51 protein-coding genes (2 of these 51 running past the window's edge) are annotated in these 56,328 nt (G+C 63.4%); 25 read left to right on the top strand and 26 right to left on the bottom strand.

Translation table 11 applies throughout. From position 1 onward, the window contains the following. On the bottom strand, positions 1-239 hold the 5' portion of the coding sequence (locus AC1DYO_RS09880; protein WP_477262671.1) for a hypothetical protein. The gene continues 169 nt to the left of window position 1, outside the view; 239 of the gene's 408 nt are visible here — the first part of the coding sequence; it begins with the start codon at positions 237-239; the stop codon falls past the left edge of the window. A gap of 190 nt (positions 240-429) precedes the next feature. Between AC1DYO_RS09880 and AC1DYO_RS09885 the strand changes: the two genes are divergently transcribed. Further along, positions 430-834 (top strand): MarR family winged helix-turn-helix transcriptional regulator, encoded by a 405-nt coding sequence (locus tag AC1DYO_RS09885; RefSeq protein ID WP_477262673.1) that lies wholly within the window; start codon positions 430-432, stop codon positions 832-834. 169 nt (positions 835-1,003) lie between these two features. Here AC1DYO_RS09885 and AC1DYO_RS09890 read toward each other — a convergent pair whose 3' ends face one another. Next, entirely contained in the window at positions 1,004-3,070 is a 2,067-nt protein-coding gene (locus AC1DYO_RS09890; RefSeq protein WP_477262675.1) for a putative bifunctional diguanylate cyclase/phosphodiesterase, read from the bottom strand. A gap of 311 nt (positions 3,071-3,381) precedes the next feature. Between AC1DYO_RS09890 and AC1DYO_RS09895 the strand changes: the two genes are divergently transcribed. Together AC1DYO_RS09895 and tdh are read left to right on the top strand one after the other, a co-directional pair. Then, positions 3,382-4,569 (top strand): glycine C-acetyltransferase, encoded by a 1,188-nt coding sequence (locus tag AC1DYO_RS09895; RefSeq protein WP_477262677.1) that lies wholly within the window; start codon positions 3,382-3,384, stop codon positions 4,567-4,569. Between the two features lie 46 nt (positions 4,570-4,615). Next, complete coding sequence (gene tdh / locus AC1DYO_RS09900; protein ID WP_477262678.1) at positions 4,616-5,650, top strand: L-threonine 3-dehydrogenase; 1,035 nt, start codon at positions 4,616-4,618, stop codon at positions 5,648-5,650. Between the two features lie 200 nt (positions 5,651-5,850). Here tdh and AC1DYO_RS09905 read toward each other — a convergent pair whose 3' ends face one another. Continuing rightward, positions 5,851-6,300 (bottom strand): MarR family winged helix-turn-helix transcriptional regulator, encoded by a 450-nt coding sequence (locus AC1DYO_RS09905; RefSeq protein WP_477262913.1) that lies wholly within the window; start codon positions 6,298-6,300, stop codon positions 5,851-5,853. A 129-nt stretch (positions 6,301-6,429) separates the two neighbouring features. Here AC1DYO_RS09905 and hmgA point away from each other — a divergent pair, with 129 nt between their 5' ends. Genes hmgA through AC1DYO_RS09930 form a run of 5 tightly spaced genes read left to right on the top strand, consistent with a single transcriptional unit; the run spans position 6,430 to position 10,495 of the window. Then, positions 6,430-7,743, top strand: a complete 1,314-nt coding sequence (gene hmgA / locus AC1DYO_RS09910) for a homogentisate 1,2-dioxygenase (RefSeq protein ID WP_477262680.1) — start codon at positions 6,430-6,432, stop codon at positions 7,741-7,743. A 10-nt stretch (positions 7,744-7,753) separates the two neighbouring features. Then, on the top strand, positions 7,754-8,641 hold the full coding sequence (locus tag AC1DYO_RS09915; protein WP_477262681.1) for an MBL fold metallo-hydrolase: 888 nt from the start codon (positions 7,754-7,756) through the stop codon (positions 8,639-8,641). Further along, on the top strand, positions 8,638-9,651 hold the full coding sequence (locus tag AC1DYO_RS09920) for a fumarylacetoacetate hydrolase family protein (RefSeq protein ID WP_477262683.1): 1,014 nt from the start codon (positions 8,638-8,640) through the stop codon (positions 9,649-9,651). The genes AC1DYO_RS09915 and AC1DYO_RS09920 overlap by 4 nt, the downstream gene beginning before the upstream one ends. A gap of 14 nt (positions 9,652-9,665) precedes the next feature. Next, positions 9,666-9,962 carry a hypothetical protein gene (locus AC1DYO_RS09925; protein ID WP_477262685.1) on the top strand — a complete coding sequence of 99 codons (297 nt, stop codon included), beginning with the start codon at positions 9,666-9,668 and terminating at the stop codon, positions 9,960-9,962. Next, positions 9,959-10,495 (top strand): DinB family protein, encoded by a 537-nt coding sequence (locus AC1DYO_RS09930; RefSeq protein ID WP_477262687.1) that lies wholly within the window; start codon positions 9,959-9,961, stop codon positions 10,493-10,495. Before AC1DYO_RS09925 ends, AC1DYO_RS09930 begins: the two co-directional genes overlap by 4 nt. A gap of 78 nt (positions 10,496-10,573) precedes the next feature. Here the strand turns inward: AC1DYO_RS09930 and hppD are convergent, their stop codons facing one another. Continuing rightward, positions 10,574-11,689, bottom strand: coding sequence for a 4-hydroxyphenylpyruvate dioxygenase (gene hppD, locus AC1DYO_RS09935; RefSeq protein WP_477262689.1), 1,116 nt, complete (start codon positions 11,687-11,689; stop codon positions 10,574-10,576). Positions 11,690-11,828: 139 nt separating this feature from the next. Between hppD and AC1DYO_RS09940 the strand changes: the two genes are divergently transcribed. Further along, positions 11,829-12,296: an Lrp/AsnC family transcriptional regulator gene (locus tag AC1DYO_RS09940; protein WP_477242734.1), complete on the top strand. Its 468-nt coding sequence runs from the start codon at positions 11,829-11,831 to the stop codon at positions 12,294-12,296. A gap of 225 nt (positions 12,297-12,521) precedes the next feature. On the opposite strand, the gene AC1DYO_RS09945 is transcribed toward AC1DYO_RS09940, so the two are convergent. Then, entirely contained in the window at positions 12,522-12,860 is a 339-nt protein-coding gene (locus AC1DYO_RS09945; RefSeq protein ID WP_352592462.1) for a protein tyrosine phosphatase family protein, read from the bottom strand. Between the two features lie 208 nt (positions 12,861-13,068). Here AC1DYO_RS09945 and AC1DYO_RS09950 point away from each other — a divergent pair, with 208 nt between their 5' ends. Then, positions 13,069-13,413, top strand: a complete 345-nt coding sequence (locus tag AC1DYO_RS09950; protein WP_142869644.1) for a RidA family protein — start codon at positions 13,069-13,071, stop codon at positions 13,411-13,413. 176 nt (positions 13,414-13,589) lie between these two features. On the opposite strand, the gene hutC is transcribed toward AC1DYO_RS09950, so the two are convergent. Beyond that, positions 13,590-14,330 (bottom strand): histidine utilization repressor, encoded by a 741-nt coding sequence (gene hutC / locus AC1DYO_RS09955; protein WP_477262692.1) that lies wholly within the window; start codon positions 14,328-14,330, stop codon positions 13,590-13,592. Beyond that, a complete protein-coding gene (locus tag AC1DYO_RS09960; protein ID WP_477262694.1) occupies positions 14,327-15,679 on the bottom strand; it encodes a formimidoylglutamate deiminase in 1,353 nt (450 codons plus the stop codon). The genes hutC and AC1DYO_RS09960 overlap by 4 nt, the downstream gene beginning before the upstream one ends. Positions 15,680-15,767: 88 nt before the next feature. Between AC1DYO_RS09960 and hutI the strand changes: the two genes are divergently transcribed. From hutI to AC1DYO_RS10000, 8 genes are all read left to right on the top strand, one after another. Further along, the gene (gene hutI, locus AC1DYO_RS09965) at positions 15,768-17,003 is read left to right on the top strand and encodes an imidazolonepropionase (RefSeq protein WP_477262696.1); all 1,236 of its coding nucleotides are present in this window, start codon (positions 15,768-15,770) and stop codon (positions 17,001-17,003) included. Continuing rightward, positions 17,000-18,538, top strand: coding sequence for a histidine ammonia-lyase (hutH, locus tag AC1DYO_RS09970; protein WP_477262698.1), 1,539 nt, complete (start codon positions 17,000-17,002; stop codon positions 18,536-18,538). Before hutI ends, hutH begins: the two co-directional genes overlap by 4 nt. Positions 18,539-18,541: 3 nt before the next feature. Continuing rightward, entirely contained in the window at positions 18,542-19,354 is an 813-nt protein-coding gene (gene hutG / locus AC1DYO_RS09975; protein WP_477262700.1) for an N-formylglutamate deformylase, read from the top strand. Between the two features lie 28 nt (positions 19,355-19,382). Beyond that, complete coding sequence (gene hutU / locus AC1DYO_RS09980; protein WP_477262702.1) at positions 19,383-21,053, top strand: urocanate hydratase; 1,671 nt, start codon at positions 19,383-19,385, stop codon at positions 21,051-21,053. A gap of 12 nt (positions 21,054-21,065) precedes the next feature. After that, positions 21,066-21,644, top strand: coding sequence for a HutD/Ves family protein (locus tag AC1DYO_RS09985; protein ID WP_477262704.1), 579 nt, complete (start codon positions 21,066-21,068; stop codon positions 21,642-21,644). 312 nt (positions 21,645-21,956) lie between these two features. After that, positions 21,957-30,536: a glycoside hydrolase family 94 protein gene (locus AC1DYO_RS09990; protein WP_477262706.1), complete on the top strand. Its 8,580-nt coding sequence runs from the start codon at positions 21,957-21,959 to the stop codon at positions 30,534-30,536. A gap of 343 nt (positions 30,537-30,879) precedes the next feature. Continuing rightward, the gene (locus tag AC1DYO_RS09995) at positions 30,880-32,652 is read left to right on the top strand and encodes a glucan ABC transporter ATP-binding protein/ permease (protein ID WP_477262708.1); all 1,773 of its coding nucleotides are present in this window, start codon (positions 30,880-30,882) and stop codon (positions 32,650-32,652) included. Positions 32,653-32,871: 219 nt separating this feature from the next. Beyond that, a complete protein-coding gene (locus AC1DYO_RS10000; protein WP_477262710.1) occupies positions 32,872-33,624 on the top strand; it encodes a heme ABC transporter permease in 753 nt (250 codons plus the stop codon). Between the two features lie 22 nt (positions 33,625-33,646). On the opposite strand, the gene AC1DYO_RS10005 is transcribed toward AC1DYO_RS10000, so the two are convergent. Continuing rightward, a complete protein-coding gene (locus AC1DYO_RS10005; RefSeq protein WP_477262712.1) occupies positions 33,647-34,705 on the bottom strand; it encodes a D-TA family PLP-dependent enzyme in 1,059 nt (352 codons plus the stop codon). A gap of 143 nt (positions 34,706-34,848) precedes the next feature. On the opposite strand from AC1DYO_RS10005, the gene AC1DYO_RS10010 reads away from it, so the two are divergent. Further along, on the top strand, positions 34,849-35,535 hold the full coding sequence (locus tag AC1DYO_RS10010) for a D-lyxose/D-mannose family sugar isomerase (RefSeq protein WP_181061752.1): 687 nt from the start codon (positions 34,849-34,851) through the stop codon (positions 35,533-35,535). A gap of 15 nt (positions 35,536-35,550) precedes the next feature. Here AC1DYO_RS10010 and AC1DYO_RS10015 read toward each other — a convergent pair whose 3' ends face one another. The 8 genes from AC1DYO_RS10015 to AC1DYO_RS10050 all read right to left on the bottom strand — a co-directional run bounded on the left by AC1DYO_RS10015 (position 35,551) and on the right by AC1DYO_RS10050 (position 42,250). Next, positions 35,551-35,790: a hypothetical protein gene (locus tag AC1DYO_RS10015; RefSeq protein WP_477262714.1), complete on the bottom strand. Its 240-nt coding sequence runs from the start codon at positions 35,788-35,790 to the stop codon at positions 35,551-35,553. A gap of 54 nt (positions 35,791-35,844) precedes the next feature. Beyond that, on the bottom strand, positions 35,845-36,228 hold the full coding sequence (locus AC1DYO_RS10020) for a hypothetical protein (RefSeq protein ID WP_477262716.1): 384 nt from the start codon (positions 36,226-36,228) through the stop codon (positions 35,845-35,847). Between the two features lie 77 nt (positions 36,229-36,305). Beyond that, positions 36,306-37,166 (bottom strand): RDD family protein, encoded by an 861-nt coding sequence (locus tag AC1DYO_RS10025; RefSeq protein WP_477262718.1) that lies wholly within the window; start codon positions 37,164-37,166, stop codon positions 36,306-36,308. Then, on the bottom strand, positions 37,153-38,172 hold the full coding sequence (locus tag AC1DYO_RS10030; RefSeq protein WP_477262720.1) for a stage II sporulation protein M: 1,020 nt from the start codon (positions 38,170-38,172) through the stop codon (positions 37,153-37,155). Before AC1DYO_RS10030 ends, AC1DYO_RS10025 begins: the two co-directional genes overlap by 14 nt. Next, positions 38,169-39,479, bottom strand: coding sequence for a DUF58 domain-containing protein (locus tag AC1DYO_RS10035; RefSeq protein WP_477262722.1), 1,311 nt, complete (start codon positions 39,477-39,479; stop codon positions 38,169-38,171). The genes AC1DYO_RS10030 and AC1DYO_RS10035 overlap by 4 nt, the downstream gene beginning before the upstream one ends. Further along, a complete protein-coding gene (locus AC1DYO_RS10040) occupies positions 39,476-40,432 on the bottom strand; it encodes an AAA family ATPase (RefSeq protein ID WP_477262724.1) in 957 nt (318 codons plus the stop codon). Before AC1DYO_RS10040 ends, AC1DYO_RS10035 begins: the two co-directional genes overlap by 4 nt. Continuing rightward, positions 40,419-41,621, bottom strand: coding sequence for a DUF4350 domain-containing protein (locus AC1DYO_RS10045; RefSeq protein ID WP_477262726.1), 1,203 nt, complete (start codon positions 41,619-41,621; stop codon positions 40,419-40,421). Before AC1DYO_RS10045 ends, AC1DYO_RS10040 begins: the two co-directional genes overlap by 14 nt. After that, positions 41,618-42,250, bottom strand: a complete 633-nt coding sequence (locus AC1DYO_RS10050; protein ID WP_477262728.1) for a DUF4129 domain-containing protein — start codon at positions 42,248-42,250, stop codon at positions 41,618-41,620. The genes AC1DYO_RS10045 and AC1DYO_RS10050 overlap by 4 nt, the downstream gene beginning before the upstream one ends. A 150-nt stretch (positions 42,251-42,400) precedes the next feature. Here AC1DYO_RS10050 and AC1DYO_RS10055 point away from each other — a divergent pair, with 150 nt between their 5' ends. Both AC1DYO_RS10055 and AC1DYO_RS10060 read left to right on the top strand, forming a co-directional pair. Next, positions 42,401-43,183, top strand: a complete 783-nt coding sequence (locus tag AC1DYO_RS10055; protein WP_477262730.1) for a hypothetical protein — start codon at positions 42,401-42,403, stop codon at positions 43,181-43,183. 63 nt (positions 43,184-43,246) lie between these two features. Beyond that, positions 43,247-43,981, top strand: a complete 735-nt coding sequence (locus AC1DYO_RS10060) for a hypothetical protein (protein ID WP_477262732.1) — start codon at positions 43,247-43,249, stop codon at positions 43,979-43,981. 117 nt (positions 43,982-44,098) lie between these two features. Here AC1DYO_RS10060 and AC1DYO_RS10065 read toward each other — a convergent pair whose 3' ends face one another. Beyond that, positions 44,099-45,784, bottom strand: coding sequence for a hypothetical protein (locus AC1DYO_RS10065; protein WP_477262734.1), 1,686 nt, complete (start codon positions 45,782-45,784; stop codon positions 44,099-44,101). Positions 45,785-45,930: 146 nt separating this feature from the next. Here AC1DYO_RS10065 and AC1DYO_RS10070 point away from each other — a divergent pair, with 146 nt between their 5' ends. Further along, entirely contained in the window at positions 45,931-46,338 is a 408-nt protein-coding gene (locus AC1DYO_RS10070) for a hypothetical protein (protein WP_477262736.1), read from the top strand. A gap of 120 nt (positions 46,339-46,458) precedes the next feature. Here AC1DYO_RS10070 and AC1DYO_RS10075 read toward each other — a convergent pair whose 3' ends face one another. The 5 genes from AC1DYO_RS10075 to AC1DYO_RS10095 all read right to left on the bottom strand — a co-directional run bounded on the left by AC1DYO_RS10075 (position 46,459) and on the right by AC1DYO_RS10095 (position 52,620). Further along, a complete protein-coding gene (locus AC1DYO_RS10075) occupies positions 46,459-48,099 on the bottom strand; it encodes an ABC transporter substrate-binding protein (RefSeq protein WP_477262738.1) in 1,641 nt (546 codons plus the stop codon). A 269-nt stretch (positions 48,100-48,368) separates the two neighbouring features. Then, on the bottom strand, positions 48,369-49,427 hold the full coding sequence (locus tag AC1DYO_RS10080; protein WP_477262740.1) for an alpha/beta hydrolase: 1,059 nt from the start codon (positions 49,425-49,427) through the stop codon (positions 48,369-48,371). An 8-nt stretch (positions 49,428-49,435) separates the two neighbouring features. Next, positions 49,436-50,113, bottom strand: a complete 678-nt coding sequence (locus AC1DYO_RS10085; protein ID WP_477262742.1) for an isochorismatase family protein — start codon at positions 50,111-50,113, stop codon at positions 49,436-49,438. Then, on the bottom strand, positions 50,114-51,418 hold the full coding sequence (locus tag AC1DYO_RS10090) for a M24 family metallopeptidase (RefSeq protein ID WP_477262744.1): 1,305 nt from the start codon (positions 51,416-51,418) through the stop codon (positions 50,114-50,116). It lies immediately after the preceding gene. A gap of 305 nt (positions 51,419-51,723) precedes the next feature. After that, entirely contained in the window at positions 51,724-52,620 is an 897-nt protein-coding gene (locus tag AC1DYO_RS10095; protein ID WP_477262915.1) for a GlxA family transcriptional regulator, read from the bottom strand. A gap of 182 nt (positions 52,621-52,802) precedes the next feature. Between AC1DYO_RS10095 and AC1DYO_RS10100 the strand changes: the two genes are divergently transcribed. Next, entirely contained in the window at positions 52,803-53,300 is a 498-nt protein-coding gene (locus AC1DYO_RS10100) for a GAF domain-containing protein (RefSeq protein ID WP_477262746.1), read from the top strand. Here the strand turns inward: AC1DYO_RS10100 and AC1DYO_RS10105 are convergent. From AC1DYO_RS10105 to AC1DYO_RS10115, 3 genes are all read right to left on the bottom strand, one after another. Beyond that, entirely contained in the window at positions 53,297-54,373 is a 1,077-nt protein-coding gene (locus AC1DYO_RS10105) for a YeiH family protein (protein WP_477262748.1), read from the bottom strand. The genes AC1DYO_RS10100 and AC1DYO_RS10105 overlap by 4 nt on opposite strands. Before the next feature lie 130 nt (positions 54,374-54,503). Continuing rightward, positions 54,504-54,851 (bottom strand): hypothetical protein, encoded by a 348-nt coding sequence (locus tag AC1DYO_RS10110; protein ID WP_477262750.1) that lies wholly within the window; start codon positions 54,849-54,851, stop codon positions 54,504-54,506. Between the two features lie 20 nt (positions 54,852-54,871). Continuing rightward, entirely contained in the window at positions 54,872-55,168 is a 297-nt protein-coding gene (locus AC1DYO_RS10115) for a hypothetical protein (RefSeq protein WP_477262752.1), read from the bottom strand. 15 nt (positions 55,169-55,183) lie between these two features. Here AC1DYO_RS10115 and AC1DYO_RS10120 point away from each other — a divergent pair, with 15 nt between their 5' ends. Together AC1DYO_RS10120 and AC1DYO_RS10125 are read left to right on the top strand one after the other, a co-directional pair. After that, positions 55,184-55,648 (top strand): N-acetyltransferase family protein, encoded by a 465-nt coding sequence (locus AC1DYO_RS10120; protein WP_477262754.1) that lies wholly within the window; start codon positions 55,184-55,186, stop codon positions 55,646-55,648. A gap of 16 nt (positions 55,649-55,664) precedes the next feature. Beyond that, positions 55,665-56,060, top strand: a complete 396-nt coding sequence (locus tag AC1DYO_RS10125; protein ID WP_477262756.1) for an ACT domain-containing protein — start codon at positions 55,665-55,667, stop codon at positions 56,058-56,060. 81 nt (positions 56,061-56,141) lie between these two features. Here AC1DYO_RS10125 and AC1DYO_RS10130 read toward each other — a convergent pair whose 3' ends face one another. Further along, a protein-coding gene (locus AC1DYO_RS10130; protein WP_181061779.1) for a hypothetical protein crosses the window boundary here: on the bottom strand, positions 56,142-56,328 show its 3' portion. It continues 47 nt past the right edge of the window; only the last 187 of its 234 coding nucleotides appear in the window; the start codon falls outside the window, past its right edge; its stop codon occupies positions 56,142-56,144.

The raw sequence follows: 56,328 nt of genomic DNA on the forward strand, positions 1-56,328 counted from the left end.
GCGAAGGCGGCCAGGATGCCCAGCGCCAGGACCATTTCCATTGAGCCGAAATAGGCGCCGTGGAAGAAATACCAAAGCAGTGCGCCGGTCACGAACACCACGCCCGCCGAGCCCATTTGCGGTTCGATGAAGCGCTCCGCCTTGATCTCGGGGTCGCGGGCAAGCGTGATCGTGGTGCCGGCCCAGAACACCCCGGCCATGACATGAAGGCCGATAATGACGATGTAGACATATTGCATGACCGTTTCCTCCTTGCCCGCCGCCTGTCTGTCCCCGGATCCCTATCGCAGGATAACACGCTTGGTAGGTCGACAGGCACGATAGTTAGGTATCGAATGATTTGATGTCAATGAATAATGCTGCGTTCCCTCACTCGGTGCCTTGTTCTACTGTCGGCTCATGACTCCCTTTGACCGCCCGCCCGTCGGCATGAATCTCGCGCGTACCTCCAAGCTGGTGGCGCAGGCTTTTGACGCCGCCTTGGTCGAGGCCGGCGGCACGCTGCCGGTGTGGCTGACCTTGCTTTCGGTCAAGTCGAGCGAGCTTGCCAATCAGCGCGAGCTTGCCGGCATGATCGGAATCCAGGGCGCCACACTGACCCACCATCTCAACGCCATGGAGGCGCAAGGCCTGCTGACGCGCCGCCGCGATCCTGACAACCGCCGGGTTCATCTGGTCGAGCTGACGCAAGCCGGCGAAGCGATGTTCCTGAAACTGCGCGCGGCGGCGCTCATCTTCGACAAGCGGCTGCGCGCGGGATTGCCGGACGACAGGCTGGCGGAGTTCGCCGAGGTGCTGGCAGCACTTCGGGCAAATGTCGCGCCGGCAAAATGACCTGCGCGCAGGCGTGGTAAACGCGCCAGGGTGTGTTGAGATTTAGGTCAGGCTGCGCCGAAAATGGCGGCTTCCGAGAACCGGAGCGGAGCGTACTTGAAGTACGTGAGCACCGGAAGCGCAGGAAGCCTCCGTTTGCAGGCTAGCCTCACCTGAATATCAACATATCCTAGGCTAGGTTGCCCTGCAGCACCTTTAGCTTGGCTTTCTTCGGGCTGCGCGCCAGCAGCCATTCGCGCGCCTTGTCCTGCGGCATCGGGAAGGCGATGGAGTAGCCCTGCACCTGGTCGCAGCCGATCGCCATCAGCGAATCGAGCTCGGCTTCGGTTTCCGCACCCTCGGCGACGATCGAGATGCCGAGGCCGCGCGCCAGCTCGGTGATGGCGCGCACGATCTTCGTGTTGTCGCCATTCTCGTTGATGTTCTGGACGAAGCGACGGTCGATCTTCAGCCGGTCGATCTCGTTTGGATTGACATGGCTGAGCGAAGCATAGCCGGTGCCGAAATCGTCGAGCTCGAGATGAACGCCGGCGGCGCGGATGTGGCGCAGCTTGGCCGCGATGCCGGTCTTCTCGTCGTCAAGAATGACGGATTCGACGATCTCCAGCGACAGTTTCTGGGGCGCGAGGCCCGCCTTTTCCAGCGTCGCAAACAGGAAGCGGTCGAAGTCGGGTTCGCGCAGCTCGGTTCCGGATACGTTGACGGCAAGCCGCCCAAAGGCAATGCCGGCGCGATCCCATTCCGCGGCTTGCTCGATCGCCTTGGCAAAGACGATGCGGCCGATCTCGGGCATGAAGCCGCATTTCTCGGCGACCGGAATGAACTCGCCCGGCGAGATCATGCCGCGTTCGGCATGTTTCCAGCGCACCAGTGCCTCGATACCGCTGATCGTGCCATTGGTCAGCGATACCTGCGGCTGGAAATAAACCTGGAAGGCGCTCTCCGAAATGGCGACCTTGATGTCGTGCTCGAGCTGCTTGCGGTGATCGAGTTCGCGCCTGAGCTCCTCGGAGAAGAACGAGAAGCTGCCGCCGCCAAGCTTCTTGGCGGAATAGAGCGCGAGGTCGGCATGGACGAGCAGATCCGCCGCATTGTCGGCGTCGATGGGATAGACGGCTATGCCGGCGCTGGCGCCCGGAAGGATGGTCGTGCCCTGGAACATGATCGGCTCGTTGATCTGCTCGATGATGCGCCTGGCCAGCATATTGATGTCCTCGGTGCCGCCGGCGCCATTGAGGATCATCACGAATTCGTCGCCGCCGAGACGTGCGCACAGATCCGACGCGCGGCAGGAATCGCGCATGCGTTGCGCGGTCACAACCAGCACATAGTCGCCCGCAGCGTGGCCGAGCGTGTCGTTGATCTGCTTGAACCGGTCGAGATCGAGCTGGATCACCGCCAGCCTTTCGCGCCGGCGATGCGCGCCCTTGATCAGCGTTTCGAAGTGGTCGGTCAGGAAGGTGCGGTTGTGCAGGCCGGTCAGCCCGTCATGCACGGCAATGAAGGCCATCGAATTGCGGGCGTCGATAAGCTCATGTGTCTTGCGCAGGATGGCCTTCGACATCGGCCGGAAGATGAAAAGCGCGACCAGCACGATGACGCCGATGGTGGCGTAGAATAAGGTGCGGTGGAGATCGAGCAGCTTTTCCGACCGCTCGTCGGCAAAGGCAGCGATGCGCTGGCCAAGGGCCGCATAGCCCGACAAAGTCGCATTGGCGACGGACGCGTCGAGGTTTACGCGCTCGCCGCCGCCCTTGTAGGCGGCATTGCCGGCGAGCTGGGATTCGAAGGACGAGATCAGCCTTTGGCCGTTGGCGACAAGCCCGACCGAGAAATAGTCGAGGTGGAAAGGCTTGGCGAACAGCACGCTTTCGATCGATTTTGGGTCGGACCGCGCCGGCGACTTGGGATCGGCTCCCGTCTGCTCGAGCAGCAGGTCGTAATTCGTCTCGAACTCGGTGGTCGCTTGCTTGAGCGCTGCAACCAGGGCCGGCTGCTTGTCGCGCGAGGCGGAACCGGTGGCACTTGCCAGGAAGACGATGCGCTGCGACAGCGCCTTCTGGGTGCTGACGATATCGAGCAAGGTGTGGTTGTGCTGTTGCGCCGCCATCACCTGCTGCAGCAGGATGAAGGAAGCTATGACCATGGCCGCGATGATCAGCAGCGCCAGCCAATAGCCGGTCTTGATCAGCAGGATGAGTTTGCCCGAGACGGTTTGCGCCGGCTGCTGCGACATGTTCTAGGTGACCCCTCGGTCGAACGGATTTCCGCCACGGATTCATGGCGAGAAGACCATTGGCTTGAAAGGGTTAACAGGTCTCGAAACCGGCGGAATTGTTGCTTCAGCAGTGAACGAAAGCTGCTGAAATGGTTATCATGTTCTTTCGCGGTATAGCCATATTTGCACGTCTGCTACTCCCGCATGCTGGTTATGTGATCGGATCGCCCCATGGTTGAGGCTGCCGCGCCACCGAAGCGGTCGCATTTGCGGTGGATTTTTCATTCAGGGGGCGCGACAGTCGCCGCCAATCTCAATAGGACCTGATCATGAGCGCGGCTTTCCTGACCCATATCGACAATGAACTGCAAGGACTGAAATCCGCCGGGCTCTACAAATCCGAGCGGGTGATCACTTCGACGCAGTCGGCTGAGATCGAAGTCGGCGGCGACAAGGTGCTGAACTTCTGTGCCAACAACTATCTCGGCCTCGCCGACAGCCCAGAATTGCGCACCGCAGCCAAAGGCGCGCTCGACCGCTACGGCTACGGAATGGCCTCGGTGCGTTTCATCTGCGGCACGCAGGAAGAACACAAGCAACTTGAGGCCACGATTTCATCGTTCCTCGGCCTCGACGACACCATTCTTTACGGCTCCTGCTTCGACGCCAATGGCGGCCTGTTCGAAACGCTGCTCGGCGAGGAGGATGCAATCATCTCCGATGCGTTGAACCATGCCTCGATCATCGACGGTGTGCGGCTGTCGAAGGCCAAGCGTTTCCGCTACGCCAACAACGATATGGCCGACCTCGAAGCGCGGCTGAAGGAAGCCAAGGATTGCCGCTTCCGGCTGATCGCCACCGACGGCGTGTTTTCCATGGACGGCATTATCGCTAATCTGAAGGGTGTCTGCGATCTCGCGGAAAAGTACGATGCCATGGTGATGGTCGATGACAGCCATGCCGTCGGCTTTGTCGGCAGACAAGGCCGCGGCTCGGCCGAACATTGCGGCGTCGAGGGCAGGGTGGATATTATCACCGGCACGCTCGGCAAGGCGCTGGGCGGCGCCTCCGGCGGCTACACCTCGGGCAAAAGCCAGGTGGTCGACTGGCTGCGCCAGCGTTCGCGGCCCTACCTCTTCTCCAACACGCTGATGCCGGCGATCGCCGGCGCCTCGATCAAGGTGTTCGAGCTGATCCGCAATGGCGATGCGCTGCGCGAGCGCCTATATGCCAATGCGGCGCGGTTCAGGTCTGAAATGGGCAAGCTTGGCTTCACGCTGGCCGGTGCCGATCACCCGATCATTCCGGTGATGCTGGGCGATGCCAGCCTGGCGCAGGAGATGGCGGCGCGCATGCTGAAGCGCGGCATCTATGTCATAGGCTTTTCCTTCCCGGTGGTGCCGAAGGGCCAGGCGCGCATCCGCACACAGATGTCGGCGGCGCATTCCACTGCCGACATCGATCGCGCCGTGGCGGCGTTCGCGGCGGTCGGCAAGGAACTGGGCGTCATTTCCTGAACCGCCAAAAGCGATTCCGGAACAAGCGATTCAAGGGACAAAAAGAATGTCGAACATGATGAAGGCGCTGGTGAAGGCCAAGGCCGAACCGGGCATCTGGATGGAAGAGGTGCCGGTGCCCGAGATCGGCCCCAACGACGTGCTGATCAAGGTCAAGAAGACCGCGATCTGCGGCACCGACGTGCACATCTACAATTGGGACCAGTGGGCGCAAAAGACCGTGCCGGTGCCGATGGTGACCGGCCATGAATTCGTCGGCACGGTCGCCGATTTCGGCGCCGCGGTCACCGAATACAAGGTCGGCCAGCGCGTTTCCGGCGAAGGTCACATCGTCTGCGGTCATTGCCGCAACTGCCGGGCGGGCAGGGGCCATCTCTGCCGCAACACGCTCGGCGTCGGCGTCAACCGTCCCGGCGCCTTTGGCGAATATCTGGCGATCCCGCAGCACAATGTCGTGCCGATCCCCGACGATGTACCCGACGAGATCGCCGCGATCTTCGATCCGCTGGGCAATGCCGTCCACACCGCTCTGTCGTTCGATCTGGTCGGCGAGGACGTGCTGGTTACCGGCGCCGGACCGATCGGCATCATGGGTGCGCTGGTGGCGCAATGCGTCGGCGCGCGAAAGGTCGTCATCACCGACATCAATCCGGTGCGGCTGGCACTGGCCAAAAAGCTCGGCGTCCAGCATGTCGTCGATGCCTCGAAGGAAAAACTGCGCGATGTCATGCCGGCGCTGGGCATGACCGAGGGTTTTGACGTCGGCCTCGAAATGTCGGGTGCGGCGCCCGCCTTCCGCGACATGATCGACACCTTGAACAATGGCGGCAAGATCGCCATTCTGGGCATCGCACCGACCGGCTTCGAGATCGACTGGAACAAGGTCATCTTCAAGATGCTGCATCTCAAGGGCATCTATGGCCGCGAGATGTTCGAGACCTGGTACAAGATGATCGCCCTGGTGCAGGGCCCGCTCGATGTCAGCGGGCTGATCACGCACCGCATTGGGATCGACGATTTCCAGACGGGGTTTGACGCGATGCGGAGCGGCAGTTCGGGCAAGGTGGTGATGGATTGGTAGGAAGAAAGAGGGGCGCCGCGATCCTTCGCGCCCCCCTCTGTCCTGCCGGACATCTCCCCCACAAGGAGGGAGATTGGCAGCTTCAGCGCGCCGCTCACTTCTGCCACGTTTGGCGATTGGCGAAAGCCGGCGTGACGGCCGATCTCCCCCCAAGTGGGGGAGATGTCCGGCAGGACAGAGGGGGGCGCTGTCCCGCCAGCCTATCGGCTCTTTCCTTCCAACGCCCTCTCCAGTGCCGCCACGCCGCTGACAATCGCCGCCCGTTCCTCCACACTCAGCCTCGCCAGCAACTCTCGCTCAAATGCTTTGGCCAGCGGCACCATCTCGCGATAAGCAGCCAGCCCGGCCTTCGTCAGCGCCAAGTGCTCAACGCGCCGGTCGTTCTCATTAGGCGTTCTGGTCAGCCAGCGCCGTCGCTCAAGCTCGGCCACTGCGCGCGAAACCTTTGTCTTGTGCATCGCCGACTGTTCGCCGAGCGCCGTTGCGGTCATCGTGCCGCGCTGCCCAAGTCCGGAAAGCGTGCGCCATTCCGGCCGGGTCAAGCCCAGGCGATTGCTGTAGATTTTCGAGAACTCGCGACTGACGGCGTCGGCAAGCCGGTAGAGCCGGTAGGGCAGGAAGCTTTCGAGTTCGAGGATCTCAGGTTCCATCTGCGCACCGTGGATGCGTTCGCCGTTGATAGTTACATTTTCAATGGTTACAAATGAAACCAGTTTGGTCAACAGCACCGGCAAGCCGCGATCCAGGCGGCTCAAGAGACCGGGATCGGGGAGGATCGGATGGCCTTTTCCTACATGCCGGGCTTCGGCAACGATTTTGAAACCGAGACCTTGCCCGGCTCGCTGCCGCAAGGGCGCAACTCCCCGCAGCGGCCGGCCTACGGGCTTTATGCCGAGCAGCTTTCCGGCTCGCCCTTCACCGCCCCGCGCGGCACCAATGAGCGCTCCTGGCTCTACCGCATCCGGCCGAGCGTAAAACACACCGGTCGCTTCAAGGCGGTGAGCTGTCCCTTGTGGAAGACCGCCCCCAATGTCGGCGACCACGAGCTGGCGCTCGGCCAGTACCGCTGGAACCCGGTGCCGATGCCGAAGGAGCCGACCGATTTCATCTCCGGCATGCGCACCATCACCACCGCCGGCGATGTGCTGGGACAGAGCGGCATGGCGGCGCATGTCTATGTCGCCAACCGCTCGATGGTCGATGATCATTTCTTCAACGCCGACGGCGAGTTGCTGGTGGTGCCGCAGGTCGGCGCCTTGCGCTTCGTCACCGAGATGGGCGTCATCGAGCTTCGGCCCGGTGAGATCGCCGTGCTGCCGCGCGGCCTGGTGTTCAAGGTCGAACTGGTCGACAAGGAAGTGCGCGGCTATGTCTGCGAGAATTACGGCGCCAAGCTGACGCTGCCCGACCGCGGCCCGATCGGCGCCAATTGCCTGGCCAATCCGCGCGACTTCAAGACGCCTTGCGCCTGGTTCGAGGAGAAGGAGACGCCGTGCCGGCTGACGGTGAAATGGTGCGGCAATTTCCATGTCACCGAGATCGGCCATTCACCGCTCGACGTGGTGGCGTGGCATGGCAATTACGCGCCCTATAAATATGATCTGGCGACGTTTTCGCCGGTCGGCGCCATCCTGTTCGATCACCCGGATCCGTCGATCTTCACCGTGCTGACGGCGCCGAGCGGCGAGGAAGGCACCGCCAACATCGACTTCGTCATCTTCCCGCCGCGCTGGCTGGTGGCGGAGGATACGTTCCGGCCGCCCTGGTACCACCGCAACATCATGAGCGAGTTCATGGGCCTCATCCACGGCCAGTACGACGCCAAGGAGGAAGGCTTTGTGCCTGGCGGCATCAGCCTGCACAATCTGATGCTGGCCCACGGCCCCGACGCGCCTGGCTTCGAAAAGGCCTCGCGTGTCGAACTGAAACCGGTCAAGCTCGACAACACGATGGCCTTCATGTTCGAGACCCGATTCCCGCAAATGTTGACCCGCTACGGCGCCGAACTCGAAACTCGTCAGGACAATTACATCGACTGCTGGACCGACCTGAAGAAGCGTTTCAACGGCACGGTCGAGGGCGACTGGTCTTGAGGCCTGCGCGATGAGCGACCGGCTGGTGTGTCTCGGGTCCAAGGGCGGCCCGGCGCTACGGCCGGGCGGGCCGTGGCCGAGTTCATCGCTGCTGGAGCTTGGCGGACGAACCGTCGTCGTCGATTGCGGGCTGGGCGTCACGCGCGGCCTGGTCGATGCCGGCATCGGCCTGAAGGCACTCGACCTGATCTTCATCACCCATCTGCATTCCGACCATGTGCTGGAACTGGGGCCGTTGCTGCACACCGCCTGGACGGCCGGTCTGGCCAAGCCGGTGACGCTGTTCGGACCGCCCGGCACCGGCCATTACTGGCGGCGCTTCTGCCAGGCGATGGAGTTCGACATCGAGATCCGCATCGTCGATGAAGGTCGGCCGGACATCCGCGAGCTGGTTTCGATCGTCGAATTCGGCGAAGGCGAGATTTTCGAACAGCGCGGCCTGAAGGTCTCGGCGCTGCGCGTCGACCATCCGCCGGTGACCGACTGTTTTGCCTTGCGCTTCGACCATGCCGGCAAAAGCGTCGTGTTCTCGGCCGACACCGCTTTCTTTCCGCCGCTTGCCGACTTCGCCAGAGAGGCGGACATCCTCGTCCATGAAGCCATGCTCGAGGAAGGCATCGAGCGTCTGATCGCAAGGACCGGCAACGGCGCTCGGCTCAAGGAGCATCTGCTTGCCAGCCACAGCTTTGCCGAGGAGGCCGGGCGCATCGCCAGCGACGCCGGGGTAAAAAGACTGGTGCTCAATCACCTTATTCCGGCCGACGATGGTGTGATCGGTGAGGCCGATTGGGAGGCCGCTGTCAGGAAATCGTGGGCGGGTGACTTGACGATTGCCCGCGACGGCCTTGTTGTGAACTTAGACGGCGCCAAAGCCGCATCAGGAGAGGAAACCGCATGAAGCTTGCCACATTGAAGGACGGGACACGCGACGGAAAACTCGTCGTCGTCTCGCGCGACCTGACGCGCTTCACCGACGCCTCGTTCCTGGCCCGCACGCTGCAGGCCGCGCTCGACGACTGGCAGCGGATTTCGCCGCATCTGGCGACCATCGCCGAATCGCTGGAGAACAACGCTTTGCCGTCGGCTCGCTTCCATGAGCATGACGCCCATTCGCCGCTGCCGCGCGCCTATCAATGGGCCGACGGTTCGGCCTATGTGAACCATGTCGAGCTGGTGCGAAAGGCGCGGGGCGCCGACATGCCGGCAAGTTTCTGGACCGATCCGCTGATCTACCAGGGCGGCTCGGATTCTTTCATCGCGCCGCGCGAGCCGATCCGTATGGCGGACGAAGCCTTCGGCATCGACATGGAGGCGGAAGTCGCCGTCGTCGTCGATGATGTGTCGATGGGCGCCAGCCTCGACCAGGCGCGCGCTGCGATCCGGCTGGTCATGCTGGTCAATGACGTAACGCTGCGCGCGCTGACCGGACCGGAACTGGCCAAGGGGTTCGGCTTCTACCAGTCAAAACCGTCCTCGGCTTTTTCGCCGGTGGCGGTGACGCCGGACGAACTCGGCGATGCCTGGGATGGCGGCAAGGTCAGCCTGCCGCTACTCGCCGACCTCAACGGCAAGCCGTTCGGCCGCGCCAACGCCGGCGTCGACATGACCTTCGATTTCCCGGCGCTGATCGCCCATGCGGCGAAAACACGGCCACTGGTTGCCGGCACCATCATCGGCTCCGGCACCGTCTCCAACAAGCTGGATGGCGGGCCGGGCAAGCCGGTGTCGGCGGGCGGCGCCGGCTATTCCTGCATTGCCGAATTGCGCATGATCGAGACCATTGAGTCAGGTGAGCCGAAAACGCCATTCCTGCGCTTTGGCGACACGGTGCGTATCGAGATGAAGAACAAGAGTGGAAACTCGATCTTCGGCGCCATCGAGCAGAAGGTCGAGAAGTACCAGGCATAACGGGGAGCAATGCAATGACGGGCGAGGCGTTCTATCTGCTGTGCGGCGTCTGGGCGCTTGGGATTCTGGTGGTGTTCATCCAGGCGATCCGGCTGAGCTACCGCATCGAGGCGCGCTCGCCCGATTTGACCAACCGCAGCGGCTACCCGCGCAAGGCGATGATGTTCCACACAATCACCAACACTAGTGTGGCGCGCGACGAGGAGACACAGGCCATGCGGCGGCGTATGAACCGGCTGCTGCTGATCGTTGTCGCCGGTTTCGCGGTCATGGCGGCAGGCATTGGCCTGGTCAGACGAATGAACTCATGACCCTGCTGGATCATCTACGCCGCATGGCCGGCAACAATCTCTGGTCGAACGACCGGCTCTATCGTGCCGTGCTGCAGCTGAAGCCCGGCGAATTCGAAGCCGAACGCACCAGCTTCTTCCCGTCGATCAAGGCGACGCTCAACCACATCCTCGCGGTCGATCATCTCTATCTCGACTTCCTGGAGGAGGGCGGCGTCGGCGCCGCCGCCTATGACGATTACGTGCCGTTCGATGAACCGGCGGCGCTGTTTGCCGCGCAGGTCGCGGCTGACCGGCGCCTAATCGCCTTTTGTGAAGAGCTGTCGGAAGATGATCTCGACCGCCGCGTCATCACCGACCGGCGCGAGGACGGCATGATCCCCGAAAAGATCGGCGACATCCTCGCTCACGTCTTCCTGCACGACATCCACCATCGTGGCCAGGTGCACGCAATGCTCTCCGGCACTTCGGTCGCGCCGCCGCAGCTGGACGAGTTTCTGCTCGATTATGATTTGAAGGTGAGGAAGGAAGAGGTCGCGCGGCTGGGTTTGTGATCGACTATCCCAGACATTGGCGCCGCCCCTCATTGCCGGCAGGCAAGTGAGGGGCAGCTTGATGCCTGCAATTTGGCGTTACGCCGCTTTCCCATCCACCTTGATCACCCCACGCTTGATCTGGTCCTGCTCGATCGATTCGAACAGCGCGCGGAAATTGCCTTCGCCAAAACCTTCGTCGCCCTTCCTCTGGATGAACTCGAAGAAGATCGGGCCGATCACGGTTTTGGAAAAGATCTGCAGCAGGATCTTGGTCATGCCGCCGTCGACCACGCCTTCGCCGTCGATCAGGATGCCGTGCTTCTTCATCCGCTCGATCGGTTCGTCATGGCCGTTCACACGGTCATACGACATGTCGTAATAGGTTTCCGGCGGGCCGGGCATGAACTTCAGCCCGTTTTCGGCCAGCTTGTCGGTGGCGGCGTAGATCTCGTCGGTGCCGACGGCGATGTGCTGGATGCCCTCGCCATTGTACTTCTTCAGATATTCGGCGATCTGGCTGGTCTCGTCCTTGGACTCATTCAGCGGAATGCGGATCTTGCCGCAGGGCGAGGTGATGGCGCGGCTGACCAGGCCGGTAATCTTGCCGTCGATGTCGAAGAAATGGATCTGCTTGAAGCCGAACAGCTCGCGATAGAAATCCCACCATTTGTCCATCTGGCCGCGATAGACATTGTGGGTGAGGTGGTCGAGGAAATAGAAGCCGACGCCTTGCGGCCGCGGATCGCGTTCGCCCAGCCACTCGAACTCGGCGTCATAGGCCGAGCCCTTCTTGCCATAGGCTTCGATGAAATAGAGCAGCGAGCCGCCAATGCCGACAATGGCCGGCACGTCGAGCGCCTTGTCGTCGCCTTCATAGGGCGTCGCGCCTTTCGACACCGCATGGTCGAACGCGTGCTTTGCATCGACAACCCGCCAGGCCATCGAGGCGGCGCAGGGACCGTGCTTGTCGACAAACTTCATCGCATGCGAGCCCGGCTCGGCATTGACGACATAGTTGATGTCGCCCTGGCGCCAGACGGTGATGTCTTTCGTGCGGTGCTTGGCCACCGCGACATAGCCCATGCGGGTGAACAGTTCGGCGAGCTTCCGCGGTTCCGGATGCGCGAACTCGACGAACTCGAAACCGTCGGTGCCGGCGGGGTTTTCCTTGCTGATCTTTGCGGGCGGGGCGTCGTGCGGGAAGGGACCCATGGCATTCCTCCAAACGGATGGTGGCCGCATCGGACCACGATTGACGTCATCATAGCGCGGAGCGGCCGCACGGTGCTTGCATTCAAACGCTTGAAATGATCATCTCATGCGTAATTCATGCATGATTGGAGAAAAATCCATGGATGAGACGCGCATCGATCAATTCGACCGCAAGATAATGGCTCTTTTGCAAGGCGACGCGCGGCTCACCAACAACGATCTCTCGGAGCGCGTGAACCTATCGGCGTCGCAATGCTCGCGCCGCCGCCAACGGCTGGAGGAAGACGGCTATATCAAGGGGTACCGGGCCGTGCTCGATCGCGACAAGCTCGGCTTCTCGCTGGTCAATGTCATCTCGGTGACGCTCGCCACCCACAACCGCGACAATGCCAGGCGCTTCGGCGAACTGCTGGCACGGCTGCCCGAGGTGCAGGAGGCGCACGCGCTCACCGGCGAGATGGATTATATCTTGAAAGTGGTGACGCCGGATCTCAAATCATTGTCGGAGTTCGTCAACGGCGTGCTGCTGCCGCACGAATCGGTGCAACATGTGAAGACAGCGATCGTGCTGGAGACGCTGAAGGAAACCGGCGCGCTGCCAATCTAGGATGCGTCGGCGGGACAGCGCCCCCCTCAGTCCTGCCGGACATCTCCCCCACAAGGAGGGAGATCAGATGTCACGCGGGCTTTCACCAATCGCCAACCTTGCAGGAAAGGCGCCATCGGCGAAGCTGCTAATCTCCCCACCTGTGGGGGAGATGTCCGGCAGGACAGAGGGGGGCGCGAAGGATCGCCAACTTGTGGAACTGGCTGCACAATCGCGTTAAACTCTTCAGCCCTTGGATTGCTGGATCAACCCATAGAGATTGGTGCACCGCGCACCCGAGCGGCAGTAGGCGAAGACCGGACCTTCGAGCGCGTCGAGCGCCTCGGCCTGGTCCTCGACATTCTCCGCCGTGATCTGGCCGCTGATCACCGGGATGTAGCGGAAGGCGAGCCCCGCCGCCTCGACCGCCGCCTTGACGCTGTCGGCTGAGGGTTGGCCGGGCTGCTCGTCATCTGGCCGGTTGCAGATCACACTCTTGAACCCGGCTTCCTTGATGGCGGCGGCGTCTTCGGGCTGGATCTGGCCCGAAACCGAATAGTCCTCGCTGATTTCGCGATATTCCATGGCTCTCATCCTCGCAATCTGGTTTGGCCGGAATCTTGCCACTCTCGCACGAGGTCGGCAATCCGGGCTCGCAAAGAAATCCCTCGGCGCAAATAGACATTTGCGGCCCAAGATCCAACCCAGGCTCAAGAGGTTTCGCGCTGTTGGCCTTGCCCGAAGCCGGCGCCAACTCTAAACAGGCGCCACCGACAACAGGAAGGAAACTCCCATGAGCATTCGTCGCATCGATGTTGGCCCGCGCATGAGCCAGATCGTCATCCACGGCAACACCGTCTACCTCGCCGGCCAGGTCGGAACGCCCGGCGCCAGCGTTGGCGAACAGACCAAGTCGATCCTCGCCACCATCGACGAATTGCTGGCCAAGGCCGGCACCGACAAGACCAAGATCCTGCAGGCGATCATCTGGCTGGCCGACATGGGCACCTTCGCCGAGATGAACAAGGAATGGGACAAGTGGGTGCCGCAAGGCAACACGCCCGCCCGCGCCACTGGCGAAGCCAAGCTCGCCGGCCCGGAGTATGTGGTCGAGATTATCATTACGGCTGCGATCTGAGGCGTTGAAGCTGCTGATCTCCCCCCTCGTGGGGGAGATGCCTGGCAAGGCAGAGGGGGGCGCTGTCCCGCCGACGTCTTAGTTTTTCAAATTGATCCCGGCAGGTAAAATCCAAGTGCGCTCTGTGGCGCCCCCTCTGGCCTGCCGGCCATCTCCCCCACAAGGGGGGAGATCAGCTACCCCTGCGAAGGCCTGAACCTTGCCACCAGCGTGTGGCTCTCCGCGGCGTAAGTGAACCGCACCTGCGTCACCGGGTGTTCGGCGCTCCAGGTCCGGCGCTCGACCACCAGGCACGCTGCGCCGGTTGCGATATCAAGCGCTTCGGCAATATGCCTGTCCGCCGCCACCGCGCGGATTCGGTGCTCGGCCTCGCTCCACGGCACGCGGCCGATCAGCCAGGGGCCGGGGGCGATGTCGAGAAATTCTTCGTCGCCGGCTTCCGCGACGGCGGCGAGATTGATCAGCCGCTGCTCATGCGCAAATGGCCGCTTGCCGGCGAAATGCCGGCATTCCAGCGCCAGCACCTGTCCAGCGGCGCCAAGTTCCAGCAAGCCACGATCCTCGGCGCTGCTGCGCCTCTTCTGCCGCGCCACCCGCTCATAGCGATAGGCTAGCCCGAGCGCCTCGACCTCGATCCTGATGTCGTGGATTTCCAGCACCGCCGCCTGCGACTGCGGCTGGCGGACAAAACTGCCCGAGCGGCGGCGGCGCTCGATCAGCCCGGCCTTGGCCAGTTGCGACAGCGCCTTGTTCACCGTCATGCGCGAGCAATTGTATTCGGCCGTCAGTTCATGCTCGAACGGGATGCGGAAGCCCGGCGCCCAGGCGCCGGACAGGATTTTCTCGCTGATGTCGGACAGAATGCGCTGGTGCAGCGAGCCGCCGCCTACCGTCGCCGCTGTCTCTGACATGCTCATGCCGAAAGCGCCGTCATCACCTGGCGAAAGCGCTCGGCTATGGGCTCGCGCCTGGCATGCTGGCCGTTGCTGACCTGCTTTTTCCCATGCACCCAGACGCAGTCGACCTTGCCGCCATTGGCAAAGATCCAGGCGTCGAGGATGGCATCGCCGCTCTTGCCGGCCAGCGAAGGATGGTTTTTGTCGAGCGAGACGAAATCGGCGGCCGCGCCGGCGGCGATACGAGACGGGCCGGCGCCGAGCGCCACGCCGCCACCGTCGAGCGCGGCGTCGAACAAGGCCCGCCCGGTCGAACCGCTGGCCACCGCCAGCACATTGCGGGCGCGGTGCGCCAGGCGCTGCGAATATTCGAGCTGGCGCAATTCATCCGGCAGGCCGATCAGCACATTGGAATCGGAGCCGACGCCGAAGCGGCCGCCATATTCTCTGAAGAGCGGCGCGGCAAAGGTGCCGTCGCCGAGATTGGCCTCGGTGATCGGGCACAGGCCGGCAATGGCGCCGCTTTTTGCCATGCCGATCGTTTCCGCCTCGGTCATGTGGGTGGCATGGATCAGGCACCAGCGCTTGTCGATCCCGGCATTGGCGAGCAGCCATTCGACCGGCCGCGCACTGGACCAGGCCAGGCAATCCTCGACCTCCTTCACCTGCTCGGCGACGTGGATGTGGATCGGGCCGTCCGGCGCCATCGCCGCAACTGCACCGAGTTCCTCCGGCGTCGCTGCACGCAGGCTGTGCGGGGCAACGCCGACGACAGCCTGATTCAACGCGCGAACCGATTCGCGGCTTTTCTCAAGCAAGCGTCCGAAGCGATTCACTTCGTTGATGAATCGCCGCTGGCCTTCGTTGGGCGCAGCGCCGCCGAAGGAAGAATGTGCGTAAAACACCGGCAGCAGCGTCAGGCCGATGCCGGTCACGGCCGTCGCCGCGGCGATGCGCTCGGCCATCTCGGCGAGGTTAGCATAGGGATTTCCGTCGCGATCATGGTGGAGATAATGGAACTCACCCACGCGCGAGAACCCGGCTTCCAGCATCTCGACATAAAGCTGCGCGGCGACCGCCTCGACCTGGTCCGGCGTCATCGACAGCGCGAAGCGGTACATCACCTCGCGCCAGCTCCAGAAGCTGTCGGCTGAGGGGCCGCGCAGTTCTGCAAGCCCGGCAATGCCGCGCTGGAAGGCGTGGCTGTGCAGGTTCGGCATGCCGGGGACCACGATGGCGTGGCGCTCGTCGTCGGCCTGCGGCGACGAGCCTGGCTCTACGGTGGTGATGCGACCGTCGGTCAGCGAGATCCGCACCTTGTCATGCCAGCCGTCCGCCAGCAGCGCCTGTTCCGCAAAGATCGCCGTCACGTTTTTCTCCGTCTTCCCTGAACATAGGACTTGCAGTGCGTTTCAATATGTATATACATAATCGTCATCCAATCAACGGAAAAAGATGATGGCGGCACAGAACAAAAGCCGGGCAGGGGGCCTTCACCTTTGGCGCAATGCGCGCCTGGCGACCATGGCCGAAGGCGAAGCCGGACTGGGTATCGTCGAAAAGGGCGCGATCGCCGCCCGCGACGGTCTCATCGTCTATGCCGGCCCGGAAGCCGACATGCCGTCATCCCTGGCTCAAGGCGCCGCGACCACTGACTGCGAAGGTCGCTGGATCACCCCTGGCCTCATCGATTGCCACACTCATCTCGTCCATGCCGGCAACCGCGCCAATGAATTTGAGATGCGGCTGGCCGGCGCCACCTATGAAGAGGTGGCCAGGGCCGGTGGTGGCATCGTTTCCTCGGTCAAATCCTTGCGTGCTGCCAGCGAGGACGAACTTGTTGGGCAGACGCTGCCACGCCTTGATGCGCTGATGGCGGAAGGCGTCACCACAGTAGAGGTAAAGTCGGGCTACGGGCTCGACCTCGAAAACGAGCAGAAATCGCTGCGCGCCGCGCGGCAGCTGGACAAACAGCGTCCGGTGACGGTCCGCACCACCTTCCTCGGCGCGCACGCGCTGCCGCCTGAAGCCAAGGGCGACAAGGATGCTTTTGTCGATCTGGTCGCCAACACGATCCTGCCCGCGATCGCCGCCGAAGGCCTCGCCGATGCCGTCGACGGTTTCTGCGAAGGCATTGCCTTTTCGCCGGAGCAGATCGCGCGCGTCTTCGACAAGGCCGCAACACTTGGCCTGCCGGTCAAACTCCATGCCGACCAACTGTCCAATTTGCACGGCGCCGAACTTGCCGCCCGTTACGGCGCGCTGTCGGCCGACCATCTCGAGTACACCGATGACGCCGGTGCTGCGGCCATGGCCAAATCCAGCACCGTGGCGACCATCCTGCCCGGCGCCTACTATTTCATCCGTGAGACGAAGAAGCCGCCGATCGGCCTGTTTCGCCAGCACGGCGTCAAGATGGCTGTCGCCACCGACAACAATCCCGGCACTTCGCCGCTGACCTCGCTGCTGCTGACCATGAACATGGCCGCGACCTTGTTTGGCCTGACCGTCGAAGAATGCCTGGCCGGCACCACTCGCGAGGCCGCCCGCGCGCTCGGGCTGCTCAGCCAGACCGGGACGCTGGAAGCAGGAAAATCCGCCGATCTGGCGATCTGGGACATCGAACGCCCGGCCGAACTCGTCTACCGCATGGGCTTCAACCCGCTTCATGCCCGCATCTGGAGAGGACAATGACCGAACTTAACCTGAAGCCTGGCAATGCGACGCTGGCCGACTGGCGCGCCATCTACCGCGGCGCCGTGCCGAAGCTGGACGCTGCCTGCCGTCCGAAAATCAAGGCCAGCGCCGAGGCCGTCGCCCGCATCGTCGCCAAGGGTGAGCCGGTCTATGGCATCAACACCGGCTTCGGCAAACTGGCGAGCGTACGCATCCCGGCGGCCGACCTCGAGACCCTGCAGCGCAACATCGTTTTGTCGCATGCCGCCGGTGTCGGCGAGCCGATGCCGGTCGCGGTCGTCCGGCTGATGATGGCGCTGAAGCTCGCCAGCTTGGCGCAGGGCGCGTCCGGCGTGCGGCCGCAAACCATCGAATTGCTGGAAGCGATGCTCGCCAACGACGTTATCCCGGTGGTGCCGGCGCAAGGCTCGGTCGGCGCCTCGGGCGACCTAGCGCCGCTGTCGCATATGACGGCGGTGATGATCGGTGTCGGCGAATGCTTTACCCCGCATGGCCGCTTTCCGGCCAAGGTCGCCTTCGTCTCGCACGGCCTGGAGCCGGTGACGCTTGGGGCCAAGGAAGGCCTGGCGCTGCTCAACGGCACGCAATTCTCCACCGCCTATGCCCTGGCCGCTCTGTTCGAGGCCGAAGTGCTCTACCAGTCGGCGCTGGTCGCCGGCGCGCTGTCGACCGATGCCGCCAAGGGCTCGGACGCCCCCTTCGATCCGCGCATCCATCTCCTGAGAAAGCATCCCGGCCAGATCGAGACGGCAGCAGCGCTGCGCAATCTGATGGCTGGCAGCGCCATCCGCGAATCGCATCGCGTCGGCGACGAACGCGTGCAGGATCCGTACTGCCTGCGCTGCCAGCCGCAGGTGATGGGTGCAGCGCTCAGTGTGCTGCGCCAGGCCGCCGACACGCTTGGCACCGAGGCCAACGGCGTCACCGACAATCCGCTGATCTTCGCCGAGGACGATACCGCGCTTTCCGGCGGCAATTTCCACGCCGAGCCGGTGGCTTTCGCCGCCGACATGATCGCACTCGCCGTCTGCGAGATCGGCTCGCTGTCGGAACGCCGCATCGCCATGCTGGTCGATCCCGCGCTGTCGGGCATGCCGGCCTTTTTGACGCCGAAACCCGGCCTGAACTCGGGCTTCATGATCCCGCAGGTGACGGCGGCGGCATTGGTCTCCGAGAACAAGCAGAAGGCCTATCCCGCCAGCGTCGATTCCATCCCGACCTCGGCCAACCAGGAAGACCATGTCTCGATGGCCGCACACGGCGCGCGCCGGCTGATCGGCATGGTTGAAAATGCCACGGCCGTCATCGGCATCGAACTTTTGGCCGCCGCCCAAGGCTGTGATTTTCATGCGCCGCTGCCATCGAGCGCAGCGCTGGAGGCCGTTCGCAAACTGGTCCGCGCCGAGGTGCCGCATCTCGACACCGACCGGCATTTCCATCCGGACATGGAAAAGGCCATCGCGATGGTGCGCAGTGGCGCTGCCATCAAGGCTGCCAGCACGGTGACGCTGCCTTCGATCTCGGGAGCCTGAGACATGACCGACTGGCTGACAGTGACGGAAGGCACGGCACCCCTTTTGGTGTCGATCCCGCATACCGGTATCGATCTCGCCGGCCTCGACAACCGGCTGGTTTCGCCCTGGCTCGGCCGCCGCGACTGCGACTGGTGGATCGACCAGCTCTATGATTTCGCCGCCGGCCTAGGCGCGACGGTGGTGCATACGTCGATCTCGCGCACCGTCATCGACGTCAACCGCGATCCCTCCGGCGCCTCGCTCTATCCCGGGCAGACGACGACCACGCTGTGCCCGACGGAGACGTTCGACGGCGATCCGCTCTATTTGCCCGGCGCCGAACCGACTCCAGCGGAGATCGACCAGCGCCGCATAGACTATTTCGTGCCCTACCATGAAATGCTGGCGGCCCAGGCCGTCAGGCTGCGCGGCCTGCACGAAAAAATCGTCATCTACGATTGCCACTCGATCCGGTCGGTGCTGCCGCGCCTTTTCTATGGCACGCTGCCGGTGTTCAATCTTGGCACCAATGACGGCCAGACCGCCGATCCGACGCTGCAAAGCCTGGTCGGCCAGATCATGGCCGAAAGTGGTGAAAGCAATGTCATCAATGGCCGCTTCAAGGGCGGCTGGATCACGCGCTACTTCGGCAACCCGCAAGGCGGCTACCATGCGCTGCAGATGGAACTTGCCGATCGCGGCTATCTGCGCGAGCCCGAGGGCAAGGGCGAACCGGACAATTGGCCGGTACCCTACGACACCGCGTTCGCCGCACCGATGCGCGCCACACTGACGAAAATCCTTCAAACCGCCATTGACTGGGCCGGGCGCTGAGGCGCCGCCTTACTCGAAAGGGACAGTGATGAACAATCCTCGCCATAACATCCGCGAAGTGCGTGCGCCGCGCGGCGACAAGCTCAACGCCAAATATTGGACGACCGAAGCGCCGTTGCGCATGCTGATGAACAATCTTGATCCGGATGTCGCCGAAAACCCGAACGAACTGGTCGTCTATGGCGGCATCGGCCGGGCCGCGCGCACCTGGAACGATTTCGACAGCATCGTCGCCTCGCTGAAGACGCTCAATGAGGACGAGACGCTGCTGGTGCAGTCCGGCAAGCCGGTCGGCGTCTTCCGCACCCATGCCGATGCGCCGCGCGTGCTGATTGCCAACTCCAACATCGTGCCGCACTGGGCGACTTGGGACAAATTCAACGAGCTCGATAAGAAGGGCTTGATGATGTACGGCCAGATGACGGCCGGCTCGTGGATCTATATCGGCACGCAAGGCATCGTGCAGGGCACCTACGAGACCTTCGTCGAGGCCGGCCGCCAGCACTACAACGGCAACCTCAAAGGCAAATGGATCCTGACCGGCGGTCTCGGCGGCATGGGTGGCGCCCAGCCGCTCGCCGCCGTCATGGCCGGCGCCTGTTGCCTCGCCATCGAATGCAATCCGGACTCGATCGATTTCCGCCTGCGCACCCGCTATGTCGACGAGAAGGCTGAGACGCTCGACGAAGCGATGGAAATGATCGAACGCTGGACCAAGGCCGGCGAAGCGAAGTCGGTCGGCCTGCTCGGCAATGCGGCCGAGATCGTGCCGGAAATGTTCAGGCGCGGCATTCGCCCCGACATGGTCACCGACCAGACCTCGGCGCATGACCCGATCAACGGCTATCTGCCGAAGGGGTGGACAATGGCTGAGTGGCGCGAAAAGCGCGTCAGCGATCCCAAGGCAGTCGAGAAGGCGGCCCGCGCGTCGATGCGCGAGCATGTCGAGGCGATGGTGGACTTCTGGAACGCCGGCGTGCCGACGCTCGATTACGGCAACAACATCCGCCAGGTCGCCAAGGACGAGGGTTTCGAAAACGCCTTTGCCTTCCCGGGCTTCGTGCCGGCCTATATTCGGCCGCTGTTCTGCCGGGGCATCGGCCCGTTCCGCTGGGCCGCCCTTTCGGGCGATCCCGAGGACATCTACAAGACCGACGCCAAGGTGCGCGAGCTCACCCCCGGCAACACCCATCTGCACAACTGGCTGGACATGGCGCGTGAGCGCATTGCCTTCCAGGGCCTGCCGGCGCGCATCTGCTGGGTCGGCCTCGGTGACCGCCACCGGCTCGGCCTCGCCTTCAACGAGATGGTGGCCAAGGGCGAGCTCAAGGCGCCCGTCGTCATCGGCCGCGACCATCTCGATTCCGGCTCGGTCGCGTCGCCGAACCGCGAGACGGAAGCGATGAAGGATGGCTCCGACGCCGTCTCCGACTGGCCGCTACTCAATGCGCTGCTCAACACCGCGTCGGGCGCCACCTGGGTGTCGCTGCACCATGGTGGCGGCGTCGGCATGGGCTTTTCGCAGCATTCCGGCATGGTCATCGTCGCCGACGGCACGCCGGACGCCGCAAGGCGCCTGGAGCGCGTGTTGTGGAACGACCCGGCGACAGGCGTTATGCGCCACGCCGACGCCGGCTACGACATCGCCATTGAATGCGCCAAAGAGCACCAGCTCAATCTGCCTGGCATTCTCGGCTGATCGGCTGAAACGATGCGCATCCTTCGTGCCGCCGACTACCGCGTCATGCCGTGGAAGAATGGCGGCGGCACGACGACCGAAATTACTGTTTCACCTGACGGTGCCGGGCTCGATGATTTCGACTGGCGCATCTCGATGGCGCGGGTCGAAGGCGGCGGTCCGTTCTCCGGCTTTGCCGGCGTGGACCGCACGCTGGCCGTGCTGGAAGGCGAGGGCATCGTCCTCGACATTGCCGGCCGGCCACCGGCGCGGCTGACGGGAGACTCGGCGCCGCTATCTTTCCAGGCCGATGTGCCGACCACGGCCGCGCTGATTTCCGGCCCGATCACCGACCTCAATGTCATGACCCGCCGCGGGCGGGCAACCCACACGGTCGAGCGCCTGCGGGTTTCGGCTGCGACCGATGTTAGGCCGACCACCGCAACGACCCTCATCCTGCCGCTCGACGGCGAGGTCAGCGTGACTGGCCCGACGCCGTCCCGCCTTGGACCAAGCGACACGCTCCTGATCGGCCCTGAAGTCGCACTATTGCGCCTGGAAACGGCGCGGCCGACGACCCTGTTCGTGATCCGGATCGCCAGCCTGGCCTAGCCGCGCTACCAGCAACGATTAACGCCTGTTGCCAAACATGATCGCACGCCGGAGAAATCTGGCGTAAGCTGTTGCCTGGATCACGAAAAAGCCTGAATCCTTCCGTCGTTCCAAGGCGGACGGGAGAGCAGGGGTGCTCGTCCTTGAGTTGTCGAAAGCCCCTCCTTAAAATGTCGAAGGGATAACGCCCCTGGCGTGGTGCGGAGCAAAACTTTCGGCCAGTGTAATTATGCAACCAATTGCATTTGAATCGGTTTTAGGGACATTGCCGTGGCGGTGACGCCGCTTCGCGTCCCCCATGCGGAATTTTCAATGAATATCCAGACAAATCCTGCCCATATCGAAAAGACCAGCGCCAGCTTCCCGGTCATCACCGAAGAGCCGATACGCTCCAATTTCCTGCCCGAAGAGCGGCTGCGCGCACTGGGCGAAAGCCTCGCCAAGGGCGATATCAAGGACCTGTTCGGCCTGACGCCGTTCGATTTCCAGGCCCGCATACGCGACAGCGCCAAGAAGATCCTCGAGGTCTACCGCTCGACCAATGCCGCCCAGGCCAAGGGCGAAACCATCACGCCTGCCGCGCAATGGCTGCTCGACAACAATTATCTGGTCGAGGAGACCATCTTTCAGGTCAAGCGCGACCTGCCGCGCCGCTTCTACCGGCAGTTGCCGACCCTGAAACTGTCCGATGGCGCCGCCGTGCCCCGCGCGCTGGCCTTGGCCTGGAGCTATGTCGCCCATTCCGACAGTTCCGTCTCGGCGACCATGTTCAAATCCATCGTCGAGGGTTTTCAGTCGGTCGAGCCACTGAAGATCGGCGAACTCTGGGCGCTGCCGTCGCTGCTGCGCTTCGTTTTGATCGAAAACCTGCGCCGCATCGCCGTGCGCGTCGACCGCACCAGGCAGATGCGCCATATCGCCAACGAGGTCGCCGACCGGGTGCTGGCGACCGACGACAATGCCGACCGGCAGAAGATCCTGTCGAGTTACGGCGCGCACGCGCAGGACACGACCTTTGCCACCCAACTCCTCTACCGCCTGCGCGACGGCTCGCAGAATGCCGGCAGGGCGCTGGAATGGCTTGAGGTCGAGCTCGAGAAGACCGGCTCCGACGCCGAGGAAATCATCATTTCCGAGCATCGCACGCTGTCCAGCGGCAATGTCACCACCGGCAACATCATCCGCGGCCTGCGCCTCATCAACGACGTCGACTGGACGGTCTGGTTCGAAGGGGTCAGCCGCATCGACACGCTTTTGCGTGAGCGCACCGATTTCGCCGCGCTCGATTTCTTTTCGCGCGATCAGTACCGCACGTCGATCGAGCAATTGGCGCGCCGCTCCGACCTTTCCGAATTCCGCGTCGCCGAAAAGGCGATCGAGCTGGCCGGCCACGTGCCCGGCGTCACCGATGCCTCCGGCGTGCCGGATGAAGGCGCCGATCCGGCCATGCATACCGATGTCGGCTTCTTCCTGGTCGGGCCGCGCCGGCCGGACCTGGAAAAGGCGATCGGCTACCGGCCACCTTTCTATGTGACCTTCAAGCGCGCCTTCACCGCCACCGGCTGGCTCGGCATCGTGGCGCCGGTCTTCCTGTTGACGGTGCTGCTGCTGGTTGTCTCCGGCAACGCGCTTGCCCATCTGGGCCTGTCCGTGGCGTCGATCACGCTGATGCTGGCGCTGTTTGCGGTGCCGGCCAGCGAAGGCGCGCTCGCCTTCTTCAACACCGTCGTCTCGCTGTTTCTGAAGCCGACGCGGCTTGTCGGCTATGACTACAAGCACGGCATTCCGGCCACGGCGCGCACGCTGGTCGTGGTGCCTTCGCTGATCGGTTCGCGCGACGATGTCGAGGAAAACATCCGCAACATCGAGGTCCATCACCTCGCCAATACGGCGGAAGAGATCCATTTCGCGCTGCTGTCCGACTGGCCGGATTCCAAGACCGAGATCGACGCCGCCGATATCGAGATCCTGCAATATGCGCGCGACGAGATCGCCAGGCTCAATGCCCGCTATCCCTCCGAGGGCGCGCCGCGTTTTTATATCCTGCATCGCCGCCGGCTCTACAACCAGGCGCAGGGAGCGTGGATGGGCTGGGAGCGCAAGCGCGGCAAGCTGCATGAGTTGAACCTGCTACTGCGCGGCGACAGCGATACCACCTTCCTGCCGCTCGACGTGCCGCTACCGGAAAAGGTCCTCTACGTTATGACGCTCGACGCCGACACACGCACCACGCGCGACGCCGTGTCGTCGCTGGTCGGCAAGCTCTCCCATCCGCTCAACCGTCCGCATTTCGACGTGGCAAAGCGTGTCGTCACTGCCGGCTACACCATCCTGCAGCCGCGCATCACGGCCTCGCTTACCAGTGGCGACGACGCCTCTTTCTTCCAGCGTGTCTTCTCGTCCAACAGCGGTCTCGACCCTTACGTCTTTGCCGTATCGGATCTCTACCAGGACGTCTTCAGCGACGGCTCGTTCACCGGCAAGGGCCTCTACCATGTCGATGCCTTCGAGGCGGCGCTGAAGGGCCGCATCGAGGAAAACACCATCCTCAGCCACGATCTGCTCGAAGGCGCGCTCGCGCGCGCCGCGCTCGTCACTGATGTCGAACTGGTCGAGGACTATCCAACCCGCTATTCGGTCGACGCCTCGCGCCACCACCGCTGGGCGCGCGGCGACTGGCAGCTGCTGCGCTTCATCTTCTCGCCGCGCTCCGGCGTGCCGGCGCTATCGCGCTGGAAAATGGTCGACAATCTGCGCCGCTCGCTGACCCCGATCTTCTGGGTAATGGCGGCGATTGCCGGCTGGACGCTGCTGCCGTTCACGCAGGCCGCGCAGTGGCAGGCGTTGCTGATCCTCTCGCTGTTCATGGCGCCGACCTTCGATGTCGTCAACGCCATCCTGCCCAAGAGCGGCGACCAGACGCCGCGCGGCCATTTCTCCGCGCTGGCGCGCGACACCGTCTTCGGCACGGCACTTGTGGCGCTCAAGGTGCTGTTGATGGCGCACAACGCCTGGATGATGGGCGATGCCATCGTGCGCACGCTTTACCGCCTGTTCGTCAGCCGCCAGAACCTTCTGGAGTGGCGCACCGCCTCGCAGGCGCACAAGGGCGGCGACAACGATCTCGGCTCCTATTACAGCATGATGTATGGCGCCGTGATCATCGGCGTCGTCGGTCTCGCTATCCCCGTGCTGGCCGATTCCACCGGTGCCTTCGTCGCCTTTTTCTTTGCCCTGTTCTGGATCGGCTCGCCGGCGGTTGCCTGCTGGATCAGCCGTTCTGCTGAAACCGAAGACCGCCTGCGCATATCGCAGGCCGACATCCACGCGCTGCGCACCGTGGCGCGGCGCACCTGGCATTATTTCGAAACCTTCGTCACGGCCGAGCACCACAATCTGCCGCCCGACAATTTCCAGGAAAGCCCGGCGCCGGTGGTGGCGCCGCGCACATCGCCGACCAATATCGGCGTCTATCTCCTGTCGGTGGTCTCGGCGCGCGATTTCGGCTGGATTGCGCTCTCCGACGCCATCACCCGCATCGACGCGACGATGACGACCATCGAGAGCATGCCGCGCAACCGCGGCCACCTCTTCAACTGGTACGACACAACGACGCTCAAGCCGCTTTATCCGCTCTACATCTCGGCCGTCGACAGCGGCAATCTCGCCGGACATCTGGTCGCGGTGGCGGCTGCCTGCGCCGAATGGGCCGAAGCGCCGTCCGTCTATCTGCAGGGCGATTTCGAAGGCGTCCTCGACACGGTGACGATCCTCGACGAGAGCCTTGAGGAATTGCCCGACGATCGCCGGCAACTGCGGCCGTTGCGCCAGCGGCTAGCCGACCGCCTCGACGGCATGCGGCGCGCCGTCATGACCATCAAGGCGCAGCCGGAGATGGCCTCGATCCGCACCATCAATCTGGCGGTGCTTGCCGGCGAGATCCGCAAGCTCGCCACCGCCATCCACACCGAAGCGGGATCGCAGCGCAGCGACGTCATCGCCGATTGGGCAGCGCGGCTGGAAGCGACCTGCGAGGCGCATGTGCATGACTCGCACAGTGATGAGAACGCCGTCGAAGCCCTGCGCGCCAAGCTGCTCGCGCTGCGCGAGCGCTGCCGCCGCTATGCCTTCGAGATGGATTTCTCCTTCCTGATGCGCCAGGAAAGAAAACTGCTCTCGATCGGCTACCGGGTCGAAGAGCATCAGCTCGACGAGAGCTGCTACGATCTACTGGCGTCCGAGGCGCGGCTGACCAGCCTGTTTGCCATCGCCAAGGGCGATCTGCCGACCGAGCACTGGTTCCGGCTCGGGCGCCCCATCGTCGAGATCGGCTTCCAGGGCGCGCTGATGTCCTGGTCGGGCTCGATGTTCGAGTACCTGATGCCGCCGCTGGTGATGAAGGAGCCGCAGGGCTCGATCCTCAACCAGACCAGCAAGCTGATCATCAAGCGCCAGATCCAGTATGCGCGTTCGAAGAACGTGCCATGGGGCATTTCGGAAGCGGCCTACAATGCCCGTGACCGCGAACTGACCTATCAGTATACGAATTTCGGCGTGCCAGGCCTTGGACTGAAGCGCGGCCTTGGCCAGAACACGGTGGTCGCGCCTTATGCCACGATCCTCGCAGCGCAGTTCACGCCGCGCGAGTCCGTGCAAAATCTAGTCAGGCTGCGCTCGATTGGCGCACTCGGCCGGCATGGCTACTACGACGCCGTCGATTTCACGCCGCAGCGCGTGCCTGAAGGCACCGACCATGCCATCGTGCTGAACTACATGGCCCACCACTCCGGCATGTCGATTGCCGCCGTTGCAGACGCCATCTTCGAAGGCCGGCTGCGCGACCGTTTCCACAGCGATCCAGTGATTGAATCAGCCGAATTGCTGCTGCAGGAGAGGGCGCCGCGCGATATCCCGACCGCCACCGTCAGGACCGAGGCCGACGAGCGCTCGAAGGACGAGACCGAGGTCGAGAGCCCGGATTCGCGCATCATTCTCGACCCGCTGAAGGCGCTGCGCGCCACCAGCGTCATGTCCAACGGCCGTTACTCCGTCATGGTCTCGGCGACCGGCTCCGGCTACAGCCGCTGGGGCGAACTCGCCGTCACCCGCTGGCAGCCGGATCCGACCGAGGACCGGCTCGGCTCCTACATCTTCCTTAGGGATGCCGGCAGCGGCGACTGGTGGTCGGCCACCGCGGAGCCAAAGCAAACGACCGGCGAGAGAGTGCAGACGCTGTTTTCCGACGACAAGGCAAGCTTTGTCAAAACGGTTGGCTCGCTGCGTTCGGAGGTCGAGTGCATCGTCATCTCGGAGGGCAATGGCGAAGGACGGCGCGTCACGCTCTACAATGACGGCGCCACCGACCGGCACATCGAGGTGACCTCCTTTGCCGAGCTGGTGCTGGGCAATGAGGCCTCGGACAATGCCCATCCCGCGTTCTCGAAAATGTTCATCGAGACCGAGATATCAGCCAACAACGGCGCCATCTTCGCCACCAGGCGCAAGCGCGACAAGAACGAGCCCGACCTCACCATGGTGCATTTCGTCACCGACCCGTCGGGGTCGGCGCGCGACGCCGAGGCCGAGACCGACCGCCGCGCCTTTATCGGCCGTGGCCGCACCATTACCGAGGCGGCTGCTTTCGATCCCGGCGCCAAGCTCGGCGGCCATCATGGCTTCACGCTCGACCCGGTCGCGGCCCTGCGCCGGCAGGTGCGGGTGCCGGCCAACAAGAAGATATCGCTGACCTTCTGGACCACCGTCGGCGCCAACCGCGGTGAACTGGACGAGGCCATCGCCAGGCTCGACCATCCCGAAAGCTTCGCCCGCCAGGCAATGCTGGCCTGGACGCGTAGCCAAGTGCAGACAAGGCATCTCGGCCTCAGCCTGACCGACGCCGCCAATGTGCAGAAGCTGGCGCGCTTCCTGATCTATCCCGATCCGTTCCTGCGCCTGCCGGCCGAATCCATCGCTTCGGGGCTGGGCAAGCAGTCCAGCCTGTGGCCGACCAGCATCTCCGGCGATTTCCCGATTTTCCTGGTCCGCATTGGCGACGTCGCCGATCTGGAGATTGTCGCCCAGGCGCTGCGCTTCCAGGAGTATATGCGTGCCCGCGGCATGATGATCGACTTCGTCGTCGTCAACGAACAGGCTTCTTCGTACGTGCAGGACCTGCAGCGCGCGGTCGAGACGCTGTGCGAAAACAGCCGCCTGCGCGGCAAGGAACTCGGGCCGCGCCAGCACATCTTCGCCGTGCGCCGCGACCTGATGGACGAGGCGACGTACAAGACGCTGCTGGCGGTTGCCCGCGTCGTGCTGCACACCCGCAACGGCACCATCTTCGACCAAATCGAGCGCGCCGAGGCGGCAGCGCTGCAGGCCCGCGACGCCTTGCAGCCGACGGGCGCTGCGACCCTGCGCGAACCGTCTCTGCCAGTGCCGACGGCGCCCGCATATCATGCTGCGTCTGACAGCAGTGCCGACGGCAGCGGCCTCAGCCAGTGGAACGGCTTTGGCGGTTTCGAAGGCGATGGTCGCCACTATGTGACCCGTCTCGCCGGCCGGCGCACGACGCCGCAGCCGTGGATCAACGTCGTCTCCAACGCCTCGTTCGGCTTCCACGTCTCGGCCGAGGGGGCTGCCTTTACCTGGAGCCGCAACAGCCGCGACTACCAGCTGACGCCGTGGTCGAACGATCCGGTCACCAATCGGCCGGGCGAGGGCGTCTATATCTACGACCACGCCAGCGGCAGGGCGTTCTCGCCGCTCGCCGCCGTCGTGCGCGATCCCGCCATGACTTACGAGACGTGGCACGGCCAGGGCTTCTCGACCTTCCGGTCGAAGCGTGGCCCGCTGTCGATGGATCTGACGCATGTCGTCGATCCCACCGATCCGGTGAAGATCACGCGGTTGCGCATACAGAACTCAGGCGCGGTATCGGCGCGGCTGCGCGTCTATGCCTATGCCGAATGGGTTCTCGGCAGCCATCGCTCGAGCACGGCGGCGACCATCGTCCCGTCGAGGGATGCGGCGACCGGCGCGCTTCTGGCGCAAAATCCATATGGGCTCGATTTCGGCGACCGGGTGGCCTTCCTGGCCGCTACCGGTCCGGTGCATTCGGTGACGGCCGATCGCGGCGAGTTCATCGGCAGGCAAGGTACCAGCGCCTTTCCGCACGCCGTCGTCAGCGGTGCCGGCCTGTCGGGCCGCGTCGAGGCGGGCGATGATCCCTGCGCAGCTGTCGCCAGCGACATCGACATCCCCGCCGGCGGCGACGTCACGCTCGTCTGGCTGCTTGGCGACGCCGCCACGCCCGCTGAGGCGAGCGCGCTGGTGCAGACCCATTCCGGCAAGGACTTCGACCAGCGGCTGGCCGACAATGAACGCGTCTGGCGCGGCTTCCTCGACACCATCCAGGTCGAGACGCCCGACAAGGCGCTCGACGCCATGGTCAACCACTGGCTGCCGTATCAGAGCCTGGCCTGCCGTATCCGCGCCCGCTCGGCCTTCTACCAGGCAAGCGGCGCCTTCGGCTTCCGCGACCAGCTGCAGGACACGCTGGCCCTGCTGGCGCATGATCCGAAGCTCGCGCGGGACCAGATACTCAACGCGGCGCGCCGGCAGTTCCCTGAAGGCGACGTCCAGCATTGGTGGCTGCCGCGCACCGATGCCGGCGTGCGCACCATGATCTCCGACGATGTGGTCTGGCTGGCGCATGCCACCAACCGCTATATCGAGGTGACCGGCGACGCAGGGATCCTCAAGGAGCAATTGCCTTTCATCGACGGGCAGGTGCTCGGCGAGGGCGAGCATGATGCCTTCTTCACGCCGGAAATCTCCAAGACGCATGCCTCGCTCTACGACCATTGCGCGCGGGCGCTCGACCTTGCGGTCAAGCGCAGCAGCCCGGCCGGGCTGCCGCTGATCCTCGGCGGCGACTGGAATGACGGCATGAACCGCGTCGGCGAAGCCGGCAAGGGCGAGAGTGTCTGGCTCGGCTGGTTCCTTTTGAAGACGCTGGGCGACTTTGCCGCCGTCGCCAAGGGGCAAAGCGACACCAAGCGGGCGCAGGCTTGGACAAAACACGCCGACGTGCTGAAGCGGGCGCTGGAAAGCACGGCCTGGGATGGCCAGTGGTACCGGCGCGGCAGCTACGATGACGGCACGCCGCTCGGCTCGCACAATTCGGACGAGTGCAAGATCGACTCCATCGCCCAGTCGTGGAGCGTGCTCTCCGGCGAGGGCGACCCGGCGCGGTCGACCACTGCGATGCAGCAGGCGACGAACCTGCTGGTCGACGACAAGCTCAAGATCGTCAAACTGTTCACCCCGGCCTTCCAGAACACGGAAAAGGACCCCGGCTACATCAAGAGCTACCCGCCGGGCGTGCGCGAGAACGGCGGCCAGTACACCCACGCGGCGACCTGGTTCGTCATTGCGCTCGCCGAAATGGGCCGCACCGACGATGCCTATCGCTGCTTCTCGATGCTGAACCCGGTCAACCATGCGCTCGACGATGCGTCGGCCGAGCACTACCGGGTCGAGCCCTACGTCGTCGCCGCTGACATCTATTCCGGCGAAGGCAAGGGCGGCCGCGGCGGCTGGACCTGGTACACCGGCTCGGCCGGATGGCTTTACCGCGCGGCGGTCGAAGGCATTCTGGGCATTGAGCGGCGCGGCAAGCAGATCACGTTCCGGCCGAAACTGCCCAGCCACTGGGACGGCTACTCGGCAACGCTCAAGATGCTGGGGGCCGAAGTCAAGGTTCGCGTCATCCGCGACAAAAAGGCCAAGACCATCTCGCTCGAAGTCAATGGAACCAAGACAAAGTCTTCCGGCTTTGAGCCGAAAGCCGGTGACAAGACAGAGGTGGTCGTCAAGATACCCGCGTAAAATCAATGGCTTGAAGCAAACGACGCGCGCCTTTCGGGGCGCGCGTTCTTATTTGGTCATGCGCTGGGCGCAAAGCAGCCCCGCTTCTTATGTATTGGCGCTGCGGGCCGTGGCTGATTAAAAATGTGGCAGCGCTGGATCACTGCCATGATTTTGCCGCAAGGCTGACATTTCACCTTTTATCTCAAACCGTTAGGTGATCACGACAGATTTCGCAACGTCGTCATCTTTTGTTCGCAGAATGGGAACGGAAGAGCTAGACGGGCATTGTTTTGCGACCCGTTAACCGGTACGTGTCTAGAAATGGTGCACTGCACAATGAATGTTTGGCGGAGTAGCTGAAGTGTCACTTCTGCAAATCTACTGGAGAGCGCTGGGTTATCTTGCAGCCGACAGGAAACGCGTTGCGTTGATCTGCGGTGCGAATGTCGCGCTTGCCATCATCGCAATCCTCGAGCCGATCATGTTCGGCCGGGTGATCGACGCCATCTCCGATAAGGGTTCGGTGTTCTCGACGCTGGCGCTGTGGGCCGGTCTCGGCGCCTTCAACATCATTGCCTTCGTGCTGGTGGCGCGTGGCGCCGACCGTTTTGCCCACAAGCGCCGCAGCGAAGTGCTGTGCCAGTCGTTCGAGCGCGTGATCACCATGCCGCTCGCCTGGCACCATCAGCGCGGCACCTCCAACGCGCTGCACACGCTGCTGCGCGCTGTCGAGACGCTGTTCAGCCTGTGGCTCGAATTCATGCGCCAGCATCTTTCGACGGCCGTTGCGCTGGCGCTGCTCATCCCGACCGCGATCAGCATGGACCTGCGCATGTCGCTGGTGCTGATGGGCCTTGGCCTTCTCTATGTCGGCATCGGCCGGCTGGTGATGAAGCGCACCAAGGCAGGCCAGGCCGCCGTCGAGCGCCACTATCACAAGGTGTTCGCGCATGTGACGGACTCGGTCAGCAACGTCGCCGTGCTGCAGAGCTACAACCGTCTCGGCCACGAAGCCGACACGCTGCGCCGCTATGTCAAGAACCTGCTCGATGCGCAGAATCCCGTGCTCGACTGGTGGGCGATGGCCAATGCGCTGCACCGCCTGTCGTCGACCATTTCGATGATGGTCGTGCTGTTGATCGGCGCTTATCTCGTCACCCACGGCCAGCTCAAGATCGGCGACGTCATCGCCTTCACCGGCTTTGCCACGCTGCTGATCGCTCGCCTCGACCAGATGTCGGCTTTCGCCAACCAGATTTCGGAAGCCCGCGCCAAGCTGGAAGACTTCTATCACCTCGAGGATTCGGCCGCCGACGCCGCCGAGCCGGACGGCTTGCGCGACCTCACCAACGTCACCGGCCATGTCCGCTTCGAGAATGTCGGCTTCGAGTTCGGTAATTCGGGGCAGGGCATCGACGACGTGTCGTTCGAAGTCCAGGCCGGCCAGACCGTTGCCATCGTCGGCCCGACCGGCGCCGGCAAGACGACGCTGATCAACCTGTTGCAGCGCGTCTTCTCGCCGTCCCACGGCCGTATCCTGATCGACGGCATCGACACCCGCAGCGTGACCCGCAAGTCGCTGCGCCATTCGATCGCCACCGTGTTCCAGGATGCCGGCCTGCTCAACCGCTCGATCGAGGACAACATCCGCGTCGGCCGTGCGGAGGCGACCTATGACGAAGTGCATGCCGCCGCCGACGCTGCCGCTGCCCAGGATTTCATCCTGGCCAAGAGCGAAGGCTACGACACCGTCGTCGGCGAGCGCGGCGGCCAGCTTTCGGGCGGCGAGCGCCAGCGTATCGCCATTGCCCGCGCCGTGCTCAAGGACGCGCCGATCCTGGTGCTCGACGAGGCGACCAGCGCGCTCGACGTCGAAACCGAGGACCGCGTCAAGGAAGCGATCGACGAACTGAGGCGCAACCGCACCACTTTCATCATCGCCCACCGCCTGACAACTGTGCGCGACGCCGATCTGGTCGTGTTCATGGACAAGGGCAAGGTGGTCGAGATGGGCGGCTTTGCCGAACTGTCGCTGCGCAACGGCCGTTTCGCCAGCCTGCTGCGCGCCGGCGGCCTGCTCAACGACGAGGAAGTCCGCCGCCTCAGCCGCACGGTGACGATCGAAGCGGCGTAAGGCGCGACGCTTTCCCTTCTCCCCTTGTGGGAGAAGGTGGCCGCATAGCGGCCGGATGAGGGGTGTTCCAGGGAACGCCAACGCCTCACTCCGCTGGAACACCCCTCATCCGTCTCGGCGCTATCGCGCCGATCCACCTTCTCCCACAAGGGGAGAAGGCAAAGGCTGCGACATTCCCCTCGATTGCCCCAAAGACGCCGCCGGTCTATTTAGGTCGACATGAGCGACACCTCTTCACGCCTCACCGGCTGGACCGACCTCGCCAACCCGACGCGCTTTGTCGGGCTGGCCGACAGGCTGGTGCCGTGGCTGGCGTCCATTGCCGCGATCCTGCTCGCCGTCGGGCTCTATATGAGCTTTGCCGCGCCTGAGGATTTCCAGCAGGGCATCACGGTGCGCATCATGTACATCCACGTGCCTTTCGCCTGGCTCGCCATGATGTGCTACACGGTGATGGCGGTCGCCGCGCTCGGCACCCTGGTCTGGCGCCATCCGCTGGCCGACGTGGCGCTCAAATCGGCCGCCCCGATCGGCGCCACTTTTACCGCGCTTGCGCTGATCACTGGCTCCATCTGGGGCAAGCCGATGTGGGGCACCTGGTGGGTGTGGGATGCGCGCCTGACGTCTGTGTTCGTGCTCTTTCTTATGTATCTTGGCATCATCGCGCTGACGCGTGCGCTGGATGACGCCAGCCGCGCCGCCTGGGCTGCCGCCATCATCACGCTGGTCGGCTTCATCAACATCCCGATCATCAAATTCTCGGTCGACTGGTGGAACACGCTGCACCAGCCGGCCTCGGTGTTCCGGCTCGGCGGACCGACCATCGATCCCAGCCTGCTGTGGCCGCTGCTGGTGATGGCGCTCGGCTTCACCGTGCTGTTCTTCGCCCTGCATCTGACGGCGATGCGCACCGAAATCCGCCGCCGCCGGGTGATTGCCATGCGCAGGGTGGCTGCACGGCAGGCTAACTGACGCGCGTCGCGAGCGCCTGGCTTCAGCCCATCCGTCCCCGCGCCACGACCGGCAGCGTCTCCAGCACCTTGTCGTCATCGATCAGATGCACCTGGTCGAACAGGTTGGTCACCACGCAGCAATGATCCGGCACCACGCGTACGCGTTCGCCGATGCGAAGGCTCGCGCCATTCGCAAGCGTGACCGTGCCGTGCTCCTCGCTCAAGCCGGTGACGCGGGCGCCTGGCATACCCAGCAACTCGCCAAACTCGGGCAATCCCAGAGTGTCGCTGGACAGCGCCTTGCTGCCGCTGTCAAGAATGGCGCGGGCCGGTGTCGGATGGCTGACCACGGTTGCGAGCACCGTCAGCGCGCAATCGTCGAGCGTACCGACGCCTTTGGCGACCTGGTAGCGGTCGAGATAGATGTAGGTGCCGGGCCGGTATTCGGTGACGACGCTGTCCTCGCCGGAGCGCCACATGTCAGGCGTGCCGCCACTGGAGATGCGTTCACAGGCGAGACCCGAGGCCGCAAGCGCCTGCTTGGCGCCAACCAGCCATATCTCGGCTTCCGCTGCTCGGCCGGCGGCCGGATAGGTCATCAGCCCGCCGAAGCGAAGGCCTTTGGCCTGGTCGATCACTTTCGCCAGCCCCAAAGCCTCGGCGACGTTCTGTACGCCGCAGCGGCCCATGCCGGTGTCGCATTCGACGAGCACGGGCAGGGGGTGCCCGGCATCGGTGAAGGTGGCGGCGAGCCCCTCCAGCGTTTCGCGGCTGTCCGCCGTCACCGACAGGGTAATGCGACCATGCAGCGCTTTGAGGCGCTCCAGCTTGGCGCGGCCTAAAATGTTATAGGGCAGAAAAATGTCGGAGAGCCCGGCATCGGCCATCACCTCGGCCTCGCCGATCTTCTGGCAGGTGATGCCGACGGCCCCGGCCGCCACCTGCTTCTTCGCCCAGTAAGGCAGCTTGTGCGTCTTGATGTGCGGCCTGAGTTTTAGCCCGTGGCGGTCGGCATGCGCCTGCGCTTTGATGATGTTGGCTTCGGCGCGGGCTGCGTCGATCAGGATCGCCGGCGTATCGAGGTCGTCTATGCCTTGCATGAATGTCACCTTGGGAAATTTGGCTGGACTTATGGCCCCGATCGGCCGCGATGTCATGGGGCCAGCATGCAGTTTGCGTCGACACCGCACCGCTGTTCGGCTATGCGCTTTAGGCAGGAACGCGACGCCAAGGGATCACGACCATGAAACGCTCCACCGTCAACGACATCATCCGCGATGCCGACGCCTTCATCCGCTCGTTCGGCTACATCATGCCGCCCTTCGCCTACTGGAGCCCGGAAGAGATGAAGGCGCGCAAGGCTGACTCCGCGGCCATTTTCAGCTCGCGGCTGGGCTGGGACATCACCGATTACGGCCAGGAGAAATTCGACGAACTCGGCCTGTTCCTGTTCACCGTGCGCAACGGCGTCTATGCCGACATGAAGAAGGGCATGGGCATGCTCTATGCCGAGAAGATCATGATCTCGCGCAAGGACCAGTTGTCGCCGATGCACCGCCACAACATCAAGGCCGAGGACATCATCAACCGCGGCGGCGGCAAGCTGGTGCTCGAACTGTTCATGCACGACCGCGACGGCGGCATCGATCCGAAGGCCGAGGTGTCGGTGCCGGTCGACGGCACCATCCACCGGCTGCCGGCCGGCGGGCTGTTGAAGCTCGATCCCGGCCAGAGCGTGACACTGATGCCCGGGGTCTGGCACGCTTTTTGGGCCGAGGGCAAGGATGTACTGATCGGCGAGGTCTCGACCGTCAATGACGATCTCACCGACAACGTCTTCCGCGAGCCGATCGGCCGCTTCTCCAACATCGACGAGGACGTCGCGCCGGTGCACCTGCTGGTGTCCGACTATGAGAAGTGGGTGGGGTAGACGGCTCTCGCCGCCCTACTTCGTTCGATTGAGAAGTGCGCGCAATCTGCGTACCTCGGCGATCAGGCGAGGGATGTCCTGCCGTGCCGCGGCCATGAAATCCTGGTCTTCGGCCGTGGCGCCGCCCATTTCGATATCGTCGCCGCGATCCGCGCCTTCACCGGTTTGAATGAAATTCGATCCGCTCAGAAAATCCCGGCCCTCGACCCATGATTTCCATGGGCCGGGTTGGGCGGCGGCAGCGCGCGCTTCCATTTCCTGAAGTTCAAGTTCCGACGGAGATGTGTTCATGGTGGCCGATTAACGCTGTTAACGGCAAAGCGAAATGCACTCTCGAACAGCGTGTCCGAGATCCTCTGGTGCACCTGTTGAGGACAAAATCGTGTCCAGCGGTATGGCACTCTCTCTGTTGGCTTTGGCATAGGGGGTAAGCGTGAATTTGTCATCACTTTCGTGGTCGACCGACATCTGACGGGATTTCCAAAGGAGTGAGTTGTATGACTTGAAGCCGAAGCGCGAAGCAGATCTGTCAAGAACGACCGTGTGTGCGATGTCGTCTGGCACATCGCTGGCATAAGCACCAAGCGCGGTCAGTGTTGCTAGACCAATCTCTTGGTCGGAGATCGAAGGTAGCTCGCCAATCATGATGACGGGACCTGCGAACTTCTCCCAGCCGTCGCGGGTGGTAGCCATCGGAATTGCAAACACCCTTTTATCAACTATGTTCAGGAAGCAATGTCTCACGTATCGACTCCCATCTGAGGCACAGCTCACCGCTGATACTTATCCGCCTTGCGCGTTCCCAGCAAAAGCTTGCGTTCGAGTTGAGCCCGCAACTCGCCATAATAGGCGGTGAGGAAGGCCCTGGAATCGACCGGCTCGATCGTCATGCCGATCTTGCGCCCGATCGTCTCGGCCACGGCTTTCAGCGCGAAATAGTCGTCGCGGCGCAGCACCTCTTCCAGCTTGTGCAGTTCGGCGATGCCATAGGCATCGAGCTGCGCCTGGGTGAAGCGGAAGGCGCGTGCGTTCTGGCGTTGCGACAAATCCTCGACCAGCGCCAGTTTCGGCGCCTCGACGACCCAGGTTCCGGCCAACAGGTCGCCGATCCGCATGCGGTCGCGGTTGAACAGCGGGAAGAGCGCAAACAGCAGCGCCCAGACCAGTCCGAAGATCGTCGACAGCGTGTCGGCCAGCCCCATCTCGCTGCGGCCGAGGATGATCGACAGCGGCAGGAAAATCTCGATCTCGCGCATGAGATTGCGGGCGATGACCTGATCGACCGAAAGGCCGGCGCCGCTGCGCGACGCCACCCGGATGCCGAGCATCCGCTTGCCGGGCGTGGAGGCGCGACGGCCGGCCTCGAAGACGATGAAATAGGCGTTGCGGAGGAAGAAGATCAGGATGATCCAGACGATGAACAGCGGCTGCGCGCCTTCGCCATTGAGGCCGGCCAGCCCGAACAGCGCGACGATCGAGATTACGATTGCGGTGACGATGATGATGACAAAGTCGAGCAGGAAGGCGGCGGCCCGTGTGCCGGCATCCGCGAGCTTGATGCGGAGATCGACGCCTTCCGGCGTGATCAGCGGCCGTATCGTCGAGACGGCAGCGCGCCTAGCGGTCGCCATGCCGCACCACCCTGAACAAATAGAAATAGCAGAGCCACAGCGTCAGCATGCCACCGCCGATCGCATAGCGCGTAAGGTCGCTGGTGATCATCTGCCTGCCGATGCCTTCGAGCAGGCCGGCACACAAAAGCATGATCGTCACCCCGACCATGGTGGTGGCGGCCACGCGTCCGGCATCGGCCGCCGCCGTCATCCTGGTCAGTTCGCCGGGGAAGGCGATGCGTGTGCCGATGCGCATGCCGGCGGCGCCGGCAAGCGCGATCGCGAACATCTCGGTGGTGCCGTGGATGGACAGCCATCCGCCCAGCTCGATGCCAAGCCCCTTGGCGACGTAGATCTGGAACAACGCGCCGAGCAGGCAGCCATTCATCAGGATCAGCAGCACGCTCGGCACGGCGAAGGCAAAGCCGAGCGCGAAGGCCAGGATCGCCACCTGGACATTGTGGGTGAACAGATAGGCGGCGAAGCCCGACAGGAAATTGCTGTCGGCGCCGTCATAAAGCACCTGCCGCAGCACTTCGGCTGAGGCGTCCGGGTTGCGCCCGCCGGCCAGGCTCGGCGGAATGATGGCGTCGAACCAGCCCTTGTCTTTCGCCACCAGCCAGTAGCCGGCGCCGAGACCGACAAAGGTCAGAACGACCGACAGCAAGGTCTCGCGCCACAAATCGCGAATGGCATGCGGCCAGTCATGCAGGAAGAAATCGCCGATGCGCTGCCGCAAGCCGCGGCGTGCGCCATAGAGATAGAAATAGCCGCGCAGGCAGAGCGCTTCGAGATAGCCGACCAGCGCATTGTCGAGCGACGTCGCTCGCGCCACCGAGAGCGAGGACAGCGCCGAACGGTAGAGCAGCGGCAGCGACAAAAGCTCGTCTTCCGACAGCGTGCGCGGCGCACGTTTCTCGACCCGGGCAAGCAGCGCCTCGAACGCCTTCCAGTCGGCCTCGCGCTCCGAACGGAAGCTCGCCAGTGACTGGCGCACGGCATCCTTGCCGACCAGCGCGTTCACAACAGATCCTCCCGCTTGAGCTCGAGATAGCGCTCGACCAGCGCCGGCCCCAGCCTTTGGTGGTCGGCCTCAATGACATGCGCGCCGAGCAGCCGCAGCCTGCCGATGACGACCTGCCTTTCGCGCAGCAGACCGCCGGCGACGACCGAACGCGCCACATCCTCTGGTGTGTCCGGCGGCATGTCGGCCAGTGTCTCCAGCTCGACATCCTTCATCATCATGAACAGCACCAGATGCCGTTCGGTGAGCCGCCCGACGGTACGCAGCATCAGTTCGGCGCTGATCGGATCGACGAAATCGGTGAAGATAATCACCAGTGAGCGCCGGTCGAGCCGCGCCGCAAGCGTCGTCAGCGCCAGGGTGAAATTGGTCTCCTCGGTGGAGTAGTCGATCTCGGCCGCCCGCTTCTGGATCATGGCGAAGCTTGCCGAGCCGCGCACCGCGCCGCTGGAAACGCGCGGCCGCGCATCGAAGCCGAACAGGCTGACCATGTCGCCGCCCTTCAGCGCAATGAACGCCGACAGCAAGGCGGCGGTGACGGCGCGGTCGACCTTCGGCACGCCGTCGACGGGTTCGCACATCAGCCGGCCGCTATCGATGGCGAGCACAATATTGTTGTTCTCCTCGATGCGGAACTCGCGCGCCAGAAGCCTGCCGTGGCGGGCGCTGCGCTTCCAGTCGATCATCCGCCGGCCCATTCCGGGCTGGTAGTCCTTGAGTGCCTCGAACTCGCGACCTTGGCCGGCACGGCGTTGCGCGTGGCCGTCGGGCAGCGACTGGCGCTGCAGAAGCGTGATCGCTTCGTCGCGGGCGCTGCTGACATCGGGCAGCACCGCGACCTTGCTGTCCATCGGTAGCACGACCTGGTTCCAGACCAGCCCGAACGGCCCGCGCCAGCGCACCCACAGGCGGTCGAACCTGGCAATGCCGCGCCGCAGCGCCTGAAATTTGAGGTCGAGCGATGCGCTGCCGGCCTTAGCAGTCAATGCGCCGCCGGTGCCGCCCAGCGGCTCCAGCCGCTCATCATGGCCGAGACGCGCCTGCACGGCTCGCGGCCGTCCACTGAGCCTGGCAGTGACATTGACGGTGAACTGGCCGCCGACGCTGACCTGCGGCGGTGCATGGATGCTGGCGTCCAGGGAAGCCCGTCCGCGCCCGGCGGCCGCGTCCACAGCCAGGAAAGCAAGCAGCACGCAAATCCACAGCAGGCCGAGATACCACAGCGACGGCAGCGCGAGCGCGATCAGGAAGGCCGGTATTGCACCTGCCGCACCTGCCCAGACTGCCCGGCCGCTCGGATAGATCAACGTGGCGCTTCCGTCTGGTCGACAAGGTCGGTCACGATCTGCTCGACCAGGCGGCCATCGATCTGCGCCGCCGGCGAAAGGATCACGCGATGGCGCAGCGCCGGCACCGCAAGCGCCTTGACGTCGTCGGGGATGACATAGGCACGCCCGTCGAGTGCTGCCCGGGCCCGTGCTGCCCTGGCCAGCATGGCGCCCGCACGCGGGCTGGCGCCGACCTCGAGATCGGGGCTGGCGCGCGTCGCCCGCACCAGCCTTGCGATATAGTCGACGACATCATCGACCAGCGTGACCTCGCCGACGATCGCCAACGCCTTTTCCAGCGTCTTGCGGTCGGCCTGGGCGGTGATGCCGTACTGCTTGATATCATGCGAGGCGGTGCCGCCGCCGTGATGGATGATGATCGCCTTTTCCTCTTCGGGGCCGGGGTAGCTAACCCGGTGCTTGAACAGGAAGCGGTCGAGCTGGGCCTCGGGCAGGGGATAGACGCCCTGGTGTTCGATCGGGTTCTGCGTCGCCACCACCATGAAATTCGGGCCGAGCGAATGGGTGGTGCCATCGAAGGTGACAGCATGCTCTTGCATCGCCTCCAGAAGGGCTGCCTGCGTCTTGGGCGGCGTGCGGTTGATTTCGTCGGCAAGCAACAGGTCGCAGAAGATCGGGCCGCGCGTCAGCGTGAATTGCCCGGACTGGAAATTGTAGATGTTGGAGCCGACGATGTCGCCGGGCATCAGGTCCGGCGTGAACTGGATGCGGCCATAGACGACGCCCAGCGCCTGGGCGAAGCAGCGCGCCGTCATCGTCTTGGCCGTTCCCGGTGGTCCCTCGAGCAATATATGCCCGCCGGCGAACAATGCCGTCAGCATCAGATCGACCGTATCGTGCTGCCCGGTGATGGCCTTGGCCACCTCTTCCCTGATCTGTGTCGCCAGGGCCTTCACATCATCGACGTTCACCGAGCCTCCTTGCCGTCCAGTCGTGCAGCTTTTCGGCTGCCTCATGCATTTGTGTCAGGGTCTTTGCCGCGTCGGCGGCCTGCAGGCGGGTCGTGAATCCGCTGGGTTCGTCCTTATCGCGGGAATCGAGCCAGCGGTCGAGCGCTTCGCCCTGCAAACCATGCGGCGCGCCGAGCAGCGCGCCGGCGCGCACCCGCGCCAGGGCTCCATAGCGGTCGCCCAGTTCCTCCAGCCGGCCGGCACGGCGCAACAGCATCGCCGTAGTGTCGACCAGCGCGCGCTTGCCGAAGGCGATGGCGCGCTGATCGGCCCGTGGGGGTCCGAACCGGCCAAGGCCATGCAGGAAGGCAAGTGCCGCCGCCGCCAGGATGGTCAGCGTCAACGCCAGGAAAGGCGGCTCGACCAGAAGCTTGGCGAGATCGTATTTCCGCCCGACACCGTGCAGCGTCAGGTCGAACATCACCGGACCCTCTTCGGACTGCAGGAACTCGATCAGCTTGAGCGCCGCCGCCGCCTTGTCGGGATCCTTCAGCGCGGCATTGTTAATCAGGTCGGGGTCGGTCAGGATGTAGACATCGTTGAGCTCGGTGAGAACAGCCTTGCCGTCGCCGGCAGCAATGAGCGGATTCTTGTCGGCCACCCATTGCAGTTGGTCGGGAGCGCTGACGACGAGGCCGTAGACATCGATCTGCTTTGCCGTGGCGTTGCCTTCGCCGAGCGTCGCCTTGGCGATGCGGCCGAGCCAATCGTTCACCACGACGTCCGGCAGCCGCTGGATCTTCATCTCCCAGCCCTCATGCTGGAACAGCGGCAAGGTCGCCCATTTGGGCAGCACGAACAGCGTATCCAGGCCCTTGCGAAGCTTGATGATGTTGGCGAGCGCATCCGGGTCGCTGTCGGGCGAAATGGTGACGATCAAGAGGTTTGTGTCGGTCTCAAGGTCGCTGTCGGACCGCGCCATATCGGGCGCTTCGCCGGTCAGCTTCAGCCATTCCGCCAAGCCTGCATAGCCAATGCCGCTCTTCGACAGCGGCGTCGCGCCGCCGACGCTCGGCTGGCGGAAGTCGGGCGCATAGGTGGACAACAGAAAGAAACCCGCCGCCGCGAGCAGGCTGGCAAAAATGCCCCAGAACAGCGTTCTTCGGCTGAACGGTTCCTGCTGGGCGATGTCGGCGGTCGAAGCGCTCACACCCAGGCATCCCTGAAGACGAATCGCTCATAGGCGCCACGCGCCTCCTGCCAGCCCTCGGGTCCGACCGGCCGGCGCGCGAACAGCGCCGCCTCGACAATGCGTGCGATCTGGGTAAAGGCGCTGCGCGCCCGCACCGGGATCGAAGCAGCAGCGGCGATGTCGCGCGCCGTCAGCGACGGGCGCAGGAAGTCAGGCAGGCGGCCGGCAATGTCGGCGACGCTGCGGCGAAGCAAAAGATGCACCGCCTCGTCATACTCGCCGCGGGCGGCCAGCGCATCGGCTTCCGACAACAGGATCTGCGCGGCACTGACATCGGGACGCCATGTCGCTTCCGCCTCGGTCACGCTCTTCTTGCGCCGCCAGGGCAGGCGCCAGGCGACGCCTTTCACCTCAAGGAAAATCAGCAGCAGGATGATCGCAGCACCTGTGATCACCGCGCCCCAGAACAGATAGATCATATAAGGGCCGAGCCATTTCAGGAATTCGCCCAGCGGCTTCAGCCACTCGGGCGTCTCCGGTGGCCTGAAGGCCGGCAGGTCGAACTGGATCGAATCGTCTGACAGCAACTGCTTGTGCAGTTTGGCCAGCCATTCGGCTTGCGCAGCGTCCGGCTGTGCAGCAGTCACCTTTTTGCCCCCATGCAACCTGCGGTTCGCGCGCCGACACTGACAATGCAGCGCAACATTTGCAAGTGGGCTAGACGCCGCTCACCAATCTTGGCAAATTTACTACTGCGGTCGCCGGACAATATTCGGCGATGAAACAGGGGGCGCATCATGACTTCGGCAACATTTGCTCGGCCCGAGAAATTTCAGATCGGCAGGGTATTCAACAACATCTTCTCCGTCATCGGCCGCAATGTCGTCCTTTGCGTCGGACTTGCATTTCTGTTTTCAGGTTTGCCGACGATCCTGCTCCAGCTGTGGACCGAATCGCGCATGCAAGCCATCGTGGCGGTCGATCCAGGCATCGCGGCCGACCCTCTCTTCGCGTTTCGCAATTCCTGGGTCTCGTTTGTCGCCATTTTCGTAAGCTCCATTTTTGCGCTGCTGCTTCAGTCGGCGCTTGTGCGGGCCACGATCGAGGATTTGAACGGCAAGCGCCCGACCTTTGGCGACTGCCTGCAGATTGCCATTCGCTTTTTGCTGCCGACCCTGGCGGTAGGTTTCCTCGTTGCCCTGGGGGCGGGCCTGGCTATGATCGCTCTGATCGTGCCCGGCATCATCCTGTGGCTCGGTTGGTCGGTTGCGGTGCCGGTTCTGATCCAGGAGCGGCTCGGCGTGTTTGGTTCGATGTCACGCAGCCGCGCCCTGACCAAGGGCAGCCGCTGGTCGCTGTTCGGCCTGTTCCTGATCCTGATCATCATCGCCATGGTCATCCAGGGGGTGGCTGGCGTGTTTGTCTACCTGTTTCACGGCATCGTCGCGGCCATCGTCGCTGGGCTGGTGCAAAGCGTGATGTCGATGCTGCTGTCGGTCGCCGCCGCGGTCAGCTATGTCGAACTGCGCCAGGTCAGGGAAGGCACCAGCGTCGACGAACTGGCCGAGATATTCTCGTAAGCCGAGAGGTTTTGCATTGCCTTGACCCAATTGGGGTCAAGGCGTGTCAGGGCAGGAGGCATCGTGACGTCACGGGCGCAGGAACGACCGGAAAAATTCCGCATAGGCAGGGTTTTCAGCAACAGCTTCGCGGTCATCGGCCGCAATCTGGGTTTCCTTGCTGTGATTGTCGGACTTTTCTCGACGCTGCCCGCACTGCTGTACAACCTCTGGAACCTGTCCCGGGTCGCTACAATGGTGAACGCGGACAGCGCCGGGAGCGCCGCCGCTTTCGAAACGTCAGCCATGGAAGACTACTCGGGCCTATCGATAGTCGCTTCTTTGATCATTTTTGCGCTGGCCTTGCTGGTGCAAGCGGCGCTCGTCAGGGCGGCGATCGAGGATTTGAACGGCAAACGGCCGGTCATCGGCGATTGCATCCAGATAGCATTGCGCAGCTTCTTCCCCACGCTGGGCATAGGCATTCTGGTCATCGTCGCCTTGGTTGTGGCTGTTTTCGTGATGGTTTTCATCTCCTGGCTCGTTCCCCCAATCGGGTGGCTGATCGGGCTTGCCCTGGCGTTGATCCCCGCTTTTATGTGGCTGATTTCCGTATCGGTTTCCGTGCCCATTGCGGTTCAGGAGAGGCTTGGCGTGTTCGGTTCGATATCGCGCAGCCGAACCCTGACCAGGCGGTGTTCTCGTTGTTTTTCGGGCTGGCAATCGCCAGCACCGGCGGCATCACAGGTGTCGGGATCATTGTCGGAGCGATCGGCAGCAGTCTTGTGTCGACCATCTTCTCGACGATGCTGTCGGTGACGGTTGCCGTCGCGTATGTCGAACTGCGCCAGGTCAAGGAAGGCACCAGCGTCGACGAACTGGCGGAGATTTTCTCGTGAAGGCGACGCCGCTCCGGTCGGCTGGGCCGGCCATGCTTCAGTGACAGCAGCTATGCTCCGATTGCACGCTCGTCCGGCACAGGCATGACGATGTGATCGCCACGTCCGCCTTGGCTCGTGCTGCAACAAGCTTCGCCTGCAACCCCGCCAGCTCCACGCTCTCGCCGCGCCGCTTCAGGCATTCGACCAGCCCGTGCAGCGCCCAGACATTGTCCGGATGTTGGGCGCAGCGCTGCACCTTGCCGCTCAGGCCCAGATCGTCGCGATAGACCTGCTCGGCCTCCTCGGTGTTCCCCTGGTCGAGCAGCAGTGCCGCCAGCGCATGGCGAGGCGGGTGCATCCAGGCCCAGGGCTCGGTGTAGGAGAGATTGTCGTCGAGCTCGACGGCGTGGCGCAGATGCGCGTAGGCCTCGTCATGCCGACCATGGTGGTAGGCCAACTCGCCATCGAGCAAGGCCGCACCGACAGCCAGCGAGGCCCGTGTCGGGTTGCTGAGGAAGCGCCGCTCCGGCGGGATGTTCTCTACATGCCTGCGGAAGTTCTCGCGCTCGCGCTCGGCTGCCGAAAACTGCTTGAGCGTGGCGTGCGCGACACCCTTGGCATAGTGCTGCATGGCTGATGTCAGCACATAGAGTTCCGGCTCCTCCACCATCGGCTCGTCGATGATCTCCTGCCAGCGGCCGAAGCGCACCTGCACATGCGATTTCATCGCATGATAGCCCTCCACTGTTTGCGTGAGCTTTGGCCGGTCCTGGATGGCGACCACGTCACGCGCGACCAGGCTGCGCACCTTGTCGGCCGCCCACAGCGCCGGCTGGTACTGGCCTAGGAACATGCATGTGAACATCATCAGATGCAGGTCGTGACAGCAGCCGAGCAGATAGTAAGTCGGCTCGCCGGCATAGGCGAGGTAGAGATCGTTGGCCCGCACCGCCTTTTCGCTGGCGAGCTTTGCCTTTTCGTATTCGCCGCACAGCACGTGGATATGCCCCGGCATGTGGTTCATGTGGCCGGCATCGGGACACATGGTGCCGAGCCGGTCGGCCGAGCGTATGCCGCGTTCCGGCTGCGTCGACATTTCCAGGAGATGGATGTGCAGATGCAGGATCGCCGGATGCGGCGCGGTACCTGCTTCGTCCGACAGCCGGATCGAGCGCTCGCAGACCACCAGCGCTCCCAGCACATCCGAATTCGGCGCCGGTCTGCCGGTCTTCAGATCCCACAGCCGCCGCACGGTGCGCATCATCAGCGCCTCGACGGTGAGCGCCATCACGTCATGGTCGTAGGGGAAGTCGCGATAGACCAGCCGCATCGCGGCGGCGTAGGCATTGTCCCATTGTTCGAATTCCGCCGGCTCGACGCCATGCGGCTGCTGGAAGCGGGCGGCCAGCGCCTCGATCAGCCGCTGCTCCACCGCGCTGGCCTTCGCCGCATGGGCGCGCGCGAGCTGGACGTGGTCGAAACAGCGGCGGGTGGCGCGGTCGGCCTCGTCCTTGCCATGCTCTTTCCAGGTCAGGTTATAAAAAGGCCCGGCGGCATAGGCGATGCCCCAATGCACGAAGGCGCAATCAGGATCGGTCTCCAGCGCCTTCTCGAAGCATTTTATGCCTTCCTCATGGTTGAAGCCGTAGCACCAGTTCAGCCCGATATCGAACCAGCGCTGTGTCTCGGCCGAGGATGTGGAGATGGGACGGCGATAGGTGCCGAGGTCGAAATGGTCCATGCCTGATTGGGTCTCGTATTCTGCGTCGAAGGTCCGTCACGCAATCTGTGCCGAAATGCAGGTCCATGGCAAATACTAGGTGGCTTCATGGGCGACTTGCACCAACTCAGGTGCTGCGTCATGCTTATTGCCTCTTGGAGGGCAGGATGAAACTGTGGCACTTCGGCGTCGTGGCGCTGAGCGCATTGGCCATCGGGATCGGGGCGGCTGAAGTGCAAACTCGAGTCAATTCGCCAAGAGATGAAACCAGCGCCGACGCGAAAATGGTTGCCGAATTTGTGACTTCGATTAGCCGAGATCGTTTTGATGTGATCAAAGAAATTCGTGCGGACTGTACGTTTCGGTTTCCGGAAAAATTTCGAGTTATAGAATTATGTGTTGAAGACGGTGCCGCCGCATTTGATCAGATGAAAAGTATATCGCGGAAAAAGAACGACACTATGTCATTGGGAGCCACAATGCTCTGTATGAAAGAGAGCCGTTCGTTAAACGGATTTGATTGGGAAGCGGTCTCCCGATGCTATGTAAGAACAATGGTGGCCATAAAAAGCTAGAATTAGGACGGAAAGTAGGTGACTTAGCTCTGCTGGGTGGCCTACTCGTCTGACCACCCGGCATCGCCAAGTCGACGCTCGGTGCACGCTACGCGATTTGTCGGAGACGTGAATGGACGATCAGCTTTCCAGCCACACTTTCTCGAAGTGCTGCTCCAGCGACTGGTGTTGTTCGCAGCCTTGCACGCCTTTGCGATAGCTGCGGTAGACCGAGCGCCAATAGGGCTGGATGATGATGCCGGCATCCCGCAAATTCTGTTCGATCTTGGCCATGATCTCCTTGCGCTGGGCGGCATCCGGGGTCGCCAGCGCCTTGTCGAGAAGTTCGTCGAATTCCTTGTCGGCATAGGCGCTTTCGTTCCAGGCAGCACCCGATTTGTAGGCGAGTGCCAGCACCTGGACGCCAAGCGGGCGGCCCAGCCATTCGGTGGTGGAGAAGGGGTATTTGCTCCAGTCGTTCCAGAAGGTCGCCGCCGGCAGCACGGTGCGCTTGATCTTCAGGCCGGCCTCGCGCATTTGCGCTGCGATTGCATCGCCGGTGCTTTTTTGCCATTCGACATCGACGGAGATCAGCTCGAATTCGTGGTCGGCCTTGCCGGCCTCGGCCAGCAACTTCTTCGCCGCCTCCACGTCACGCTTGGCTGGGCCGATGTCGGCAAACTCAGGGTGCATCGGGCCGACATGGTGGTTGTCGGCGGGCTTGCCGCGACCGCCGAGACCAAGCGCCAGCACGGCTGAATTGTCGACCGCAAGCTGGGCGGCGCGGCGCACCTTGACGTCGTCGTAGGGTGCATTGCCGACATTGAAGCGGGCGACGATGGTCGAGCCGGTGGCGATCTCGGAATTTAGCAGGCCCATCTGCTCGGTCTGCGAGACCGCGTCGGACGCGGTTTCGTGGTCGGTGTCGATCTCGCCGGATTCGAAAGCCGACAGCATGGCGTTGGGATCGGAGCCGTAGTCGACCCATTTGATGCCGTCGAGGTAGAAGTCACCCTTCCACCACGGCTTGTCCTTGCGCTTGACCTCCGCGCTGGTCTCGGCATTCCAGCTGACCAGTTCGCACGGACCGGTGGTGATCGCCAACGCCTTCATCGGGTCGTCGCCGCCCTCATAGGAGCGGTGCATGATCAGCGCCGGATAGTCGGCCATGCCGGCGATCAGCGAAATGTCGGGCTTCGGCAGATTGAGCTTTACGGTGAAGTCGTCGACCTTCTCGATGCCGCCATCGACCGGCTTCTTGGTGTCGGCGTTGACCAGCGCGCCCATGCGCGCGGCGACCGAATTGCCGGCGACGGAAGCGTCGCACCAGCGCGTCAGATTGTGGATCACGTCGTCGGCGTTGAAGGCATCGCTATTCGACCAGGCGATGCCCTTGCGCACATGCAGAGTGATTGTCTTGGCGTCGTCGCTGGTTTCCCAACTTTCGAGTAGCCACGGTTCGAAGGTGAAGTCGCGGTTCCAGCGCACCAGATATTCGTTGCAATGGCGCGCGACATTGGACATCTCGACGCCGTCGAACGTGCGCGGATCCTTGAACCCCTTGACGTTCATGGCGACGCGCAAGGTGCCGCTGCGCTTCGGCTCCTCGGCCCGGGCAGGCGACGTGCTGAGGCCACCCAGAGCCAGCGCGCCGGCAGCACTGACGCCGAAGCCGGCCATGATGGCGAGATATTCGCGCCGGTTGACGCCGCCCTTTCTGAAGTCGTCGGCAACGGGCTTCGCCTGTGGGTGCAAATTACGATCGGTCAGCATGAATTTCATCGTCGTTCCCTCTTTAGTTGGGCGCCCCGACGCATCGCCTCTGCTGGGGGCGGATGCGACCGCCGGAGCGCCATTGCCTGAGCAGGTGATGATAGGGCGGGCCGATACCAGGAAATGTTCGCTTTTCCGCAGTTCTTGTGCGTTGCTCCGCAGTGGAGTGCAGCCGATCTCCCCCCTTGTGGGGGAGATGTCCGGCAGGACAGAGGGGGCGCTGTCCCGCCATCCCGTTTGTCGACTGGAGTGTCTTCGCAGACAATCGTTGCGTTATTTTAGGGTATTGAAGGGCCGCGATCCTTCGCGCCCCCCTCTGGCCTGCCGGCCATCTCCCCCACGAGGGGGGAGATCAGCGCTTCGTCGTTCTTGCCGAGCACGGCGACGGCGGCGATGGCCGCAAGCGTGCATACGAACGCCTCGCCGGCGCGCTCCACGCTTTTGCGGGCGCGCAGAAAACTGTGCACCAGCCGCGGCTCCTCGTACCACCAGGCGCGGCCGCCCGCGGCAACGATGCGGTCGCGATAGGTCTCGCCGTCCGATGACAGCGGGTCGCACTCGGCGGTGATGGTGACGGTCGGCGGCAAGCCGGAGAAATCGTTGTCGCTCAGCGGCGAAAATGTCGGATCATCGGGCGATTGCGCCGGGCCGGAGCGGATATTGCGGTAAAATTCGATGTCGCACAGCGCCAGCAGTGGCGCGTTGGCATGTTCGACATAGGAGCCGGCACTCTCGTCGCCACCGAGGCCGGGATAGATCAGCACCTGGCCGACCGCGCAGCGCGGGTTGCGGCGCGATGCGTGCGCGACGGCGGCGGCAAGGTTGCCACCGGCGCTTTCGCCGACGAGCACGATCGGCAGGTCCGTCGTCACCGCCGCCCATTCGAACACGGTCAGCGCGTCGTCGAAGGCGGCCGGGTGCGGATGTTCAGGCGCCAGCCGGTATTCGGCGGAAACAACGTCGAAACCGGTGCCGGCGCAGATCTCGGCGCAGATGTCGTCATGGCTGTCCAAGCCACCCAGCACAAAGCCGCCGCCATGATAATAGACGACGATGGCGCGCACGGGCTTGCCCGCCATCCGGTAGTAGCGGATCGGGATGGCGTGTCCTTCATCGGCGGCAATGATGCCGTCGCTGGCCGAAACCCCCTTGGGATAACCCTGATGGAAGGCGCGGCACATCGCGTCGTAGACCGACCTTTGCTCGGCGATCGGCAGTTCGGCGATTTCGGGCGGGAACCAGTCGTTGACCAGGTCGATATAATCCCACAGCGCCGGGTCCAGCCTTGTGGCGTATTTTCCCCGTCTGGCTGTCTTGAGCTTGTGGACCGTGCCCATCTTGCCGCTCAGAGCCCGTCGTAGAGCCGCTCGGCGTTTTCAAAGGTGAAGCGCAGCGGCACCGAGCCCTCGACCTGCCATGCATCGACAGTGTCGCCCGCCATCAGCCGGCAGGCGTCTATCGTGTTGATGACGGCGCCGCCATAAAGCCGGTTGGCAAGGTTGAGGATGGCGGTCTGGTGCATGGCGGCACTGCCGCTGCCGCAGGCATCCTTGACCAGCAGCACGCGAAAGCCGGATGCCACCGCGTCCTTCACCGTGGCGTCGACGCAGGCCTCGGTCCACACGCCGGCGACGATCAGCCACTCGATCCCGCCGGATTTGAGGTCGCGTGCCGCCGGCCCCGAACGGAAGGCGCTGGCCTCTGCCTTGATCAGCAAGGCTTCGCTATTGGCCGGCGCCACTTCATGACAAATCTCGGTCAGCGGATCGCTCTTGTCGGAAAAGGCCGACTTGCCGTCGGCATCGAGCGGATGGAATGGCCGCGCCTTGGCGGTGTCGACGATATAGGCCCAGTGATAGAGCGGCACGAAGTTGCGCCGCGCCGCCGCCTGCAGGCGCTGGACGTTTGCCAGCACCTCGCCATAGCCTTCGACCAGATAGCGCTTGTCCTGCCGATGCTCTTCCTGGAGGTCGATGAACACAGCGGCCACCGTGCCGCGTTTGATCGAGATCGGCGCCTTCATCTAGGCAGCCCCTGCAAGAAACTCGTCCTCATAGGGAAAGCGCGACAACAGCTCGGTGCCGGTGTCGGTGATCAGGATCTCGTCCTCCAGCTTGACGCCCTCGCGGCCTCCTTTCTCGCCGATATAGCTTTCCACGCTCACCACCATGCCGGGCACGACAAAACCGTCGCGGCCATAGGTCTCGTAATCCATCGCATGGGCAATGAACGGCGTCTCGCCATGCATGCCGACGCCGTGCATGACCGAGGTATAGCGCTGGTCGACGAAACGGTCCGGGATTTTCCACGCCTTTTCGGCGATCTCGCGAAACGCCATGCCCGGCTTGACGATCGAAATGTTGTGCTGAACCTGGTCGTGCGCCATGCGGTACAGCGATTTCTGATAGTCGGTCGGCTTGCCCGGCCCGCAGCGGAAGGTGCGGGAGAAATCGGAATAATAGCCGTAGCAGCCGATCGTGTCGGTATCGAGCGCCAGCAATTCGCCTGGCCGGATCTTGCGGCCGCTGGCCTCGTTGAACCACGGATTGGTGCGCTGGCCCGAAGTGAGCAACCGCGTCTCGATGAACTCGCCGCCCTGGCGGATGACCTCGCCATACATGATGGCGAACAGGTCGTTTTCGGAGACGCCGGGCTTGATCGCCTCGCGCACGGCATAGACGGCGGCTTCCGCGCCGGCCATCGACACTTGCAGGCATTTGACCTCCTCAGGCGTCTTGACCGCACGCACCGCCAGGATTTCGCCCTGGCAATCCCTGACCTCGCAGCCGCGCTTTTCCAGTGCCAGCGCCTGCAGATGGCTGCAGCGGTCGAGCCCGAGCTTCATCGAGCCGCCACCGTGCTTCTTCAAGAGCTCGGTGATCTCGTCGGCGAAGGGACCGGCGGTCTCGTCGTCGCGGCCGGACACCGAAGACCACACCAGCTTCGACGGCCGTGCCTCGTCGATCGTATCGAGCACCATCGAGACATGGTAGCTCTGCGGGTACTCGAACAGCACGATCGGCCCGTCGGTCGGGATGAAGAAATAGCGCGTCGAGTTGCGCAGGAAATACCCGAACATGTTGCGCGAGCCGGTGGCGTAGCGCTGGTTGTAGGGGTCGAACAAAACCACGCCGCCATAGCCGGCCTCGCGCATCCAGCCGCGCAGTTTCGCCAGCCGGCCTTTGCGCAAAGCATCGGCATCGATGAAGGACGGCTCGGTGTCCGACAGCCACATGCCGCCGGCAGAGTCAGCAGCGGCCGGGTGGCGCATGCGGTCTTTGAAGTCCACGTCCTCGGTGCTGTCGGGGTCGAATACGACGATGCTCATGAGTGCCTCCTGAAGGCCTGAACATAGTTCGGTGCTAGGCAAAGTCTGTGCGGGATTCCGCAGATGTCGTTCGCAATGCCGCAGGCTGCTTCAATTGAAAGCCGCAGGGCAGCGTTCCTTCGCGCCCCCCTCTGTCCTGCCGGACATCTCCCCCACAAGGAGGGAGATTAGCAGCTTCTATGCCTCGCCCACCCCTGCAACGTCTGTGATTGGCGAAAGCCGAGGCGATATCTGATCTCCCCCCAAGTGGGGGAGATGTCCGGCAGGACAGAGGGGGGGCGCTGTCCCGCCAGCATCTCGCAAAATTAATGCCGACGCATGGCCTTCGGTGCATGCCCATGCTCTTCCCTGAACGCCCTCGCAAAACTCGACATCGAGGCAAAGCCGCAAGCCAGCGCCACGTCGCGCACCATCAGCGTCGAATGCGCGAGCAGATCAGCGGCGCGCCGCAGCCGGAGCCGCCGGTAGTAGCCATTGGGCGAAATGCTGAGCTCGGTGCGGAAATTGCGCTCGAGCTTGTCGGAGGAGACGCCGAGCTTTGCCGCCAGCTCCGTCATGCCGAGCCGTTCCTCGACCGCATCCTCCATGATGGCGATGGCCGACAACACCAGTTCGTTCTGGACGCCGGTGCGCAGGCGCAGTGGCATCAGCTTGCGGTCGACGCTCGAGCGCAACGGGCTGTGCACGAACCATTCGGCGACGCCCGCCGCGAGCTCGCCACCATAGTCGTTGGTGATGATCTCCAGCATCATGTCGAGGCTGCCGACGCCGCCGGCCGAGGTGAAACGCTTGCGGTCGATGACGTAGAGGTCGCGCCGAAGCTCGATGTCCGGGAAGGCTTCGGTGAAGGCTGCCTGGCTGGTCCAGTGCAAGGTGCAGGCATGGCCGTCGAGCAGGCCGGCCCTGGCGAGGAAGAAGGCGGCGTCGGCCACCGCGCCGATATGGGCGCCGGCGCGCAGGCTCTTGCGCATCCAGGCAACCGCATCGTCGGCGACGACGAGGTCGGCATTGCCGCCAGAGCAGACGACGATGCGGTCGACCTTTGGCGCTCCAGAGGCTGAGAATCCCGGTTGTATGACAACCCCATTGGACGCCTCGACCGTGCCCTGGTCGGCGCCGACGATCACCCAGCGATAACACTCCCGTTTGGCCAGCACATTGGCGGCGCGTAGCGGTTCGATCACCGAACTGAAAGCCATCATCGGAAATCCGGGAAACACCAGCACGGCGAAGGTGAGGGGACCTTCGCTCGCCGCCGGTTGCACCCGGTCCTGTCTTCTGCTGGCATGGACGGTATTCACAATTGTGTATTTCCCGAGCGCATCATTGGTGGCAGACAGGAGATGTAGCGGGCTTTTTGGCTCGCCGGCAACGGAGACGAACCATGTTTGCGGCTCAGACCATCGACAGCACCGACAAGCCAGCCTTCTACCGCGAACTGGCCACCCAGTTGAAGGCGCTGCTGGACGGCGAGAACGACTCGGTCGCCAATGCCGCCAACACATCGGCGCTGATCTTCCAGATGGTGCCCGATCTCAATTGGGCCGGCTTCTATTTCCTCGCCTCCGACGAGGAGTTGGTGCTCGGGCCGTTCCAGGGCAAGCCGGCCTGCGTGCGCATCGCCGTCGGCAAGGGCGTGTGCGGCACGGCGATCGATCTTGAAATGTCGATGCTGGTCAAGGACGTGCACGACTTTGCCGGGCATATCGCCTGCGACGCCGACTCGCGCTCGGAACTGGTCGTGCTGCTGAGGGACAATGACGGCGTCTTCGGCCTGATCGACCTCGACAGCCCGACGCCTGGCCGCTTCGACAAGGACGACCAGGCCGGCATCGAGGCGCTGGCCGCGATCTATGTCGCCGCAAGCTCTTTCGAGGACTAAGCGAACTTCACCAGCATCAGGCTGAAGCAGCCGATGAACAGGAAGGCCGAGAAGGCGAGCACCAGCGGGCGCAGGCCGCGCGAGCGCAGCTGCGAAATGTTGGCCTGCAGGCCCATGGCGGCGAGCCCCATGGTCAGCATCATGGTGGTGCCGAGTGCCATCGCCGACTTCACTTCGGCTGGTACGGTGGCCAGGCTGTTCAGCGCCACGACGGCGACGAAAGCGGCGACGAACCACGGCATGGGCGGCCGCGCCGCCGATTGATCGCTTGAGCGATCGCTGCTCGTCTTGCGGCGCGCCATCAGGCCGAGCGCGATGACCATCGGCGCCAGCATGGCGACACGTGTCAGCTTGGCGACGGTGGCGATCTCGCCGGACTGGGTGCCATTCTGGAAGCCGGCGCCGATGACCTGCGCCACCTCATGGATCGAGGCGCCGGCCCACAGGCCGAACGCATGCTGGTCGAGGCCGAGCACCGGCGCCAGCAGCGGGAAGCCGAGCATGGCGACGGTGCCGAACAGCGTGATCGAAGCGACGGCGTAGGTGACGTCCTCGTCGCGCGCATCGGTGACGATGTTGGTGGCGACAATGGCCGAGGCGCCGCAGATCGAGGTGCCGGCGGCAATCAGTTGCGCCAGCTTGCGGTCGACGCCGATCAGCCGGCCGAGCGTGATGGTGAAGACGAAGGTGGCGCCAAGTGTCAGCGCCACGATGCCGACGCCGCCGGCGCCGATGGAGACGACCTGGCCGAGCGTGAGCTGGAAGCCGAGCAGGACGATGGCAAAGCGCAGCAGGCGCTTTTGCGAGAAGGCGATGCCGGCCTTGGCGTGGGCAGGCGTGCCGAGCACGTTGGAATAGATCATGCCGGCGACGACGGCGAGGATCATCGGGCTGAACAGCGCGAAGCCGGAGACATTGTGGGCCGAGAAGGCCACAGCGGTGATCATCGCCACCAGCACGACACCGGGGATAACGCCATTCCACACTGAATCGAGCCGCTTGCGGCCCGCGGCCAGATCGGCAGGTATCAGGCGTTTCGGAATATCGTTCGCGATGTGGGTGGCGGAAGACAATGCAATTCTCCAGGCAAGTACCCCAGGAGAATGCCATTCCAGAACCAATCTTTCCAACGAATTGTTTTGTTTGGAATGATCGATTTTTACGAACGAATACGCTCGCACGCCGAGGTGATAGGCATTCGGCCTATGTGCCAAGTTTCTTGTAGTTGTTGTATGTCTTGCGGTTTTTCGCGACATCGCTCAGCAGTCGCCGGCATTTTATGAGTGAAACGCTCTTCAGGGGAATGTGCTCGCGCGCGGCTACCCGCTGGCGAAAATCCAGAGGTGTGGCGTCGTAGTGCCGAAGACAGATCGCGAGCGCCTTTCGTCGGTACTCCGGGCTGGTCCGCAGCCCTGTTTGCATCGCTTTGTACATCTCTGGCGGCATAGTCCAATTGGAGCCCGTCGAGGCGCAACCTACAATGCTGGAAGCAATGACCACGAGTAACGTTAAGCGGGTTATTTTGTCTTTGAAGATACTGTATCGGCTCATTTCATCCTCCCGCTTTGAGATCAGAAGTAATCACAGGTAGTGATAACCGACAAGTGTTGCGCTTGGATGGCCCCCTTGTCTGCGACCGGCCAGACGTGGCCGATCGTGTGGGCCTGATGGCGCATCGTCTTGACGGGCCGCGATTTCCGCTCCAGCTTGGCCTCATGTTCGTTTTCTCGCTCGCCATCGCCAAGCGACGCCGCCCCTGCACAGTGCGGAGCGGCAAGCCGATTGCGCGACGACAAGGACCGGCCCAATAAAATTCCGGTTCGTTCGTTTCCAGCCCCGCCCGCGATATCAGCTGGCGGGGTTTTCATGTCTGGAGCCTTGTCATGACCAATTCTTCCATCCGGTTTCGGCCGGCCGAACGCGCTGATGCCGCCACGATCAGGGACATCGTACGCGCCGCCTATGCCAAATGGGTGCCGGTGATCGGCCGCGAGCCGCTGCCGATGAGCGCCGACTACGACAAGGCGGTTGCCGAGCATCCGTTCGATGTCGCCGTCGAGGATGACCGTATTGTCGGTATGATCGAGACCATGCTGGCCGACGATCACCTCTGGATCGAGAATGTCTGCGTCGCACCGCAAGCGCAAGGCAGGGGGATCGGCCGGCTGTTGCTTGACCGGGCCGAACAGAAGGCGCTCGAGGCCGGCCGCGCCGAACTGCGCCTGCTGACCAACGGAGCCTTCGAGGCCAATGTGTTGTTGTACAAAAGGCATAGCTATACGATCGACCGGGAGGAGCCGTTCATGGGCGGCATGACGGTCTATATGAGCAAGAGATTGACGCGATAGCGGGCAAATCGGAGGCATGGATACGACGATCGCTGCCAAGGTCAAATTGAAGCAACTTGCCGGACCGTACGCGATTTCGCGGCTCGGGGCCGGCGACAGCATTCCCGGCTGGGCGGACGGGCCGGGCTTCGTCAGCATTACCAGGACCGACGACGAGCTTTCGATCACGTGCCTGCAGGATCGCGTTCCGGGCACGGTCAAGCACGACCGCGACTGGGTCGCTTTCAAATTGCAGGGGCCCTTTGCTTTCGACGAAACCGGCATCGTGTTGTCGGTCATCCGGCCGCTGTCGGAAAACGATCTGGGCATCTTCGTGGTGTCCACCTTCGATGGCGATCACCTGCTGGTGAAAGCGGCGGATCAGGATGCGGCGAGACAGCATCTGGTCGAGGCAGGACACACACTGCTGTAGTCGACCGGACCTGCGCCATCGAAATGGTCTGCTGGCTCAATCGGGCGTCCTCGCCTGCTCCGTGACCGACCGCCGCTTGTCCTACCCGCGGCCTATCTCGATGATTCCAACCATTGCCCGCGTAAATTCAACCATGCTGTTTGCCGTCATGGCTGCATTGTCGGGACTTTGGCCGATATGTTCGGCGGCTCCGCAACATGACCGGCGGATGTTGTCGTAGTGCGGGTCTCTTTCATCATCCGGCAACGTCGCCAGATTGAGGGCGCGG

The sequence above is a fragment of the Mesorhizobium sp. P2_F5 genome, assembly GCF_056403715.1.

What these genes read in the sequence shown, in the direction of transcription:
- AC1DYO_RS10100 (WP_477262746.1), top strand. Translation starts at nt 52,803, where the DNA reads ATGTTTGCGGCTCAGACCATCGACAGCACCGACAAGCCAGCCTTCTAC.
- AC1DYO_RS10025 (WP_477262718.1), bottom strand. Translation starts at nt 37,166, where the DNA reads ATGGCGACCGCTAGGCGCGCTGCCGTCTCGACGATACGGCCGCTGATC.
- AC1DYO_RS10065 (WP_477262734.1), bottom strand. Translation starts at nt 45,784, where the DNA reads ATGGACCATTTCGACCTCGGCACCTATCGCCGTCCCATCTCCACATCC.
- AC1DYO_RS09990 (WP_477262706.1), top strand. Translation starts at nt 21,957, where the DNA reads ATGAATATCCAGACAAATCCTGCCCATATCGAAAAGACCAGCGCCAGC.
- AC1DYO_RS10085 (WP_477262742.1), bottom strand. Translation starts at nt 50,113, where the DNA reads ATGAAGGCGCCGATCTCGATCAAACGCGGCACGGTGGCCGCTGTGTTC.
- AC1DYO_RS10070 (WP_477262736.1), top strand. Translation starts at nt 45,931, where the DNA reads ATGAAACTGTGGCACTTCGGCGTCGTGGCGCTGAGCGCATTGGCCATC.
- AC1DYO_RS09945 (WP_352592462.1), bottom strand. Translation starts at nt 12,860, where the DNA reads ATGGAATATCGCGAAATCAGCGAGGACTATTCGGTTTCGGGCCAGATC.
- AC1DYO_RS09950 (WP_142869644.1), top strand. Translation starts at nt 13,069, where the DNA reads ATGAGCATTCGTCGCATCGATGTTGGCCCGCGCATGAGCCAGATCGTC.
- AC1DYO_RS10075 (WP_477262738.1), bottom strand. Translation starts at nt 48,099, where the DNA reads ATGAAATTCATGCTGACCGATCGTAATTTGCACCCACAGGCGAAGCCC.
- AC1DYO_RS09885 (WP_477262673.1), top strand. Translation starts at nt 430, where the DNA reads ATGAATCTCGCGCGTACCTCCAAGCTGGTGGCGCAGGCTTTTGACGCC.
- AC1DYO_RS10005 (WP_477262712.1), bottom strand. Translation starts at nt 34,705, where the DNA reads ATGCAAGGCATAGACGACCTCGATACGCCGGCGATCCTGATCGACGCA.
- AC1DYO_RS10090 (WP_477262744.1), bottom strand. Translation starts at nt 51,418, where the DNA reads ATGAGCATCGTCGTATTCGACCCCGACAGCACCGAGGACGTGGACTTC.
- AC1DYO_RS10080 (WP_477262740.1), bottom strand. Translation starts at nt 49,427, where the DNA reads ATGGGCACGGTCCACAAGCTCAAGACAGCCAGACGGGGAAAATACGCC.
- AC1DYO_RS10015 (WP_477262714.1), bottom strand. Translation starts at nt 35,790, where the DNA reads ATGGAAGCGCGCGCTGCCGCCGCCCAACCCGGCCCATGGAAATCATGG.
- hutG (WP_477262700.1), top strand. Translation starts at nt 18,542, where the DNA reads ATGACCGACTGGCTGACAGTGACGGAAGGCACGGCACCCCTTTTGGTG.
- AC1DYO_RS09925 (WP_477262685.1), top strand. Translation starts at nt 9,666, where the DNA reads ATGACGGGCGAGGCGTTCTATCTGCTGTGCGGCGTCTGGGCGCTTGGG.
- AC1DYO_RS10110 (WP_477262750.1), bottom strand. Translation starts at nt 54,851, where the DNA reads ATGAGCCGATACAGTATCTTCAAAGACAAAATAACCCGCTTAACGTTA.
- AC1DYO_RS10125 (WP_477262756.1), top strand. Translation starts at nt 55,665, where the DNA reads ATGGATACGACGATCGCTGCCAAGGTCAAATTGAAGCAACTTGCCGGA.
- AC1DYO_RS10010 (WP_181061752.1), top strand. Translation starts at nt 34,849, where the DNA reads ATGAAACGCTCCACCGTCAACGACATCATCCGCGATGCCGACGCCTTC.
- hmgA (WP_477262680.1), top strand. Translation starts at nt 6,430, where the DNA reads ATGGCCTTTTCCTACATGCCGGGCTTCGGCAACGATTTTGAAACCGAG.
- AC1DYO_RS10095 (WP_477262915.1), bottom strand. Translation starts at nt 52,620, where the DNA reads ATGATGGCTTTCAGTTCGGTGATCGAACCGCTACGCGCCGCCAATGTG.
- AC1DYO_RS09930 (WP_477262687.1), top strand. Translation starts at nt 9,959, where the DNA reads ATGACCCTGCTGGATCATCTACGCCGCATGGCCGGCAACAATCTCTGG.
- AC1DYO_RS10055 (WP_477262730.1), top strand. Translation starts at nt 42,401, where the DNA reads ATGACTTCGGCAACATTTGCTCGGCCCGAGAAATTTCAGATCGGCAGG.
- AC1DYO_RS10115 (WP_477262752.1), bottom strand. Translation starts at nt 55,168, where the DNA reads ATGAAAACCCCGCCAGCTGATATCGCGGGCGGGGCTGGAAACGAACGA.
- AC1DYO_RS09915 (WP_477262681.1), top strand. Translation starts at nt 7,754, where the DNA reads ATGAGCGACCGGCTGGTGTGTCTCGGGTCCAAGGGCGGCCCGGCGCTA.
- AC1DYO_RS09905 (WP_477262913.1), bottom strand. Translation starts at nt 6,300, where the DNA reads ATGGAACCTGAGATCCTCGAACTCGAAAGCTTCCTGCCCTACCGGCTC.
- AC1DYO_RS10020 (WP_477262716.1), bottom strand. Translation starts at nt 36,228, where the DNA reads ATGGCTACCACCCGCGACGGCTGGGAGAAGTTCGCAGGTCCCGTCATC.
- hutI (WP_477262696.1), top strand. Translation starts at nt 15,768, where the DNA reads ATGGCGGCACAGAACAAAAGCCGGGCAGGGGGCCTTCACCTTTGGCGC.
- tdh (WP_477262678.1), top strand. Translation starts at nt 4,616, where the DNA reads ATGTCGAACATGATGAAGGCGCTGGTGAAGGCCAAGGCCGAACCGGGC.
- hutU (WP_477262702.1), top strand. Translation starts at nt 19,383, where the DNA reads ATGAACAATCCTCGCCATAACATCCGCGAAGTGCGTGCGCCGCGCGGC.
- hutC (WP_477262692.1), bottom strand. Translation starts at nt 14,330, where the DNA reads ATGAGCATGTCAGAGACAGCGGCGACGGTAGGCGGCGGCTCGCTGCAC.
- AC1DYO_RS09985 (WP_477262704.1), top strand. Translation starts at nt 21,066, where the DNA reads ATGCGCATCCTTCGTGCCGCCGACTACCGCGTCATGCCGTGGAAGAAT.
- AC1DYO_RS09890 (WP_477262675.1), bottom strand. Translation starts at nt 3,070, where the DNA reads ATGTCGCAGCAGCCGGCGCAAACCGTCTCGGGCAAACTCATCCTGCTG.
- AC1DYO_RS10000 (WP_477262710.1), top strand. Translation starts at nt 32,872, where the DNA reads ATGAGCGACACCTCTTCACGCCTCACCGGCTGGACCGACCTCGCCAAC.
- AC1DYO_RS09940 (WP_477242734.1), top strand. Translation starts at nt 11,829, where the DNA reads ATGGATGAGACGCGCATCGATCAATTCGACCGCAAGATAATGGCTCTT.
- AC1DYO_RS09920 (WP_477262683.1), top strand. Translation starts at nt 8,638, where the DNA reads ATGAAGCTTGCCACATTGAAGGACGGGACACGCGACGGAAAACTCGTC.
- AC1DYO_RS10120 (WP_477262754.1), top strand. Translation starts at nt 55,184, where the DNA reads ATGACCAATTCTTCCATCCGGTTTCGGCCGGCCGAACGCGCTGATGCC.
- AC1DYO_RS09895 (WP_477262677.1), top strand. Translation starts at nt 3,382, where the DNA reads ATGAGCGCGGCTTTCCTGACCCATATCGACAATGAACTGCAAGGACTG.
- hutH (WP_477262698.1), top strand. Translation starts at nt 17,000, where the DNA reads ATGACCGAACTTAACCTGAAGCCTGGCAATGCGACGCTGGCCGACTGG.
- hppD (WP_477262689.1), bottom strand. Translation starts at nt 11,689, where the DNA reads ATGGGTCCCTTCCCGCACGACGCCCCGCCCGCAAAGATCAGCAAGGAA.